General features: G+C 34.4%; 48 protein-coding genes and 2 tRNA genes (1 of these 50 running past the window's edge). 27 read left to right on the top strand and 23 right to left on the bottom strand.

The window, feature by feature from the left end:
* The 6 genes from R2782_RS11665 to R2782_RS11640 all read left to right on the top strand — a co-directional run.
* Positions 1 to 673, top strand: partial view of an N-6 DNA methylase gene (locus R2782_RS11665; protein WP_371268433.1) — the final stretch only. Its footprint begins 764 nt before the window's first position; only the last 673 of its 1,437 coding nucleotides appear in the window; its start codon lies off the left edge, out of view; it ends in the stop codon at positions 671 to 673.
* Positions 670 to 1,986, top strand: coding sequence for a restriction endonuclease subunit S (locus R2782_RS11660; RefSeq protein WP_371268432.1), 1,317 nt, complete (start codon positions 670 to 672; stop codon positions 1,984 to 1,986). The genes R2782_RS11665 and R2782_RS11660 overlap by 4 nt, the downstream gene beginning before the upstream one ends.
* Positions 1,979 to 2,398: a hypothetical protein gene (locus R2782_RS11655; RefSeq protein ID WP_371268431.1), complete on the top strand. Its 420-nt coding sequence runs from the start codon at positions 1,979 to 1,981 to the stop codon at positions 2,396 to 2,398. The genes R2782_RS11660 and R2782_RS11655 overlap by 8 nt, the downstream gene beginning before the upstream one ends.
* Before the next feature lie 431 nt (positions 2,399 to 2,829).
* A complete protein-coding gene (locus R2782_RS11650) occupies positions 2,830 to 5,496 on the top strand; it encodes a UvrD-helicase domain-containing protein (protein WP_371268430.1) in 2,667 nt (888 codons plus the stop codon).
* 98 nt (positions 5,497 to 5,594) lie between these two features.
* Positions 5,595 to 6,113, top strand: coding sequence for a hypothetical protein (locus R2782_RS11645; protein WP_371268429.1), 519 nt, complete (start codon positions 5,595 to 5,597; stop codon positions 6,111 to 6,113).
* A 73-nt stretch (positions 6,114 to 6,186) separates the two neighbouring features.
* Entirely contained in the window at positions 6,187 to 6,633 is a 447-nt protein-coding gene (locus tag R2782_RS11640; RefSeq protein ID WP_371268428.1) for a GNAT family N-acetyltransferase, read from the top strand.
* Positions 6,634 to 6,791: 158 nt separating this feature from the next.
* On the opposite strand, the gene R2782_RS11635 is transcribed toward R2782_RS11640, so the two are convergent.
* The 7 genes from R2782_RS11635 to R2782_RS11605 form a co-directional block, all read right to left on the bottom strand.
* Entirely contained in the window at positions 6,792 to 7,046 is a 255-nt protein-coding gene (locus R2782_RS11635; RefSeq protein WP_371268427.1) for a GIY-YIG nuclease family protein, read from the bottom strand.
* Between the two features lie 105 nt (positions 7,047 to 7,151).
* Positions 7,152 to 7,406, bottom strand: coding sequence for a GIY-YIG nuclease family protein (locus R2782_RS11630; protein WP_371268426.1), 255 nt, complete (start codon positions 7,404 to 7,406; stop codon positions 7,152 to 7,154).
* 44 nt (positions 7,407 to 7,450) lie between these two features.
* A tRNA-OTHER gene (locus tag R2782_RS11625) sits at positions 7,451 to 7,510 on the bottom strand.
* Positions 7,511 to 7,598: 88 nt separating this feature from the next.
* A tRNA-Met gene (locus R2782_RS11620) sits at positions 7,599 to 7,671 on the bottom strand.
* A gap of 352 nt (positions 7,672 to 8,023) precedes the next feature.
* The gene (locus tag R2782_RS11615) at positions 8,024 to 8,674 is read right to left on the bottom strand and encodes a response regulator (RefSeq protein WP_371268425.1); all 651 of its coding nucleotides are present in this window, start codon (positions 8,672 to 8,674) and stop codon (positions 8,024 to 8,026) included.
* Entirely contained in the window at positions 8,667 to 10,445 is a 1,779-nt protein-coding gene (locus tag R2782_RS11610) for a sensor histidine kinase (RefSeq protein WP_371268424.1), read from the bottom strand. The genes R2782_RS11615 and R2782_RS11610 overlap by 8 nt, the downstream gene beginning before the upstream one ends.
* A gap of 159 nt (positions 10,446 to 10,604) precedes the next feature.
* Positions 10,605 to 11,603, bottom strand: coding sequence for a GntR family transcriptional regulator (locus tag R2782_RS11605; protein ID WP_371268423.1), 999 nt, complete (start codon positions 11,601 to 11,603; stop codon positions 10,605 to 10,607).
* 100 nt (positions 11,604 to 11,703) lie between these two features.
* Here R2782_RS11605 and R2782_RS11600 point away from each other — a divergent pair, with 100 nt between their 5' ends.
* The 7 genes from R2782_RS11600 (at position 11,704) to R2782_RS11570 (ending at position 21,280) form a co-directional block, all read left to right on the top strand.
* On the top strand, positions 11,704 to 12,759 hold the full coding sequence (locus R2782_RS11600) for an aldose epimerase family protein (RefSeq protein WP_371268421.1): 1,056 nt from the start codon (positions 11,704 to 11,706) through the stop codon (positions 12,757 to 12,759).
* A gap of 7 nt (positions 12,760 to 12,766) precedes the next feature.
* Positions 12,767 to 13,846 carry an arabinogalactan endo-beta-1,4-galactanase gene (locus R2782_RS11595; protein ID WP_371268420.1) on the top strand — a complete coding sequence of 360 codons (1,080 nt, stop codon included), beginning with the start codon at positions 12,767 to 12,769 and terminating at the stop codon, positions 13,844 to 13,846.
* Between the two features lie 6 nt (positions 13,847 to 13,852).
* The gene (locus R2782_RS11590; RefSeq protein ID WP_371268419.1) at positions 13,853 to 14,860 is read left to right on the top strand and encodes an arabinogalactan endo-beta-1,4-galactanase; all 1,008 of its coding nucleotides are present in this window, start codon (positions 13,853 to 13,855) and stop codon (positions 14,858 to 14,860) included.
* Positions 14,861 to 14,867: 7 nt separating this feature from the next.
* On the top strand, positions 14,868 to 17,270 hold the full coding sequence (galA, locus tag R2782_RS11585; protein WP_371268418.1) for a beta-galactosidase GalA: 2,403 nt from the start codon (positions 14,868 to 14,870) through the stop codon (positions 17,268 to 17,270).
* A gap of 21 nt (positions 17,271 to 17,291) precedes the next feature.
* Positions 17,292 to 18,473 carry a galactokinase gene (gene galK / locus R2782_RS11580; RefSeq protein WP_371268416.1) on the top strand — a complete coding sequence of 394 codons (1,182 nt, stop codon included), beginning with the start codon at positions 17,292 to 17,294 and terminating at the stop codon, positions 18,471 to 18,473.
* Between the two features lie 74 nt (positions 18,474 to 18,547).
* Positions 18,548 to 19,597, top strand: a complete 1,050-nt coding sequence (locus tag R2782_RS11575; protein ID WP_371268415.1) for a UDP-glucose--hexose-1-phosphate uridylyltransferase — start codon at positions 18,548 to 18,550, stop codon at positions 19,595 to 19,597.
* Between the two features lie 18 nt (positions 19,598 to 19,615).
* Positions 19,616 to 21,280, top strand: a complete 1,665-nt coding sequence (locus R2782_RS11570) for a sodium/sugar symporter (protein WP_371268414.1) — start codon at positions 19,616 to 19,618, stop codon at positions 21,278 to 21,280.
* A 66-nt stretch (positions 21,281 to 21,346) separates the two neighbouring features.
* Here R2782_RS11570 and R2782_RS11565 read toward each other — a convergent pair whose 3' ends face one another.
* Positions 21,347 to 22,201, bottom strand: a complete 855-nt coding sequence (locus tag R2782_RS11565) for a Two component regulator three Y domain protein (RefSeq protein ID WP_371268413.1) — start codon at positions 22,199 to 22,201, stop codon at positions 21,347 to 21,349.
* Positions 22,202 to 22,498: 297 nt separating this feature from the next.
* On the opposite strand from R2782_RS11565, the gene R2782_RS11560 reads away from it, so the two are divergent.
* The 4 genes from R2782_RS11560 (at position 22,499) to R2782_RS11545 (ending at position 28,555) form a co-directional block, all read left to right on the top strand.
* Positions 22,499 to 23,566 (top strand): efflux RND transporter periplasmic adaptor subunit, encoded by a 1,068-nt coding sequence (locus tag R2782_RS11560; RefSeq protein ID WP_371268412.1) that lies wholly within the window; start codon positions 22,499 to 22,501, stop codon positions 23,564 to 23,566.
* A gap of 4 nt (positions 23,567 to 23,570) precedes the next feature.
* Positions 23,571 to 26,666 (top strand): efflux RND transporter permease subunit, encoded by a 3,096-nt coding sequence (locus R2782_RS11555; protein WP_371268411.1) that lies wholly within the window; start codon positions 23,571 to 23,573, stop codon positions 26,664 to 26,666.
* Between the two features lie 6 nt (positions 26,667 to 26,672).
* Entirely contained in the window at positions 26,673 to 27,980 is a 1,308-nt protein-coding gene (locus R2782_RS11550) for a TolC family protein (RefSeq protein ID WP_371268410.1), read from the top strand.
* 89 nt (positions 27,981 to 28,069) lie between these two features.
* On the top strand, positions 28,070 to 28,555 hold the full coding sequence (locus R2782_RS11545) for a DUF1761 domain-containing protein (RefSeq protein ID WP_371268409.1): 486 nt from the start codon (positions 28,070 to 28,072) through the stop codon (positions 28,553 to 28,555).
* Here R2782_RS11545 and R2782_RS11540 read toward each other — a convergent pair.
* Complete coding sequence (locus R2782_RS11540) at positions 28,552 to 28,836, bottom strand: 4a-hydroxytetrahydrobiopterin dehydratase (protein WP_371268408.1); 285 nt, start codon at positions 28,834 to 28,836, stop codon at positions 28,552 to 28,554. The two genes, R2782_RS11545 and R2782_RS11540, sit on opposite strands and share 4 nt — an antisense overlap.
* 85 nt (positions 28,837 to 28,921) lie before the next feature.
* Here R2782_RS11540 and R2782_RS11535 point away from each other — a divergent pair, with 85 nt between their 5' ends.
* A complete protein-coding gene (locus tag R2782_RS11535; RefSeq protein WP_371268407.1) occupies positions 28,922 to 30,073 on the top strand; it encodes a peptidogalycan biosysnthesis protein in 1,152 nt (383 codons plus the stop codon).
* A gap of 78 nt (positions 30,074 to 30,151) precedes the next feature.
* On the opposite strand, the gene R2782_RS11530 is transcribed toward R2782_RS11535, so the two are convergent.
* On the bottom strand, positions 30,152 to 32,062 hold the full coding sequence (locus R2782_RS11530) for an ABC-F family ATP-binding cassette domain-containing protein (RefSeq protein WP_371268406.1): 1,911 nt from the start codon (positions 32,060 to 32,062) through the stop codon (positions 30,152 to 30,154).
* 66 nt (positions 32,063 to 32,128) lie between these two features.
* Between R2782_RS11530 and R2782_RS11525 the strand changes: the two genes are divergently transcribed.
* Entirely contained in the window at positions 32,129 to 32,518 is a 390-nt protein-coding gene (locus tag R2782_RS11525; RefSeq protein ID WP_371268405.1) for a DUF983 domain-containing protein, read from the top strand.
* Here the strand turns inward: R2782_RS11525 and R2782_RS11520 are convergent.
* The 7 genes from R2782_RS11520 to topA form a co-directional block, all read right to left on the bottom strand.
* A complete protein-coding gene (locus tag R2782_RS11520; protein ID WP_371268404.1) occupies positions 32,515 to 33,567 on the bottom strand; it encodes an NAD(P)/FAD-dependent oxidoreductase in 1,053 nt (350 codons plus the stop codon). The two genes, R2782_RS11525 and R2782_RS11520, sit on opposite strands and share 4 nt — an antisense overlap.
* 62 nt (positions 33,568 to 33,629) lie before the next feature.
* Positions 33,630 to 34,544: a gliding motility protein GldN gene (gene gldN, locus R2782_RS11515; protein ID WP_371268403.1), complete on the bottom strand. Its 915-nt coding sequence runs from the start codon at positions 34,542 to 34,544 to the stop codon at positions 33,630 to 33,632.
* 47 nt (positions 34,545 to 34,591) lie between these two features.
* On the bottom strand, positions 34,592 to 36,142 hold the full coding sequence (gldM, locus tag R2782_RS11510; protein ID WP_371268402.1) for a gliding motility protein GldM: 1,551 nt from the start codon (positions 36,140 to 36,142) through the stop codon (positions 34,592 to 34,594).
* A 46-nt stretch (positions 36,143 to 36,188) separates the two neighbouring features.
* Positions 36,189 to 36,833, bottom strand: a complete 645-nt coding sequence (gene gldL, locus R2782_RS11505; RefSeq protein WP_371268401.1) for a gliding motility protein GldL — start codon at positions 36,831 to 36,833, stop codon at positions 36,189 to 36,191.
* Between the two features lie 64 nt (positions 36,834 to 36,897).
* Entirely contained in the window at positions 36,898 to 38,298 is a 1,401-nt protein-coding gene (gene gldK, locus R2782_RS11500; RefSeq protein ID WP_371268400.1) for a gliding motility lipoprotein GldK, read from the bottom strand.
* A gap of 205 nt (positions 38,299 to 38,503) precedes the next feature.
* The gene (locus R2782_RS11495) at positions 38,504 to 39,652 is read right to left on the bottom strand and encodes a formimidoylglutamase (RefSeq protein WP_371268399.1); all 1,149 of its coding nucleotides are present in this window, start codon (positions 39,650 to 39,652) and stop codon (positions 38,504 to 38,506) included.
* Positions 39,653 to 39,655: 3 nt separating this feature from the next.
* Positions 39,656 to 42,172 (bottom strand): type I DNA topoisomerase, encoded by a 2,517-nt coding sequence (topA, locus tag R2782_RS11490; protein WP_371268398.1) that lies wholly within the window; start codon positions 42,170 to 42,172, stop codon positions 39,656 to 39,658.
* 176 nt (positions 42,173 to 42,348) lie between these two features.
* Between topA and miaB the strand changes: the two genes are divergently transcribed.
* The 8 genes from miaB (at position 42,349) to R2782_RS11450 (ending at position 50,551) form a co-directional block, all read left to right on the top strand.
* Positions 42,349 to 43,797 (top strand): tRNA (N6-isopentenyl adenosine(37)-C2)-methylthiotransferase MiaB, encoded by a 1,449-nt coding sequence (gene miaB / locus R2782_RS11485; protein WP_371268397.1) that lies wholly within the window; start codon positions 42,349 to 42,351, stop codon positions 43,795 to 43,797.
* A 59-nt stretch (positions 43,798 to 43,856) separates the two neighbouring features.
* Positions 43,857 to 45,119, top strand: coding sequence for a sigma-54 interaction domain-containing protein (locus R2782_RS11480; protein WP_371268396.1), 1,263 nt, complete (start codon positions 43,857 to 43,859; stop codon positions 45,117 to 45,119).
* A gap of 4 nt (positions 45,120 to 45,123) precedes the next feature.
* A complete protein-coding gene (locus R2782_RS11475) occupies positions 45,124 to 45,627 on the top strand; it encodes an LptE family protein (protein WP_371268395.1) in 504 nt (167 codons plus the stop codon).
* A gap of 90 nt (positions 45,628 to 45,717) precedes the next feature.
* Positions 45,718 to 46,869, top strand: coding sequence for a tetratricopeptide repeat protein (locus tag R2782_RS11470; RefSeq protein WP_371268394.1), 1,152 nt, complete (start codon positions 45,718 to 45,720; stop codon positions 46,867 to 46,869).
* Between the two features lies 1 nt (position 46,870).
* Entirely contained in the window at positions 46,871 to 47,221 is a 351-nt protein-coding gene (gene secG, locus R2782_RS11465) for a preprotein translocase subunit SecG (RefSeq protein WP_371268393.1), read from the top strand.
* 150 nt (positions 47,222 to 47,371) lie between these two features.
* Positions 47,372 to 47,647: a co-chaperone GroES gene (gene groES, locus R2782_RS11460; RefSeq protein ID WP_371268392.1), complete on the top strand. Its 276-nt coding sequence runs from the start codon at positions 47,372 to 47,374 to the stop codon at positions 47,645 to 47,647.
* A 40-nt stretch (positions 47,648 to 47,687) separates the two neighbouring features.
* The gene (gene groL, locus R2782_RS11455; RefSeq protein WP_371268391.1) at positions 47,688 to 49,322 is read left to right on the top strand and encodes a chaperonin GroEL; all 1,635 of its coding nucleotides are present in this window, start codon (positions 47,688 to 47,690) and stop codon (positions 49,320 to 49,322) included.
* Positions 49,323 to 49,573: 251 nt separating this feature from the next.
* On the top strand, positions 49,574 to 50,551 hold the full coding sequence (locus R2782_RS11450) for a helix-turn-helix domain-containing protein (RefSeq protein ID WP_371268390.1): 978 nt from the start codon (positions 49,574 to 49,576) through the stop codon (positions 50,549 to 50,551).
* A gap of 87 nt (positions 50,552 to 50,638) precedes the next feature.
* Here the strand turns inward: R2782_RS11450 and R2782_RS11445 are convergent, their stop codons facing one another.
* From R2782_RS11445 to R2782_RS11420, 6 genes are all read right to left on the bottom strand, one after another.
* A complete protein-coding gene (locus R2782_RS11445; protein ID WP_371268389.1) occupies positions 50,639 to 51,391 on the bottom strand; it encodes a fibrobacter succinogenes major paralogous domain-containing protein in 753 nt (250 codons plus the stop codon).
* Positions 51,392 to 51,767: 376 nt separating this feature from the next.
* Positions 51,768 to 52,439 (bottom strand): hypothetical protein, encoded by a 672-nt coding sequence (locus R2782_RS11440; RefSeq protein WP_371268388.1) that lies wholly within the window; start codon positions 52,437 to 52,439, stop codon positions 51,768 to 51,770.
* A gap of 63 nt (positions 52,440 to 52,502) precedes the next feature.
* Positions 52,503 to 53,906 carry a peptidoglycan DD-metalloendopeptidase family protein gene (locus R2782_RS11435; protein WP_371268387.1) on the bottom strand — a complete coding sequence of 468 codons (1,404 nt, stop codon included), beginning with the start codon at positions 53,904 to 53,906 and terminating at the stop codon, positions 52,503 to 52,505.
* Positions 53,907 to 53,920: 14 nt separating this feature from the next.
* On the bottom strand, positions 53,921 to 55,450 hold the full coding sequence (locus R2782_RS11430) for a T9SS type A sorting domain-containing protein (protein ID WP_371268386.1): 1,530 nt from the start codon (positions 55,448 to 55,450) through the stop codon (positions 53,921 to 53,923).
* 129 nt (positions 55,451 to 55,579) lie between these two features.
* On the bottom strand, positions 55,580 to 56,344 hold the full coding sequence (locus tag R2782_RS11425; RefSeq protein ID WP_371268385.1) for a DUF2490 domain-containing protein: 765 nt from the start codon (positions 56,342 to 56,344) through the stop codon (positions 55,580 to 55,582).
* Positions 56,328 to 57,671, bottom strand: a 1,344-nt coding sequence (locus R2782_RS11420) for a SulP family inorganic anion transporter (RefSeq protein ID WP_371268383.1), incomplete at its 5' end; no start/stop codon positions are given. The genes R2782_RS11425 and R2782_RS11420, both read right to left, overlap by 17 nt.

Raw genomic sequence — 57,671 nt, 5'->3', positions numbered from 1 at the left:
CGATGCCTTAGACCAACCCTTGAGTAACTTTACCGAAAAACATCGTGTAAACGCCATTTTAGCCAACCCACCGTTTGGAGGAATTGTAGCCAACAACAACGAAAACAATTTTCCGCAAAATTTTAGAACGAAAGAAAGTGCGGACTTGTTTTTGATTTTAATGATTCATTTATTAAAACAAGACGGAAGAGCCGGTATTGTATTGCCTGATGGCTCCTTAACCGGTGATGGTGTAAAACAACGGGTACGCCAAAAGTTATTGGAAGAATGTAATTTACACACGATTATCCGTTTGCCTAACTCGGTGTTTCAACCGTATGCTACCGTGGCGACGAATTTGTTGTTTTTTACCAAAGGCACGCCTACCAAAGAAGTATGGTATTACGAACACCGTTTGCCTGAAGGACAAAAAGCCTACAACAAAACCAAACCGATACAAGCTAAAGAGTTTAACCCAATAAAAAAGTGGTGGAACGACCGTAAGGAAAGTGATATTGCTTGGAAAGTAGACATACAAACTATTGTAGACCGTAATTACGATTTAGACATTAAAAACCCAACCAAACAAGAAGAAGTACACGAATACAACAGCGTGGAATTAATGGAACTATTGCACACTTCTTTTACTAAAAGCAATTCCTTGTTAAACCAATTAAAAGAAGCGGTGAAATGAGTTTAATGAGAATTGATGATTTATTTCATTTTGAAAAGGGAAGTTTACAAAGTTCAAAATGCACTGAAGGCGAATTTGATTTTATAACTGCTTCATCTGAATGGAAAACGCATAACGAATACACACATGATTGTGAGGCATTGGTCTTTGCAGCAGCAGCTTCTGGTTCATTAGGTAGAACGCATTATGTGAATGGTAAATTCATAGCAAGTGATTTGTGTTTTATAATTACTCCCAAAAATCAAAATGAATTGCCAATTGATTTAAAGTTTTATCATATGATTTTTAACGAGTTTAAAGATGATATTGTAAAGAATACTAAAGCAGGAACTTCTAAAGAAGCAATTGGTTTAAAAGCTTTTGGAAATTATAAATTGCCATACTTTGATATTGATAAACAAGTTGAAGCTAAAATTCAATTTGTTAATATGCAAGAATCTAAAGTCGAATTGAATATAGAACTCACCCACCAACTCGACCTAATCAAACAACTGCGTCAGGCTTTTTTGCGTGAAGCGATGCAAGGAAAACTCCTCACGCCTGTCACTTCGAGCGGAGTCGAGAAGCAAGAAACCGGTCATGATTTATTAGCTAAAATAAAAGCCGAGAAAGCACAATTAATAGCCGCCAAAAAACTCAAAAAAGAAAAAGAATTACCACCCATTACAGAAGATGAAATTCCTTTTGAAATTCCTGAACATTGGGCTTGGTGTAGGTTGGGGGAGATTTGTAGTATAAAAGGAGGTAAAAGAGTTCCAAATGGTTATAAGTTATTAAAAGAACCAACTCCATATATTTATATTCGAGTAAGTGATATGAAAAATGGAACAATTAGTGATAATGATTTGCATTATATTGATAAATATGTTTACCATGGTATAAAACAATATACTATTGGTAAAGATGATATTTATATGACAATTGTTGGAGGAACAATCGGAAAATGTGGTTTAGTTCCTGAAAAATTTGATAATATGAATTTAACTGAGAACGCAGCAAAAATTACTCCGATTTTAGTTGATAAAAAATTCTTATGGAAATGTTTAGATAGTCCATTTTGTCAAAGCCAATTTATTGATAAAACTAAACAAGTTGGTGTACAAAAAATGGCTTTAAATAGGTTCTCAAGTTCATTTATCCCACTCCCACCACTTCACGAGCAAGAGCAAATTGTGGCTAAGTTGGAGGAGTTACTAGCGTTTTGTGATGGTTTAGAGGAGAGTATTAAGGAAAGTCAAGGGTATAATGAGAAGTTGTTGCAACAGGTTTTGAGGGAGGCGTTGAAGGGGGAGAAAACAGAAATTCATGCTTAGTTTTTTAGAAAAATATACCAATAAAGGAGAATTTATATTTAAGATAGGTGATAGACTTGTAGATCATTGTAGAAATATTCCCAATGAATCAGGAGTTTATTTAATTTATACTATTAAAAACAATTTGGAAGAATTGGTTTATATAGGTGCATCTGGAAAAATGAAACAAAATGGAACATTTGGAGTTCAAAAATTACATAAACGTATACAAAATATGCAAAATTCCAAATTAACAAGGCAACAACATTTTGAGCAAGAAATAGTTGCAAATAAAATTGATGCAATAAAAGTGGTTTGGTTTGCTACCTTTGATGATTCTTTTAAAGATTTACCAATGTATGTTGAAGCTTTGTTATTACAAAGTTTCTTTGAAAAGCATAATAAACTTCCAAGATGGAATAAACAAGCATAATAAAAATAAATAAATTTAAGTGGGCAGTTGAAGAGCTGAAGTATGTGTTTTAAGGTATAAGTTGAAAAGCTTTGTTAAGCTCAATTTGATAGTTAACACCGCTCCCGCACGAATCCCTTCGTGTGGTTATAGCTTAGAGAGCTTTTACTATTTTTGAATTTAAGAAGTAACATAGATAGGAATTATACTTTTATAATTTAGACCGACTTTATTTTTTTGTTAAGCCACACGAAAGGATTCGTGCGGGAGCGGTGGGGAAAGGGAGAAGAAAAAGAGGAAAGGGTGAGGTGATGTGGGGCTGAGGTGCTAAGGTTTAAAAATTGGTTTATAAAGTTTTCTCTATTAGTAAGAACAAAATGTTATCGAATGGTTTTACAGCATTATAAAATTTGATAGCTTTATACTTTATAAATTCTCAAACTTACCAATACATGGGTTTATCAATAATCATAGCAATCCTTTTGTGCATTTCATTGCTATTGTATTATAATAAAGTTGAGAAAAGCAAATATGAAAACCCTGTTTATAAAGAGCATCTCAAACAAATAGACGCGTTTTTTGAAGTTGTAGCACAATTGGATGATTATATTACCTGGGTGCATCGCGATGCCATTAAAGAACAGTTTGCAGCGGTTGGAAAGTACTTTAAACACAAAACCGCTTTTTATAAAAAAGAAGAAAAAGTAAAAAAGTTCAATGACCTTTATTCTCATTTTGACGACTACATCAGTAATTACAACAAAAACTATGTACATACTCAGAAAGAAAAACTCAGCAGCTATTTTGACGACATTGAAGGGAAACCTTTAGACGACCAACAACGAACGGCTGTTCTCACGGATGAATATTCTAACTTAATCATTGCCGGAGCCGGTTCGGGTAAGACGTTGACTATACTGGGGAAAGTAAAGTACTTACTGGAGCAGAAAAAGGTGAAACCTGAAAACATTCTTTTGCTTTCGTTTACCAAAAAGACGGTTGATGAACTCAATGAACGACTGCAAAAATTGGGTCTCAATGCACGAGCCACGACTTTTCATAAACTCGGTTACGACAGTATCAAAAAACACCAAACCACTGTGCCGGTTGTGACCAATGAAAACACCATCGGTAAAATCATAAAAACCTATTTAGAAGAGGAACTAATAGAGCAACCGGAGGCTTTAAAGGCATTTGTAGAGTATGTGGCTTGCTTTATGAATATTCCGGAAGAACACGATAGTTATGATTCGTTGGGTGAAAAATTAGATACGGAAAAAGGAATTGATTTTGAAACCTTACAATCAAAATGTGCCCCTGAATCGTTGAATAAAGTTGCCAAAGCTTCTTTGGATTCGATGCAAGGTGAAAGGGTTAAAAGCATAGAAGAACTAACCATTGCCAACTTTTTATACTTAAATGGTATTGCATACGAATATGAAAAAAAATACCCTCATGGCGATGTGGTCTATCAACCGGATTTCTATCTGAAAGATTACGACATTTATTTGGAACATTTTGGTGTGGATGAAGATAACAAAGCCAAATGGCTTAAACCTTTTAAGGAAATGGAATATGTCGAAACAATGGAGTTGAAAAGAGAAAAGCACAAAAGATACGGCACTAAACTAATTGAAACCTATTCCTATTACAATCGTGATAAAGTGCTACTGGACAAGCTCAAAGAATTGTTGGAAAATGAACAGGTTGTTTTTAAGCCCCGTGATATAAAAAGTATTTACACAAAAGTCACCGAAAAAGAAAACAACTTTGGGCAAGAAATTACCAAACTGATTGAAACGTTTATTAATCTGAGTAAATCAAGACAACTAAGCTATGCCGCAATAACCAACCTCTTTTTGGATCAAAAAAAACAGTCCAATCCGTTCATGCGTGAACGACAAAAACTCTTTTTGGCGTTTGCTCTTCCCATTTTAAAGAAATATGACCAAACCTTGAAAGCGTCAAATGAAATTGATTTTAATGACATGATTAATTGGGCAACAGACCTTATTCAACAGAACCAACCTAACCTCTCCTATCAATATATTATCATTGATGAATACCAAGACATTTCCTATTCGCGGTTTAATCTTATCAAAACCATTCGTGAACTATCGGGTGCTCGTTTGATTTGTGTGGGAGACGATTGGCAATCCATCTACCGCTTTGCGGGAAGTGATATTTCATTATTCAGTCATTTTGAAAAGTATGTTGGTAAACACGAACAATTGTTTATCGAGCAAACCTATCGCAATGCCCAATCGCTAATTGATATCACTGCTAACTACATTCAAAAAAACAAGAAACAAATTCCTAAAAATCCGAAGTCTAAAAAAGAACCTCTAGAAAACCCCATTCAATTTGTGTATTATACACCCGATAATGCGGATGCTGTTTTTATTCGTGAAGTAGAAGCTCTGATAGAAAAAAACGGAACCAAGCCAATTTTGGTTTTAGGGCGTCATGCTTTTGACATCAATGAATTTATCAAGCTTACCCCCAACAGCAGGATATTGTATAACGAACGAAATGATAAAGTAATCATTAAAGGATTAGAGCATATCGATATGAAGTACATTACTGTCCATAAATCAAAAGGCTTAGAAGCGGATAATGTGATTGTGCTCAACTTAAAAAATCATTTATTAGGCTTTCCCAATAAAATGACAGATGACCCGATGTTGTCCTTATTACTCAGTGATGATGAAGAATTTCGTTTTGCGGAAGAACGAAGATTGTTTTATGTAGCCTTAACAAGAACCAAAAATAAAGTGGTTTTGCTCATCCCAACAGACGTTTCTTTGTTTGCCGAAGAGTTACTTTCCGACAATGGCTTTCTGTTAAGTGCCAATCATGATAAAATCAGCAAAACGAATTGCCCGTATTGTCAAACCGGTTATTTGGTGGTGAGACAAAACCCGTTGAAGCATAATCAGTTTTTAGGTTGTTCACATTATCCGAGTTGTAACCAAACTTTCAATGACATTGCTATTTTAGAAAACACGCTACTTTGTTCGAGTTGTAATAGCGGTTTTATGACCAAAAGAACAGGTCAATATGGTGATTTTTTGGGTTGTACTAATTATCCGAAGTGTAAGAATACGATTAGATTGTAGGTGGGTGAACGCTTAAACCCCCGAAGAGTTTGGAACCCTTCGAGGGTTTTTAATACCATTGTGTAAAAAATTTACAGTAAATTTAAAACCTAAAATTAATGCATTTGAGAGCCTCTAAACGCTATTCCATCCATTCTAACACTTTAGAATTGTATGTAAAAAAATCACCGCTACCGGTTCGTGGCACTTTTTTAGTATTGGCGATACTGTGTATTGCGTTACCGTTGTTGGGTATTGGGATGAATATGATAGCGAGAAATGATTTTCATATTCGTTATGTGATTCTTTTAGGTGTTTTCTCGTTGATTGGTTTCTTTTTTATTCGTTTATATCTTTGGAATACACATGGGAAAGAAGTGATTGTGATGGAAGATACTAAGGTTTCTTATTATGCGGATTATCGATATTTTAAAGGTAATCAACAACAAATTGTCTTTGAAACGCTAACGTTTGATTTTACTGCCATCGGTTTTCAAGATGAAGCGTTAGGTAATTTACTAATTATTGCATCTGATACTGAATTTATTCAATCGGGGGTTAATATACCTATTGCGGATTTGACAGAGCTTATTCAATCTTTGGAAAGAATGAGGGATGCTGAAATAAGTATAGCCTGACGAAGGGTTGGCTAAAGAGATGCTTCCTGCGTCAGTAGGACAAAGGGGAGTAAAATTATAAAAAGGATAGATTATGATTATTAGAGAAGCAAAAGTTGACGATATAAAACAAATACAAATTGTACGAAATTCGGTTACCGAAAACACCTTGTCTAACCCTGACTTAGTAACGGATAACGATTGTGAAGTGTTTATAACCCTAAGAGGAAAAGGTTGGGTATGTGAACTAGACAATGAAATTATAGGATTTGCCATTGTTGACTTGCAAGAAAATAACATTTGGGCATTATTTTTAAAACCTAAATTTGAAAAAAAAGGCATCGGTCAGCTGCTACACAACACCATGCTTAACTGGTATTTTGCTCAAACAAAAGAAAAAGTATGGTTGGGAACAGCTTTTAATACTAGAGCAGAAAAATTTTACAGAAAAGCAGGTTGGACTGCAGTTGGAACACACGGCTCTAAAGAAATTAAATTTGAAATGACTTATAGTGATTGGCTAGCAACCCCAAACCATTAACAGTTGATTTCATAACGCTTAGAGAATAAAATATAAACAACAAATTCTTCCATATTTCTATAAAAAAAGCTCCACATTTCTGTGAAGCTTGATTTTAGTAGTCCGCCAAGTCGGAGACTCGAACCTGTGTCAGCCGCGGCGGATATGAGCCCATGAACTTATAAATCAGAGATGATTTCTTTAATACAATCCCTTCCTATTCCAGTTTTAAAAAATTGTTCTCTTTGTAAAGCCTCCGCTTTTGTTGCGAAAAATTCAACATGAATTACTTCCCAAGGTCTGAATTTTAAGGTATATCCTTTTTTGCTTAAATGATTGTGCGATTTGAATCGTTCTATTAAATGGGATGTAAAACCAACATAGGTCTTATTGAATTTCTTAGAGAATAAAATATAAACAACAAATTCTTCCATATTTCTATAAAAAAAGCTCCACATTTCTGTGAAGCTTGATTTTAGTAGTCCGCCAAGTCGGAGACTCGAACCTGTGTCCGCCGCGGCGGATATGAGCCCATGAACTTATAAATCAGAGATGATTTCTTTAATACAATCCCTTTCTATTCCAGTTTTAAAAAATTGTTCTCTTTGTAAAGCCTCCGCTTTTGTTGTGAAAAATTCAACATGAATTACTTCCCAAGGTCTGAATTTTAAGGTGTATCCTTTTTTGCTTAAATGATTGTGCGATTTGAATCGTTCTATTAAATGGGATGTAAAACCAACATAGGTCTTATTGAAATTCTTAGAGAATAAAATATAAACAACAAATTCTTCCATATTTCTATAAAAAAAGCCCACATTTCTGTGAAGCTTGATTTTAGTAGCGGGAACAGGACTCGAACCTGTGACCTTCGGGTTAACGGCTGCCTATCTATCCCGCGATGTACGTTTTGTAAAAGTACTAAAATAGGAGACATAAAAAAAACGGATTATGTACATAATCCGTTTGATTTAAAGGAGTTAACCTAGTAGCGGGAACAGGACTCGAACCTGTGACCTTCGGGTTATGAGCCCGACGAGCTGCCTACTGCTCTATCCCGCGATGTTTCGAGTGCAAATATACAACGATTATTATAAATTGCAAGTAGAATGCTGATATTTTTTATTCTATTTAAAACACAAGTCCCTGAAAAGAGGCTAATCCACTGGTCGTTAATCCCTTCATCGGTAACCTATAAAATGAAAAACACCCCAACGTGGGGGTGTATTCCAAATTCAACTAAATACTTGTAATATGATGAATACGCATTACAATTCAACTTAAAAAATTTACCACTAAAGGAGCAAAAAGGGCTTAGCAGTATGACCAATTCTACTTTGACAAATATAAATGAGATTTATTGAACGAGGTGTAGTACAAAGTACTGTTTGATGTAGAAATTGTGCTACAAGATTTATTCGTGATAATGTGTAAACAGCTCAATTAAAGCGGCCAAATGTTCAATTTGCAATTTTTCGTAAATCCTTTTTTTATAGGTACTGATGGTGGTTTTTTGTAGTTGTAACGCATTGGAAATCTCTAAATTACCAAACCCCTTTACCATTAATCGAGCCACTTCCAATTCCCGCTCAGATAAATGACGAATTGGATTCATTACTTTTTTTTCAGCGTATGACTGAAACAATAACTCTTTGGATAACTGACTTAAGTAACGCCCATCCGACACAACCGCTACTAATGCCTTTCGGATTTGTTCCTCATCACTCAATTTATTGATGTAAGCTTGTACACCAGCGTTATAAAAATGTAAAGCGTGCACTTCTTCTTCCAAGGCTGAAAAAATCATGATTTTACAATCCGGTTGATTTTGTCTTACCTCAGCTAGTAAAGACAAACTGTTTCCCTCCGGAAAACTAACATCTAAAATTAACACGTCTATGTTTTCTCGTTTAAGTAACTCCCTCACCCTCGTGAAATTTTCGGCTTGCCAAATGATTGCGTTTGGGAAAATTTCCTTTACCAACATTGCCATCCCTTGCCGAACAACCATATGATCGTCTGCAATAATAAATCGCCAAGCCTGCATCACTATATCATTATTCATTTCCCTCTTTCTTTTTATCTAACACTAATGAAAAAGCCACTGTGGTACCTTTTTTTTCTCTACTGTTTATGGAAAAACTTCCTTTGAACAAGGTAATGATTTCTCTACACAAGAGCAACCCCAATCCGGTACTTATTTCATTCAAACGCACTGTTTCTTTTCCTTGTACTATTGCTTCTGTAATTATTTCTAAATCTTTGAGAGGTATTCCTTTTCCATTATCTTTGATTTCCACCATTAATCGAAAATGTTTTTTACCCTGAGGCACTAATGCAATAGTTATTTGAATTGTTCCTGATTTTGTAAATCGATTGGCATTTCCGACTAAGTTAAAAAACAATTGTTGTATTTTAACTAAATCGGCCGTCACCATGGTATTTTCCTGTAAGTTAACCGTATAAGACAATTGGTTTCCATTTTCAACCGTCAAACTTTGTAACGTTGTCAATAAGGCTTCTAATGCTTCATTTAAGCAGAAAGAAGAATTGTTGAGTTGAAGTTGATGTTGTTCCGCTTTAGAAAAATCCAATACCTGGTTAACCATGCTTAGCAACGAGTTGGTTGTATAATTCAGTGAATGAAAAACTTCCTTAGTTGTAGTATCTGTAAACCTTTGGTTTAATCTTTTGGTATATATCGCTATTAAACTGAGTGGCGAACGAACTTCATGACTCAACATACCAATAATTTTTGATTTGAATACCAAATGTTGCTGAATTGATTGTTGAGCCATAACCAGTTGCTTTTCTTTTTGAAAAGCCAATCGTGTTACAGCAATCAAAAAGAGTGTAAGTAAAACTAAACCGATTATTAAACTCATCAAAGAGACAATTCGGATGGTTTGGTTTGTCTTTTGTTGTGCAGCTTCTTCCTTGTGGCTTTGGTTATAAATTGTAGTTGAAATCGCGTTGCTTTTTTCCAACAACGCATTGCTTTCTTTAACCAACGCTTCATTTAATTCCAGCAAAGCGGCATCCTCTGTTTTTAGTCCGTAAAAGCTGTTTTGTAAATGGCTAAATTGCTTTAGGTAGTATGCTTCTGCCTGTTGTAGCAATTGTTTCATTTGTTCTTGTACAGTTCCGGAAGTGGCTTTTTTACCGTACTTCATTTTTACCGTATTTTCTACAATCTCCTTTTGAATTTCTACTTTCCCCGCAAAAGCGGCCATTAATCTTGAAAATAAATTCTTTCGGGTAGTAGAATCTGAAAAAATGCGGGTTTCCACCTCAATGTCTTGCAATACTTCCTGGTCAGGGTAAGCCGTAAACGTTAAATGCTTATCTGAAAAAAATGTAGTATCGGCATTGTAATGTGCCATCAATGAGTCTAACTCCTCTTTTAGTCCCCTCACATCTTTCTCTTTGGTTTGTTTTATTTGCATCAACTTTTGCCATCGGTTGTGCTCAAAAGTTATGCCTTGTAGTGTATCCATTCGGGTAATCACCTTACCCATTAAGTTAAAATAGTTGTTTAAAGCCGATGCCTCCCGCTTTAAGAAAAAAGTCTGCAACTGCCATTGTGCATCCAAATAATCATTTCTTGTTTGGTCGGTAATCGTTCGCATTGCCAATGCTTTTTCCTTATCCGACTGCCATGCTTTTAACTTGTTTTGATTAATCCATTCGTTATATATGGCTATCCCCAAAAAAAACTGAAATAATAACAAAGCACCTAACAAGGAGTAATGTATCTTTTTTCTGTTTTTTGTCTTAATAAAGTCTTTTTGCGAAGTCTGAATAACTTCCCTCAGTTTATGTTGAAATCCTGACATTGTATCACCCCAATTTTACAAGCCTTATGAATAGTTGATTTGAAATATGTAAATACCCCCTTACTAACTGTTTACTATTCAAAAGTAGGAAGAATGCAACAATATAAGGCAGTAAGCGGGATATTATTTTTGTCGAATTTGTACTACACAAAACCTTCGCTAAAGTGAATTTCGCCAAATCAGCCTACTAGGGTTTTCTATTTGTGCCTTTTGATTATTTAGTACCAACTTCCCCAATCGTTTGCCCATTCCCTTAAAATCGGTAGAAATGGTGGTAATCCCATTTTCTACCAGTTTTTTTAACGGTGTGTCATTATACGAAATGATGCCATAATCTAATCCGAGTTCTAAAGATTGTTTTTTTGCTTGTTCAATAACTTGTACCAAATGACGATCATTAGGAATAATAAACACACTTCCTTTCTGTATATTATTTATTTCAAAATCTGGAATCACTTGATGCGAAAAGTTATACTTTTTACAGAACCGGAGAAAACCCTCCACCATGCCGACCGGTTCTTTAAACCCGGGGAAAATTAAAAATAACCGAGTGTAATTGGCCAAGCGTTCTACAGCTTCATCCAACGCTTGAAACATATCGCTTACAAAGTTTTGGTACACGGCAGGGTATTCTTTTAAAGCTTCATTAGTTTGATCTAATATATATACATCTTGCGGCGGTAATGTTTTGATGAGTTCTGCCGCACCTTTTAAATTAGTGGGCATTATGATGTATTTAGAATAATTTCCGTTGCTTTCGTTGATTAATTTTCGGAACATATCCATATTAAAATGGTGAAAAAAAATATCCATCTGAGCCTTGTTATCTATAGCCTCCAAAAAAGAAGTATATAAATCTTCTTTAAACGCATTTAGTTCATCAAACAAAACAAAAAAACGTTGTTCAAAACAAAATTCAACACTTTTTACATAATACCCTTTGCCTAAAATAGAAAAAACAATACCACGTTTTTTTAATTCATCATAGGCCAATAAAACCGTATCTCGGGAAAGTGAAAACGCTAAACAAATCTTGTTAACGGAAGGAAGTCTATCCCCTTTTACTAAACGTTGTTCGGCAATAGCAAGTTCTACCGACTGTACTAATTGTTTGTATTTTGGAATCCCAAGATTACTATCTATGTTAAATATTTTCATCGCTCTATTAAAAACTGGTGGCAAGATACACATAAACCGGTAGGTACCGGTATGTTTGCGGTAACTATTTTTCTACTTTTGTTATTATATCAATAAAAAAATGATAGAAAAAAAACATTTTTCGCAAACAGACTCCCTTGAAAAAACAAAATCATTCGGATTATTGGCTAATGGCAATGAAGTATTTTGCTACACTTTAACCAATAAAAACGGAATGGAATTGGATGTGATGGATTATGGAGCTACTATTACTTCGTTGCGTGTTCCTATCTCAATTAACAAGAAAGTTGATGTTGTTTTAGGATTCGAAACCATTCAAGATTATATTGATTCATATAGCTTACCCAGTGCTCCTTATTTTGGATGTGTAATTGGTCGTGTTGCCGGAAGAATTAACAAAGCAAGGTTTAAGTTGAATGAAAAGGAAATTATATTAAGTAAAAATCACGGTCTGCATCAATTACACGGTGGCAAAGAAGGTTTTGGACAAAAAATATGGAAAATGAAAAAATACACTCATGGCGATTTCCCTTCCATCACTTTTGAATATGCCAGTCAGAACGGAGAGGAAAATTTTCCGGGTGTATTGGTGGTAGAAGTTACCTATATGCTGACAGAATCAAACCAAGTAATTGTGGAATACAACGCTTTCAGCACAGATAAAACCATCGTAAATCTTACACAACACAGCTATTTTAATTTAGACGGTCACCAACACAACATCAGTAATCAACAATTATTTGTAAACGCCACCAATCTATTGGAAACCGATGAAGAGAACATTCCGACGGGAACCTTTTTACCTGTTGCAGATAGTCCTTTTGATTTTTCAGAAGAAAAAAAGTGCCCTTTACAAATAGACAACACCTTTGTTTTAGACAAAAATAACAGTATTGCAGCTTCCTTATACAGTCAAAAAAATAAATTGAGAATGAATGTCTACACCAACCAACCTGCCGTACACATTTATGTGGGAGGTAATTGTTTTGGACAAATAAAAGGTAAAGAAGCTGTAAATTACCATCCCTTGAGTGGAATTTGTTTTGAAACGCAACACTTTCCCGATTCACCCAATCATCCTCATTTCCCTTCCATTATGTTGGAAAAAGGAGAACAATATTACCACCAAACCATTTTTGCTTTTGAAACAATTTAATATTACTATGAAAAAAATAATTCTACTTATTCCGCTTCTTTTCATCTTACTCAATTGTTCTGACAATGAGAATACCGGGGAAAATGAACCAATTATTCCGGAAGACAATTTTATAAGAGCCGCTGATTTATCGTTTTTACCTTTGATTGAAAGTGAAGGAACCATTTATTTTAACGCTACTAATCAGCCTGAAAATGCATTAACCACATTAAAAAATGCCGGCTGTAATACGGTTCGTATTCGTTTATGGAAAGACCCAATCGATAACCAATCCGGATTTGAACAAGTAAAGACATTTGCGGCACGTATTAAACAAGCAGGAATGAAAGTTTGGCTCACTGTACATTATTCTGATACTTGGGCAGATCCGGGGCAACAAACCACTCCCGAAGTATGGAATGGTCTTTCGTTTACTAATCTGAAAAATGAAATGGTAGCCTACACAGAGACTATTATGACCGAAATACAACCGGACATCATTCAAATAGGAAATGAAATTAACAGTGGTTTATTATGGCCACAAGGTCATTTAATCAACAATGAAAGTCAATGCCTTGCCCTACTCAACGCTGCGAGTGCTGCTATCCGCTCACACTCCGCTTCAACCAAAATTATGCTACACTATGCAGGAATAGGATCGGGTGCAACGTGGTTTTTCTCTAAAATGAATACGATTGATTATGATTACATTGGCTTATCCTACTACCCTATCTGGCATGGAAAAAACCTATCTGAATTGGAATCTATTATCAATTCCCTTAGCCAAACCCACAACAAAAAGGTAGTAATTGCCGAAACCTCTTATCCGTTTACATTGGGCTGGAATGATTGGACTAACAATATTGTGGGATTAGAAGAGCAAATCATTACCTCCTACCCGGCCACACCGGAAGGACAAAAAAATTATCTTCTTGCGATTAAGAGTATGCTTCAACAAACCGAAAGCGGTATTGGATTTGCTTATTGGGGAGGTGAATGGGTTGCCTTTAGAGGAGAACAATCAACCAATGGTTCCTCTTGGGAAAACCAAGCTCTGTGGGATTTTGAAAATAAAGCTTTACCAATAATAACTGTATTTAATCAATAAATAATTATGAGAAAAATAATCCTCTCAACCTTGATTGTAACACTTCTGTCTATCTGTAAAAACACCGCTCAGGAGTTTGCTAAAGGTGCCGATGTATCTTGGTTACCACAAATGGAAGCCACCGGCTATCAATTTTACGATACGGATGGAACCAAAAAAGATGCCTTACTTTTATTAAAAGAACGAGGAATGAATACGGTTCGGCTGAGGGTTTTTGTTAACCCATCAGATGACCCACAAAGTGGACATTGCAGTAAAGAGGAAACTGTTGCTTTTGCGGTAAGAGCTCAAAAAATGGGATTTCGTATTATGATTGATTTTCATTATAGCGATTCTTGGGCAGACCCTAGTAAACAAAACAAACCTGCCGCATGGAAAGACCTTCCTTTTCCTAAATTAGCCGATGCAGTTTACAACCATACATTTGAGGTGATGACCGCCCTTCAAAAAGCCAACGTAAAGACCGAATGGGTACAGGTAGGTAATGAAATTCCGGGCGGTATGCTTTGGCCGGATGGCAGCACCACTAACTGGAAACAATTAGGCATTTTATTAAACAATGGATATGCTGCTGTTAAAGCCGTAGATCAATCCATCAAAGTTATCGTTCATTTAGATGAAGGCGATAACATTGAAAAGTTCAGGACTTTTTTTGATAACGCAACAGCCCAAAAAGTGCAGTATGACGTGATTGGATTATCTTACTATCCGTTTTGGGTGAAAAAAGATTATACCGAAACCATTGCCAACTTAACATTCAACCTTAATGATTTAGTTAAACGTTACAACAAAGAGGTGATGATTGTAGAAGTAGGTGGTGAATATGATAAAATAGAAAATACCAAAGGCCTATTAGAAGCAACTATTCGAGCTGTAAAAAATGTGCCTAACAATAAAGGCTTGGGTGTTCTTTATTGGGAACCACAAGGCGAAAAAAGTTGGAGTGGTTATAGCCTAAGTGCATGGCTTTCTGATGGAAATCCTTCACCGGCATTGGATGCATTTAAAAACTAATATCAACATGAACAAACTATATTATTTTGTAGTGCTGCTTTGCAGTGTAAACCTTTTATCCGCTCAACAAAAAATAAATTTAGATGAGGGTTGGAAATTTCATTTTGGTCATTCCGCCAATCCTGATAAAGATTTTGATTATGGTAATAAACTATTGTTTCACAAATCAAATGTCTTTGAAACAACAGTTATTAGTCCAAAATTTATCGATACCACTTGGACTACACTCAATGTACCACATGATTGGGCGGTAGAGCTTCCCTTTGTAAAATCGTCTACCCATGAAATGGATACGCATGGCTATAAACCTATTGGCAGTATTTATCCTGAAACAAGTATAGGTTGGTATCGTAAACATTTTTTAGTGGATAAAAAAAATGAAGGTAAACACTTTGAAATTCAATTTGATGGAATATACAGAAATGCTGCTATCTGGTTGAATGGCTTTTATGTAGGCACTAATTTTAGTGGCTACGTTGGAAATACCTACAACATTACCGATTATATCAACTTTGATGGTGATAATGTACTGGTAGTACGTGTAGATGCCACCCAAAGTGAAGGATGGTTTTATGAAGGGGCGGGTATTTATCGGCATGTCTGGTTAAACGTTCGTAATAAGGTGCACATTCCAACAGATGGCCTATTTGTTCATTCCGAAATCAGCGATAGAAAAGCATCTATCACCATTGAAACCGAAATTGAAAACAAAAGTCTAAGTCCTTCCTCAGCCGTTGTTTTTTCCTATATTACGGACAGAAACGGCAAACCAATAGCTCAAACAACCGAGCAAAAAGTGTCTCTCGCAGTCAATGGAAAAACTACTGTAAAGCAACAAGTTAACCTAAACAACATTATGCGATGGTCATTGGAAAACCCTTATTTGTATAAAGTTATTTCCGTAATCAAACAAAATAACAAAGTAGTTGACCAAAGGAAAGTTAACTTTGGTTTACGAACAATTGATTTTGATGCTAAAAAAGGCTTTTTTCTTAATGGTAAACATGTAAAAATAAAGGGTACCAATAACCATCAAGACCATGCCGGAATTGGTAGTGCCTTACCCGATTTTATGCAATATTACCGTATTAAACTTTTAAAAGAAATGGGGTCAAATGCCTACAGGGCGAGTCATAATGCTCCAACCAAAGAGCTTTTGGAGGCCTGTGACAGTTTGGGGATGTTAGTTGTTGATGAACAACGTTTACTGAACAGTAGTGCGGAATATGTTGATCAATTTAAGCGATTGATTAAACGTGACCGTAACCATCCCTCCATCATCTTATGGTCTATTGGAAATGAAGAACAAAACATTCAAGGCAATGAATATGGCAAACGTATAGCTTTATCCCTATTAGCTATCCAAAAAGAATTAGACCCCACACGAACCAGCACCTATGCTGCAGATATGGCCAACGAGTACAAAGGCGTGAATGAAGTGATTCCCATTAGAGGATTCAATTACCGGGAATATGCAGTAGCTGACTATCATAAAGACCATCCTACTCAACCTTTGCTAGGAACTGAAATGGGTAGCACCGTAACCACCAGAGGTATTTATACAAAAGACGAAATAAGAGCTTATGTACCTGACCAAGACATTACACATCCTTGGTGGGCGAGTAAAGCAGAGACTTGGTGGAAACTAGCCGCTGAAAATGAATATTGGTTAGGGGGTTTTGTCTGGACCGGATTTGATTACAGAGGGGAGCCTACTCCTTATAAATGGCCCAATATCAGTTCACATTTTGGTATATTGGATGTTTGTGGTTTTCCAAAAAATATCTATTATTACTACAAAAGCTGGTGGACCAATGAGGCTATTTTACACATTTCCCCTCATTGGAATTGGCCTGATAAAATTGGTCAGTCCATTGATGTTTGGGTGAATACAAATGCTGATGAAGTAGAATTGATTTTAAATGGTAAAAGTTTAGGCAAAAAAGTAATGCCAAGAAACAGTCATTTAAAATGGAACGTCATTTACGAACCCGGAACATTAGAAGCTGTTGCTTATAAAAACGGTGAAAAACTTACTTCAAAAGTTGAAACAACCGGTGTGGCTACCGCAGTGATAGCTACAGCAAGCAAAACTAAACTTTTAGCAGATGGCCAAGATGGTGTAGTAGTAAACATTTCAATTGTTGATGAAAAAGGTCTTGAAGTACCCGATGCCAACAATATGGTTTATTTTACACTCTTGGGGGATGGACAAATTATTGGGGTTGGGAATGGTGATCCCAGTTCGCATGAACCCGATAAATGCAGAGCAGGTGCATGGCAACGAAGTGCCTTCAACGGAAAATGCCAAGTGATTCTGCAAGCGGGAAAAACAATAGGTGATTTAACGTTACAAATACGTTCGAATGGGTTGCGTTCGACTACCGTAATGCTTTCACAAATAAAATAGTTGTTCTATTACCCTATCCTTATGACTAAAAAAAAATTAATCGCTTCTACAACGGAACACTTTAAAACCATTTTCCAAAATGAACCGGAGGCTATCTTTCTCTCTCCGGGGAGAATCAATTTGATTGGTGAACACATAGACTATAACGATGGTTTTGTTTTACCGGCTGCCATCAATAAATATATTTGTTTTGCCGTTTCAATTACTTTTGATAACGAATTTACACTTGTTGCTCAAGATTTGAATGAAACGTATCGATTCGATTGGAGAGAAGCATTAAAACCCACAGACAAAATGTGGGTCAACTATCTGTTGGGTGTATTGCATCAACTGAAGGAGCGTAACTTTTCATTAAAAGGAATGCATATTGTGTTTAGCAGTACAATTCCAATGGGAGCCGGACTTTCCTCATCGGCTGCTTTAGAATGCGGATTTGGATATGTTTTAAACAAACAGTTTAATTTAGGCTTATCTCGACAAGAAATTGCTTTGATTGGTCAACAATCTGAACATACTTTTGTTGGCGTAAAATGTGGCATTATGGATCAATTTGCGAGTGTATTCGGCAAAAAAAATAAAGTCATCAAATTAGATTGCACGACCTTAGCACATGAGTACCACACTGCCGATTTAAAAAAATATTCCATACTTTTACTAGACAGTAATGTAAAACACACTCACCTAACTTCAGGCTATAATACGAGAAGAGAAGAAGTAGAAAAAGGCCTAAGTATTATCAAAAATCGATTTCCTTCAGTTACAACATTCCGAGCGTGTACTGAAGAGCAATTAAATGAACTAAAAAACTCATTGGGTGAAACCTTGTATAAACGCTGTCATTTTGTAGTGAATGAAATCAGACGCGTTAATGAGGCCGTATATGCTTTAGACCGAAAAAATATTGCAAAATTAGGGCAATTGATGTATGAAACCCACGATGGTTTGTCTAAAGAATACGAAGTCAGTTGTGAAGAAGTTGATTTTTTAGTTGATTTTTTTAGAACTGAAAAACAAGTTATTGGTTCTCGTATGATGGGAGGAGGTTTTGGAGGATGTTCTATCAACCTCGTTGAAAAAGGATGTGAAGAAACTCTTTTTAAAAAAATTTCACAAGCTTATTTTGAGAAATTCGGGATTCAACTGAATCGATACAAAGTAAAAGTTTCGAAAGGAACCTCAAAAATGAAAAAGAAAATAAATTAGGTATTCAAACCTATCCGGTTTACCAATAAAAGATAATAATTCGTCAATATTAATACGTTTCTTGAAAGAAAAACATGCAAGCATTCAACACCAACGAACACCCTCACCGCCGCTACAACCCACTTTTGGACGAGTGGATTTTGGTTTCACCGCACCGAACCAAACGTCCGTGGCAAGGGCAACAAGAAAACACCATTGTAAAAGCTCTTCCGGAGTACGATCCCGGTTGTTATTTATGTCCCGGAAATGAACGTTCCAATGGCACCAAAAATCCTGACTATGCTGATTGTTTTGTGTTTGAAAATGATTTTTCGGCTTTGTTAAATCAAGAAGTTGAACATAGTACGATGGGTACATCGTCTCTTTTTAAATTTAAACCCGAAAGAGGTATTAACAAAGTCGTTTGCTTTTCGCCAAAACATCATTTGACAATACCTGAAATGGAGACTACTGCTATTGAAAAAATTATTCATACTTGGATAGCACAATATATTGAATTGGGAAGCCATGATTTCATCAACCACGTTCAAATCTTTGAAAACAAAGGAGCAGTTATGGGTTGTAGTAATCCACATCCTCACGGACAAATCTGGGCTCAATCCTCCTTACCAACTCAAGTGGAAAAAACACAAAAAAACCTAAAAAAATACTATGACCAACATAACAAAAGCCTTTTAAAAGCTTATTTAGATGAAGAATTAAAAGTAAAAGAACGTGTGGTTTGTGAAAATGATCACTTTGCTGTGGTTGTACCATTTTGGGCCATTTGGCCTTATGAAACAATGATTATCAGTAAAAGACATTTCAGTACTATCATCGCTATGACCAAGGAAGAAATTGTATCGTTTGCCCAAATTTTAAAAACAATTACCGTCAAATATGATAATCTTTTTGAAACCTCTTTTCCTTACTCATCCGGAATTCACCAAGCACCAACGGATCGATTGGCTCATCCGGAGTGGCATTTCCATATGCATTTTTATCCTCCGTTATTACGAAGTGCAAGCGTGAAAAAGTTTATGGTGGGTTATGAAATGATGGGTGAAGCACAACGTGATTTAACGCCCGAAAGCAGTGCTAGAGTTTTGAGTGAAATGCCTACCTTGCATTATAAATTAAAATAATTACTTAATACATTACCTATGCATACAGGATTTGAAATTTTAGATTATATCGTTTTTTTTGGTTATGCTCTCTTAATTCTTGGGGTTGGACTATGGATGTCTCGCGATAAAAAAGGGCATCAAAAAAATGCCGAAGATTATTTTTTAGCCAGCAAATCACTTCCTTGGTGGGCAATTGGTACTTCGTTGATAGCGGCTAATATTTCTGCCGAACAATTTATTGGCATGTCGGGTTCGGGTTTTGCAGTAGGTTTGGCCATTTCTTCTTATGAATGGATGGCAGCCATCACACTAATTATTGTTGGAAAATATTTTCTACCCATTTTTATTGAGAAAGGAATTTATACCATACCTGAATTTGTAGAAAAACGATTTTCTACAAATTTAAAAACTATTTTAGCTGTTTTTTGGGTGGCCTTATATGTATTTGTCAATATTACCTCTGTGTTATATTTAGGAGCTTTAGCGATGAATACGGTTATGGGTGTCGATATGTTTTGGGCCATTGTAGGATTATCATTGTTTGCGGCTGCTTATTCTCTTTATGGCGGATTAGCCTCCATTGCGTGGACCGACTCCATACAAGTTGTTTTTCTTGTTTTTGGAGGATTAGCAACCACCTATTTGGCTTTGAATACTGTTTCCGGTGGAGAAGGAATGGTTGAAGGTTTAGGTATTATTTACGACAAAGCTCCTTCTAAATTTGCTATGATTTTAGATGAAGCGAACCCAGAATATTTGAATTTACCGGGTATTGGGGTATTAATTGGTGGACTTTGGGTGGCCAACTTATACTATTGGGGTTTTAACCAATATATTATTCAACGAGCTTTGGCCGCAAAATCCCTTAAAGAAGCTCAAAAAGGGATTTTATTAGCCGCTTTTTTAAAACTGTTAATCCCTTTTATCGTTGTTATTCCGGGAATTGCTGCTTATGTTATAGTAAATGATCCTGAAATATTGGCTCGTTTAGGTGCAGAAGGTTTAATCAACATTCCCAGTGAGGGAGCAGCCGACAAAGCTTATCCGTGGCTTATTCAGTTTTTACCTGCCGGCTTAAAAGGATTAGCGTTTGTGGCATTAACTGCTGCCATAGTCTCGTCATTAGCTTCGATGCTTAACTCGACCTCCACTATTTTTACTATGGATATCTATAAACAGTACATTAACAAAAATTCAGACGATAAAAACACCGTAAAAGTAGGTCGTTTGACCTCAGCCGTTGCATTACTTATTGGTGCTATTGTCGCTCCTCTATTGGGAGGAATTAACCAAGCTTTTCAATTCATTCAAGAATATACCGGTGTAGTAAGCCCGGGAATTTTAGCCATATTTGTATTGGGTCTATTCTGGAAAAAAACAACGAATAAAGCGGCTATTTGGGGAGCATTAGTTTCTATTCCTATCGCAATGTTTTTTAAAGTTGGACCAAAAGGATGGGCTACCGGCAGTTCAATTGAGAGCTTTTTCCCTACTATCCCTTTTTTAGATCAAATGGGCTACACTACATTAATTACTATGGCATTTATAGCCGTTATTAGTTTGTTTCAAGGTAAGGGTGCCGATGATAATAAAGGGTTTACATTGCAAAAAGAAACATTTAAAACCAGCTCAATATTCAACGTAAGTGCATTTGCGGTTTTGATTATCTTAGTATTTCTTTACGCTTTCTTCTGGAAATAAATAAAAAAACTTGCTATTTGGGGACAGCAAGTTTTTTTGTGGGGATGGTATTTGTTTTTTGGAAAATTAATCCGGAGTACCTACTACTCCAGTATTGTCAGTAAGTAACGGTAAACGAACCGCTACCCCTTTATCGTTTAACATAGTCATTTGGAATGTGTCTTTTTTAGCCAAAGCATACGAAATCAATCCATTGAACTTGTTATATGAAATATTCATTTCTTTTAAATTATCGAGTTTCTCTATTTCAAAAGGAACTTGACCTACAAAGTTATTTTCAAATAAACTTAAATTTTCAAGAGCTTTTAAATTCTCAATTTCATAACTCAACTTTCCCGAAAAGTTATTACTGTTTAACATTAACACTTTCAAGTTTTTTAAACTGTATAAAGAACTTGGTAATTCACCTTGTAAAGAGTTATTGAAAAGTGACAAATTTTCTAGTTGTGTTAATTGACCTATTTCTTGTGGTAATGAACCGGTTAAAGAGTTCATATATAACTCAACTACTTTTAATGAAGTGGCATTACCAATTGTAGCCGGTATTGCTCCTGTTAATTTGTTGAAAGAAATATTTAATGTTTGTAGATATTTTAACTCACCAATAGAAGCCGGAATGCTCCCTGAAAGCTTGTTCTTAAACAAATTCAAGGTTTCCAAATAATGCAACTGAGCAATTTCGGTTGGAATCTGACCTTCTAAATTATTGTTTAAAAGGGCTAAACCAACTACTTTATTATCTTTTACTTTTACACCATGCCACGAAGCAACATCTGCAGATAAATCCCATTTGATTTTCCATTGGTTGCCATTAGTTGCCTGATTTAGTTTAACAAGTGCATCTCGCTCAGATTTTGAAACTTCAGCATATCCGAAAAATGAAAAGCAAAGTGCAAAAAGTGTTAACGTAATATTTTTCATCTCTAATTAAATTTGGGGTTTGACTCCGTAAATATAGTTGTGTTTTTCGTTAAAATACAAATATTATCGATGAAATGCATTTTTTATAATTATTATAAAACTTTTTCTTACAATAATACTACTAAATTGTTTCAGTTTTAAGAAAAAGTCAATCTGTAAATTGTAGCATTAATAAGAACACAAATGTTAAATTTGTATATACGAATGTTAAATATATTTTAACCTCAAATCTATTATACTTCTGAAAAGGTACATTTGTATACCGTAAAAATAGTGTCTTCATCTTTTCTTAAAAATATGAAATTAAAAACGATTCTTATTTATTTCTTGTTAAGTGGCATAATTGCCTTAATCATCTATCGAATCTTACAAAATAATAGCCTGGAAGAAAAATCTAAACGAAAAGGTAGTGCTAGTAAAGAAGCAACTGTTGTCAATGGTATTGTTTTGAAACCGAAACAATTTGCCAACGAACTTACTCTTTCAGGAAGCATTGATGCCAGTGAGCAAATTGATATAAGAAGCGAAGTATCCGGTGTAGTGCAAGGAATTTATTTTGATGAAGGAAGTTTTATAACGAAAGGGAAACAACTCTTAAAGGTAAATGATATTGAATTACGTGCTCAACATTCACAGGCAAAAACAAGGCAATCATTAGCATCTGAAAATGAACGAAGAGCTAAACTGTTACTACAAAAAGAAGCCATCAGCCAAGAAGAGTATGATATTGCCTTAGCCGAATTTGAATCAGCTAAATCGCAAACCCAATTAATTCAAGCCCAAATTACAAAAACATCAATTGTAGCTCCTTTTTCAGGCAAAATCGGATTGCGTTCCATTTCGCCGGGGACCTATGTTACTCCAACCACTTTAATTGCTAAATTGGTGAATACAGCACAAGTAAAAATAACTTTTTCTATCCCTGAAAAATATGCTTCTTTAGTAAAAAACAATACAGTCATCACCTTTACAACAGCCGGAAGCAAAACAACTTTTACGGCAAGAGTTTATGCATTAGAACCAGCCATAGATCAATCAACCAGAACTTTACAAATCAGAGCTATTTCAGAGAACAAGGATGGAAAATTAATACCGGGTACTTTTGCTAATATTGTTTTGCCTTTGGAAGAATTAAACGATGCAATACTAATTCCAACTGAATCTATAATTCCCATTCAAAATGGAAAAAAAGTGTTTATCACCAAAAATGGTATGGCTAAAGAAGTGATTATTGAAACCGCTCAAAGAACAGAGAAAGAAATTTTAGTTACTTCTGGCTTAAAAGTTGGAGACACTTTGATTACTTCCGGAATCATGGCGATTAAAGATGGAGCACCGCTCTCGTTAAAACTAATAGAAAACTAAACGTATGAGTCTATCCACTTTAAGCATTAAACGACCGGTATTGACAATCGTGATGAATCTCATGATTGTTTTATTTGGTATAATTGGCTTTACGTATTTGGGTGTTCGCGAATTTCCTTCTATAGATCCGGCTCAAGTAACCGTACAGACAAGTTACTCGGGAGCAAATGCTGATATTATTGAGTCGCAAATTACAGAGCCTTTGGAAAAAGCCATTAACTCAATTGATGGTATTCGGAATATTTCTTCCACCAGTGCTCAAGGAAGCAGTGTAATATCAGTAGAATTTAATTTAGGGAAAAATCTGGAAGAAGCTGCAAATGACGTACGTGATAAAGTCTCTCAAGCGGTGCGAAATCTACCTAAAGATTTAACTTCACCACCGGTTGTTTCCAAAGCTGATGCCGACTCTGACCCTATATTAACGATGACCATGAAGAGTGACAACAAAAATGTGTTGGAACTTACTGATTATGCCGAAAATGTAATCTTGCAGAGGCTTCAAACCATTCCCGGTGTAAGTAGTGTTCGTATTTGGGGTGAACGAAAATATGCCATGCGGTTATGGATAGACCCTAGCAAATTAGCTGCTTATGGCTGTACAGCTTCTGATGTTTTGAATGCATTGAATCAGCAAAATGTTGAGCTCCCTTCGGGAAAATTAACCGGAGAAAACACTGAGTTAAGTGTTAAAACGGTTGGTAATCTTACAACTGAGGAAGATTTTAACAATATTATTATTAAATCAGATGGAGACAAACTAGTGCGTTTAGCAGACGTGGCAAAAGCCAGTTTGGAGGCCGAAAACCTGGAAACCAGACTAAGCGATTCCGGGCAAACTATGATAGGATTGGCCGTAACTCCTCAACCCGGCACAAACTATTTGGATATTTCTGAGGAGTTTTACAAACAATATGAACAGCTACAAAAAGATTTGCCTAAAGAGTTTGAATTGAATGTAGCGATTGATACCACTGTTTTTATCAAAAAAGCAATTCTTGAAGTGGCAGAGACATTACTCATTGCTTTACTTCTTGTAACCTTGGTTATCTATCTGTTTTTTAGAGATTGGGCTATTGCATTCCGACCATTAATAGATATACCTGTTTCTTTGATTGCTACTTTTTTTATCATGTACTTATGTGGGTTTTCCATCAATGTATTGACATTGTTAGCTATTGTATTGGCCACCGGTTTGGTAGTTGATGACGGAATAGTAGTCACTGAGAACATATTTAAAAAAGTGGAAGAAGGCATGACTCCCATCGAAGCCGCCATCAAAGGTTCAAACGAAATTTTCTTTGCTGTTATTTCAATTTCCATCACATTGGCTGCTGTTTTTCTTCCGATTATTTTTTTAGAAGGATTTGTCGGGCGTCTTTTCCGTGAGTTCGGTATTGTAATTGGAGCTGCTGTACTCATCTCTGCTTTTGTTTCCTTGAGTTTAACTCCCATGTTAAATGCTTACTTAATGAAAGGAGGAAAACAAAAACGTTCCAAATTTTACGAAATAACAGAGCCTTTTTATGAAAACTTAAACAAAGGTTATGCCCGTTCTTTAGAAAAATTTATGCAAAAAAAATGGTTAAGTTTTCCCATTTTACTAGCCTGTTTAGGATTGTCTGTTCTTTTTTATAATCTGCTTCAAAAAGAAACTGCCCCTTATGATGACAGAAGTATGATTTTAATGAATGTAACAGGTCCGGAAGGAGCAACCTATGATTACATGGATCGTTTTATGCAGGATTTATCAGAATTAATTACGGATACAATACCTGAAAAAAAAGTGAGCTTAGTGGTAACCTCGCCAGGATTTAGTGCAGGTTCTGTCAACAGAGGATTTGTTCGATTATCATTAGTGGACCCGACAGAAAGGGAACGTTCGCAAAAAGAGATAGCCCAAGAACTCAGCCGTCTATCAAAGCAGTACAATGATGCTAAGACTTCTGTTTCAGAACAACCCACAATTTCTGTTAATCGTAGAGGCGGTTTGCCAATTCAATTCATCATACAAGCAAAAAACTTTCAATTGTTGGAAAAAAAGATTCCCGAATTTATGGATGAAGCCTCAAAAGATCCTACTTTTTCAATAACTGATGTCAATTTGAAATTTAATAAACCTGAAATTTATATCACCATTAATCGAGAAAAAGCAGAATCCTTGGGGGTTTCTGTTCTTGATGTTGCTCAAACCATTCAACTTTCTTTAAGTGGTCAACGTTTTGGTTACTTTTTAATGAATGGAAAACAATACCAAGTACTTGGCCAATTTGATAAAAAAGACCGTGATCAACCCATGGATTTGGCTACTATTTTTGTTAGAAGCAACAACGGGCAACTTATTCAATTGGACAATTTGGTCACGCTTGAAGAAAGAAGTAGCCCACCACAATTATTTCACAATAACCGCTATATGTCGGCCACTGTTTCTGCAGGGTTAGCTCCGGGAAAAAGTATTGGAGATGGAATTGATGCGATGGAGCGAATAAAAGAAAAAGTTCTTGACGATACATTTACGACCGATTTGGGTGGTGAGTCGAGAGATTTTGCCGAAAGCAATTCAAATACCATGTTTGCATTCGGGTTAGCTTTATTATTAATTTTTCTCATCTTAGCCGGTCAATTCGAAAGTTTCGTCGATCCATTCATCATTATTTTGACCGTTCCGATGGCTGTTGCAGGAGCTTTATTTTCACTATGGCTATTTGGACAAACTTGGAATATTTTCAGTCAAATCGGAACCGTGATGTTAATTGGATTAGTAACTAAGAATGGGATTTTGATTGTGGAGTTTGCCAACCAGCTTCGGGAACAAGGAAAATCTAAATACGATGCTGTAATGGAGGCTTCCGAATCGCGATTGCGTCCCATTTTAATGACAAGTTTAACATTAGCCTTGGGAGCAATGCCAATTGCTGTATCGATTGGAGCTGCATCTCAAAGCAGAATGGGAATGGGAATTGTTATTGTTGGCGGAACCATATTCTCCTTAATTCTGACTTTGTTTGTTATTCCTGCTGTTTATTTAATGTGGGCTAGAGAAAAAAAACACCGACCTGAATTTGATAATGTAGACCAATACAACGAAGAAACTGTTTAATTAATTATGAAAAAACTATTTCTAATCTTTATACTATCCTGCATTGGAATTCCACTTTGGAGTCAACCACAACCAATCCTAACATTAGAAGAAACGGTTGCTTTAACATTGGAAAACAATTTTGACATTCGCATAGCGAAAAACGATTTAAAAATTGATGAGGAAAATGTTACGATTGGCAATGCGGGAATGCTGCCTCGCATCAATGGAACCGTAACAAATAATAACACTATATTAAATCAAACACAAACTCAAGCCAATGGTAATGAAATTGAAATTGATGGAGCTCGAAACATCAATATTAACTACGGTGTTGGGATAGAGTGGACTATTTTTGATGGTTTTAGAATGTTTGCCCGTCACAATCAACTAAAAGAGTTGCAAAATCATGGAGAGACGGAGCTAAAACTCTCGGTATTAAGTCTTGTGAGTGCTGCTTATCAAACGTATTATACATTGGCCTCTCAACAACAACAGCTCAAAATGATTGACAGTATCATTTCGGTATCTGAATTTAGATTAAAAACAGCAAAAAATCGCTTTACGATTGGTAAGGCTTCAAAATTAGAAGTACTCAATGCCGAAGTTGATTTAAATGCTGATCAATCAACAAAAATTCAAATGTTAGAGCAATACAGCGTTTCAAAAGTTTTACTCAACGAGCTTTTGGTTCGTCCGTTGGATACCGATTTTAAAGTTGATGAAGTGATTTTAATTGATAATTCCTTACTATTGCCGAATCTTATTTTGTCTGCTGAAAAGCAAAATCCGCAACTACAACTACAATACATTAACAAAAAAATACAAGAATATGAACTGAAACAGTTGAAAGCAAACCGATTCCCAAGTGTTAGCCTTTCCGGAGGATACAACTTAATTCGGTCGCAATCTCCTTTTGGTTTCGTAACAGAATCAACCGGTCGAAATTTTAATTATGGTTTTACAGCTTCTTTAAATTTATTTGATGGTTTAAATCAGAACAGAAACGAAAAAATAGCTAAAATCCAATTGGAAAACACACAATTACAAATAGAAAGACAGACACAACAAATTCAGTCGCAGATTACTTCTTTGTATCAATCCTATCTTTCTAATCTTTCTTTGCTAGAATTAGAAAAGAAAAATGAAGCCCTAGCGAAACAAAACATGGAAATTACTTTAGAAAAATTTAAAATTGGTTCTGTTGCACCAATTGAATTTAGAACTGCTCAAGAAAATTATGGCAATGCAGTCATTCGATTAACTACCGCTGAGTTACTCACTAAACAAAGTGAAATCAATTTAAAAGAATTAGCAGGAAGTTTAACTTTTTGACATTTTTCAAGATAATATTTTACCATTTTCTTAACAAGTTAACAAATAAAATTCTACTTTTGAAATACTAATCAATAACTTATCAAAAAATGGAAATGAATTTTTACGCAATTTTAGTTGCAGCACTGTCTACCCTATTGGTTGGATTTGTTTGGTATGGCCCTCTTTTTGGGAAAGCATGGATGGCTGAAAATGGTTTCTCTGAAGAGGAACTAAAACAAGGAAGCATGGTTAAAATTTTCGGATTAACATTTGTCTTTTCTATTTTTCTGGCCATGTTAATGCAAATTCTATGCATCCATCAATTTGGACCTTTGGGTATGATTGGTGGTCCTGATTTTATAGAAACGGCCAAACCATCTTATGCTGCTTTTATGGCAGATTATGGCGATTCGTTTAGAACCTTTAAACATGGTGCTCTACATGGATTTATGTCCGGACTGTTTTTAGCGTTACCTTTGGTTGGTATTAATGGTTTATTTGAGCGTAAATCGTGGAAATATATTTTTATTCATACCGGTTATTGGATAGTGGTAATGACCATCATGGGAGCTATCGTTTGCGGTTGGGTTTAATCTTTTATCAATTTATCTATTTCTAAAGCTAATTCAAAGTCTTTATCCGTTACGCCACCTGAGTCATATGTGGTCAATCGAATAAAGACTTTGTTGTATGAATTTGTCCAATCCGGATGATGATTTAATTTTTCTGCAATAAGGCCTACTTGGATAATGAAAGCTAAAGCTTCGGAAAAATTAGTAAACACATATGTTTTAGTAATTCCATCGTTGATAAAAGTCCAGTTTTTTAGTGTAGCTAATTTTGTTTGAGCCGTAATTGCAGTATAATTTTTCATTTTTTTTATTTATATAAAGTTAAAAAACTTTATTATTCTTTATCAAACTTTACCTTTACATTAATAAATTAACGAACACCTCCATTTGGAATATTCCTATTCGTTTAAAATAGTTCACTCAACTAATCATTTACCAAGCGATTGGGATGCATTAGCTACTTCAAATATCTTTTTATCGAAAGCATATTTAACGGTTTTGGAACTGTCTAAACCAACTAACATGAACTGCTTTTTTATCGCTATGTATAAAAAAGACAAACTCATTGGGATTGCTTTAGCCCAATTCTTGGATTTGAATAAATTGGAGTCTTTTGGTGAACGTGATAAGTGTATCAAAACTGTTGTACGGAATTTTATTTTCAAAAATTTTTGTTCTCACGTTTTGTTTGTTGGCAACAATATGTTAACGGGTCAAAATGCTTTTTCATTTTCCACTGAAATTGAAATTTCAACAGGTATTGCCTTATTACATCAAGCTGAATTAGAAATTAAATTAAGCTTAAAAAAACAAGGTAAAAAAGTTCATTTGACTTCTTATAAAGATTTTGATAAAAAAGAACTAGAAGTTTTTCCTGAAAAAGAATTTGACTCATTCTATCAATTTTCAACCCAGCCAAATATGGTGTTTACTGTTTCAAAAGATTGGCATTCTTTTGATGATTATATAGCCGCACTTTCAAAAAAATACCGTGATCAGTACAAACGATGCCGTAAAAAAGCGACTGGAATTGAAAAGCGAAAATTGAATTTTGAAGAAATTGTTGCTCTAGAACAAACTATTTATAACCTATACCATCATGTGGCTCAAAATGCTCCGTTTAATACTTTCTTTTTGACTAAAAATCATTTTGCTGTAATGAAATCAGAATTAAAGGAGAACTTTTTGTTTTATGGTTATTTTGAAAACAACAAACTCATCGGATTCAACACACTGATTAAAAACGGGAATCAAATGGATACTTATTTTTTAGGCTATGACGAAAAAGTTCAACGTGAAAAAATGTTGTATTTAAACATGTTGTATGACATGATTGCTTACTCCATTAACAAAGGGTTTAAGGAAGTTATATTTGCTCGTACCGCTTTAGAAATCAAAAGTTCTGTTGGTGCCAAACCGGAAGAAATGGTAGGTTATATAAAGCATTCTAATTCTTTAATCAATTCTAAAATGGATACTTTGTTTTGTTACTTAGAACCCGTAACAGAATGGCAAGAACGAAATCCGTTTAAGGACTAATTTTTCATTTTTTTCTCCAATTATTTAAAAGTCTGAAGTTATCTTGCTACTTTACAACAAAATAATATACAACCTGTATTATAGAGCTTCAATCTCTAATTGAACAGTTTCCCAATCTTCTAATAATTTATCTAATTCTTGCTTCTTCTTATTGTAGGCTACAAAAAAATTAGCATCTTCAATGTGTTTGTCATAATTGGAAGCCAGTGCTTTGTCGTCATTTTGAATATCAATTTCGAGTTGTTTAATCTGACTTTCAATTTTGCTCAAACGGTTTTGAAGCGATTTACTTTTCTTTTGATCTTCGTAAGAAACTGCTTTTGTTTCTTTAGTTACATTGGTAGGAACATTCACCTCTTTTTTCTCAATTTCACGCATGTTCATGGCATTGCGTTGCTCTAAGAAAAAATTAATATCTCCTAAATATTCACGAATTTTTTGGTCTTTAAATTCATAGACTACATTGGCCATTCCCTGTAAAAAATCACGGTCGTGCGACACCAATAACAATGTTCCTTCATATTTTTGAAGGGCCGCTTTTAAAACATTTTTGGACTTAATATCTAAGTGATTCGTAGGCTCATCCATCAGTAAAACGTTGATGGGCTGAAGTAATAATTTACACAAGGCCAGACGGTTTCTTTCGCCACCTGATAGTACTTTTACCTTCTTTTCTACATCATCGCCACGAAATAAAAACGAACCCAACATATCGCGTACTTTAGAGCGATTGGTATCGGTAGCGGCATTAATCATTGTGTCAAGAAGTGTTATTTCTCCATCAAGATATTCCGCTTGATTTTGGGCAAAATAACCAAGCTGTACATTATGTCCAAGTTTGATAGTACCATCGTATTTGAATTCGTTTACGATGGCTTTGATAAACGTAGATTTTCCTTGTCCATTTTGCCCTACGAAAGCGATTTTGCTTCCACGTTCCACTAATAATGAAATGTCTTTTAGAATGGTTTTGTCGCCGTAAGCTTTGGTTACATTTTCAGCTTCAATCACTACTCTTCCGGGTGTTTGCGAAACGGGAAATGAAATGTTCATGACGGAATTATCGTCTTCATCTACTTCAATTCGCTCTACTTTGTCAAGTTTTTTAATTAGCGATTGAGCCATAGAAGCTTTGGAAGCTTTGGCTCTAAATTTTTCGATTAATTTTTCTGTCTCTTCAATTTTCTTAGCTTGATTTTTTTGGGTAGCCAATTGTTTTTCGCGAATTTCTTCTCTCAATACTAAATATTGAGAATAGGGTTTGTTAAAATCGTACGCTTTTCCAAGAGAAATTTCAATAGTTCGATTGGTCACATTATCTAAAAACATTTTATCGTGCGAAACAATTACTACTACGCCCGGTAAATTGCGTAAAAAGCTTTCTAACCATATGATACTTTCAATATCGAGATGGTTGGTAGGCTCATCGAGTAGCAAAATATCATTAGACTGCAACAATAACTTAGCCAGTTCAATTCGCATTCGCCATCCACCGGAAAAAGTTTCGGTTGGGTTATTGAAATCTTCTCGTTTAAAACCTAAGCCTAATAGAATCTTTTCGGTGTCACCCACATAATTATATCCTCCTAAAACTTCATAATGGTGATTCACATCACTTAATTCGTCGATTAATTCGGAATACGATTGACTTTCGTAATCGGTTCTCGTTGCTAACTGATGGTTAATTTCATCAATGCGTTTTTCGGTACGTTTTATATCTTCAAAAGCTTGGTAAGCCTCTTCAAGAACGGTTCTACCTTGTTCAAAATCGATATCTTGACGAAGAAAACCCATTTTTATTTCCTTCTCTGTGGCAATACTTCCGGAATCCGGTTTGATATCGCCTGCCAGAATTTTGAGCATTGTTGATTTACCGGCACCATTTTTCCCCACCAGTCCAACTCTGTCACCCGAACCTAAACGGAAAGTGACTTCTTCAAATAAAAATGTTCCTCCAAAGGAAACCGATAAATTGTGAATATTTAGCATAATATTGTTACAAATGTTACATGGGTTAATCTGTGAAAAAGATACCTTTGTATAAATTTTTTGCAAATGTTAAAAAAAGGATCCAAATTGAATAGCATTTTAACAGGAAGTTGTCCAAAATGCCAAGAAGAAAGTATGTATGTAGAAAAAAATCCATACAAATTGGGTAAAATATTTGAAATGCATGATACCTGCAGTCATTGTGGTACTCGTTATAAAATGGAGCCTTCGTTTTTTTACGGAGCCATGTATGTTAGCTATGGACTAAGCATTGCTTTTGCTGTAGCAGCCTTTATCATTTCAAATGTTTTTATTGGATTAGGTTTGCTCCATTCTTTTATTGTTATTGTTTTTACATTGATCCTTACGTTTCCCATCATTCTTCGTTTATCGAGAAATATTTGGATTAATATGTTTGTACATTTTGATAAAAATTGGAAAGAAAACAAACATTAGTCCCAACTAATTTTTTTAAATCGTTTGATATCGATTTCTTTTTCAAGCGGTTGTTGGAATTCAATGTGCTCAAACAACATTTTAGCCATGTCCGGAGCAAGCATTACACCTCGTGTTCCCAAGCCATTTAGAACGTGTAAGTTTGGATAATTTGGATGCGTACCTAACATTGGTCGTCTGTCTTTTACAGTTGGTCTAACCCCGGCTAAATGATCGATTACTTCAAATTCTGTTGTTAGCAGTGATTTTAAGTCGGATAATAGTTCGTTTTTCCCTTCTTCGGTTGGTGTTGCGGTTTTATCTTCCCAATTGTAGGTTGCTCCTACTTTAAATAAATCATTTCCTATAGGAATTATAAAGACGGATGATTTTAGAATCACATCTAGTTTTAATTCTTTTGTTTTGATAATCAGCAATTCGCCTTTTGTTCCATCAAGCGGTAAATTTGAAAAATAAGGATTGGAATGAATACCGAATCCTTCAGCAAAGATGATGTTTTTGTATTGGTGGTTTTTATATTCGACAAAATCATCTTCAATTATCAAATTTTCATAATCAAATGAATCAAACTGTAAAAGATTTGCTTCGACTAAATAGTTGTGATAATTTTTAAGTAAAGCGGCTGTATCAACATAGCCGGATTGCAGAACTTCACCAAAACCAAATGGAGAATTGATTCCTTTGTATTGATTATAACTTATTTTTGGAGAAATAAATGGAGCTAAATTGGGCTTATCGGAAGCGATGAACCAATTATTTTGTTCCTCTACGGAATACAATTTGCGATAAATAGGAATTTTATTATCTAACTTTACATGTAACTTTTCTTCAAGTTGAGCATAAAATTGATTGCCTAAATCCACTTGCTCTTGTGAACGCCAAACTTCACTAAAACGCTTCAATATAACAGGATTATATAATCCACCTGCAATTGTAGATGAATTTTGTGATTTGTCATCAAAAACGTGAATGGATTTATTATTTTGCAAAGCAATTTCAGCAAATGCAATTCCGGCTAATCCGGCACCAACAAGTAAATAATCTGTCATACTGCAAAAATAAAAAACTCTTACCGTGAAGTAAGAGTTTTTTGTTATTTAAAATTTTGGAATTAATAATTCCACATATCTTGTTCAAAGTTTCTGATTTTCTCTTTCACTCTTTCAGATTCTAAAAGTTGGTTCAGAGCGTTATCTTTCATGTACTCTTGAATTTGTCTATCTCCGTACACGTTTTCTTCTTTGTAAATCACACCACTAAAACGACGCGAGTTTAACAGGTGATCAAATGTGATAGGCATTGCTGAATTCTTATCGTTGAATGCTTTCCATTCATGCAATACGTCTCTTGTTGAAGGAAAGTAAACCCAAAACAATTCAATTACATCAGGATTTTCGGCACCTATTTCACGAGCTTCAGGAGAAACAGGACAGATACCTAAAAGTCGGTACTTCATTTCACCTTGACGTTTATCAAAATACCAATATCCTTTAATTTTATATCCAGAAACGTCATATGATGTTAATTCACGTTTATCGATAAACTGTGCATCTAAAACTTTTCTACCCGACATATAATCGTCATAATAGTTATTAATTTCATCTCTTCCCGCATTGGTTGTATCGATATAAGTGAAAGATGAACTCATTTCACTAAGTGTTTTCTTTGTGTTGAAATAATCATCATAATACACTTCCGTAATTCTACCAGCTTTGATTTCTTTCAATAATACATCAAATAAAGATCTTCTGTCTTTGCCAATATTAGCTGTATCAACAGGGAAATAAAGGGGAAAATTAATTCTCTCATCTAAATCGATGATTTCCCAAACCATTTTGCCCATCAAAACGTCTCTGTCGTGAACGTAACCGTATTGAAGTGGTTTATCATTATCTGCCTCCATTTGAGCGGCTGTTTTTTTACCAATTTCATCCGGCGTTTTTGCATTCAACAAATTTGACTGTGCATGACCAATTTGTGCTATAAACAAGATTGACAAACATGCTATTACTGTATTTAACTTCATCTTTATTCTTTTGTAGGTTATGTCAAGATAACGTTGGGTTACTTGTATTATTGTATTTCGTAAATTACCGGTGAGGTTCTACCAGTCACAATATTTGTTCCGGGAATAACTGTTTTGATATCCGAAATTGTTACTTGATCTCCTCGACTTGCTCTTGCTAAAGCCGCTTTACATTGTGCATTAACTCTATCTCCATTTACAATTACAGCAGCCTGACCAGGTACTTTAAAAGTAAACTGAGTAACTTTAAATTGAAGATCGTACAAGAAATCAGGTAATTCCGCAGTAATTTGTGAAGATTCTAAACGAGATTTACTACCTTTAATGGTACCCATCTCTCTACCGATAGCACCGAAAGGAGGCGGAACGTTTTTGATTCTAAATGTCTTTTTAGAGGATGCAGTTTTACCACCAGGTAACTTCGCTGTAACACTTATTGTTGCTTCTGTACCTTGTCCTGGACTCATGTTGTATTTACCTGGACCACTTCCTCTAGTTAATCCCGGAGCTGAAGCTGTTACATCATTATCAGAAACTCCAGCGAACGAAATTGTCATTGGGTTAACAACACCTCTATAAACAACATTCATTTTGTCTGCAGAAATTGTAGCTTCTTTTGGTTGAGGAACTACAACATAGTTACCTTCAATTGGAATTGGAACAGGTTTACCATCTTCCATAAAGGTAAATTCACCATTGATTTTTTGCTCACCAATGCTACCAGCACCAAACTTGATAATCGCTTGACCATTTTCAATTGGCACATTATTTCCATTTACTACAACTTTAGTAGGAACAGTTGAATCATCATAACGACCCAAAACTACTCTACCTGTAACTGTTTCACCTTGGAAAAATGCATTTTTATCTAAAACCACAATCGCTTTGTATTTACTCATTGAAGCTTGTGCAATAGCGGTATTACCTATTAATGCATTTAATACATTTGACTCCGCAGTTTTAGCATCACTTTGCATTGCTGATAACTTGGTTAATGAAGCAATCCCAGGGAAACCTCTAAAATGATAATCTAAATAAGGAATAACAATTCCATCTTTATTTTTAACATCTTCTGTATTAAATTTAGATTCTAAATCTGCAACAATCGGAGCATATTTTTTATCCTTCCCGATGGCAGCTTTCATGTCCTCTCTATATTTGTTGATTGTAGCCAAAACTTCTTGACCTTTCTCTGTCAATCCATCACCTTTGAACCAAGTGTAATCAATAGCATCAGCTTTATCCATTGCCTCATAAGGTAATTTACCAGTCTCTTCATCTACTTCAATTCCTTCTGTGATTCCGGCTTTTAAACTACCAACATAATCATAAAATGATTTTGTCAAAGCTACTACTTTATCAGCTACTTTCTTTGGCTCAGCAAAGTTTGCAGCATCATCAGTTGCTTTTTGCTTCAAGGCGTCTAAAATTTGTTGATTGGTTTGTACTGCAGCAACGTTAGATTTTTCAAACTTCTCATTAAATAATCCAAACGCCGATAATACTTCTTTTGACATGTTAAGTGCCAACATCGCGATGAAAACCAAGTACATCAGGTTAATCATCTTCTGTCTAGGGGTTAATTTTCCTCCTGCCATTTCTAATTAGTTTTTTTTAAATTGTTTGTTAAATTGATAAAACTAATTACCCTCTATTTCCCATTGCAGACAACATTCCTCCGTAAACATTGTTCAAGGAAGCAATATTAGCTGTCATAGCCTGCATTTGGTCTTTTAATTTCGCTGCATTTTCAGCTATTTCTTTGTTAGCTTCTGCATTTCTAGACGCACTTTCTAATTGAACTTTATATAAACTGTTTAAAGATTCCATTTGAGCAGCAGCCATCGATAATTCTTCGCTATATTTTTTCTGACCTGCAATTGAATCAACTGTTGGAGCAATTCCTTTTGCAGCAGATTCGAAATTTTTAATGCTGTTTCCTAAGCTAGTCATTAACTCACCGTCAACTTTAGCTTCTTTTAACATTGCATCTAATTTTTGAGATAATAATCCCTGAGCATCTTTAGCTTCTTCTTTTTTTCCTTTTTCTTTTGCTTCTCCACCCGCTAATTCAGGATAAACTAAAGACCAATCTAATTCATTGTCAACAGGTTCAAAGGCAGATAATGCGAAAATGATAGCTTCAGTAACAAGACCGATTGTTAACATCACGTTTCCTGTTAAAGGTCCGATTTCAAAGTGAATAATTTTGAATAACGCTCCTACGATTACAACCGCAGCTCCCATTCCGTAAGCAAAGTTCATTGCTTTTTTACTTAAAATTGCCATAATAATAAATTTTAGTTAGTTAAGTTAATTAATATAAAGTTGGTTTAAATTTTTACTTAGTGTTTTATTTTGCTCTTCCGGTTCTTCTGTTTCCGGTTGATTGAGTTCCCATATAATCCTGAACAGTTCTGAATCCAATATAACTTCTTGCTGAATCAGCATATTCATAATCTCTTGTACTTACTTGAAGGAAGTAAGCCACATCTTTCCAAGAACCTCCACGAATTACTTTTCGTTTGTTTTTCAAATCACCCACAGTTGGGTTCATTGTTGAAACATACTCATAAGCTGCAGCATCATAAGAGGAATCTGTCCATTCAGAAACGTTTCCAGCCATATTGTATAAGTTGTAATTATTTGGCTCGTATGATTTAGCTTCTACTGTATAAAGAGCTTCATCTGCGGCATAATCTCCACGATTTGGTTTGAAGTTTGCCAAATAACAACCTCTATCATTTTTAGCATATAAGCTTCCCCATGGATATGTCGCTGATTCTAGACCACCTCTTGCGGCATACTCCCATTCAGCTTCTGTCGGTAATCGGAATGTATTAATAAATTCTTGCTTCTTTTTCTTTCTGTATGCATTTTTGTTTAATGTTCTCCAAGCACAAAAAGCTTTAGCTTGTTTCCAAGAAACACCTACTACAGGATAGTCACTGTAGGCTTGGTGCCAAAAGTAATCATTGTGCATCGGCTCGTTATATGAATAAGCAAAATCCTTAATCCAAGACGTTGTATCCGGATATACTTTTACTTTTTCTTTTCTTATAAAATCTGATCTTTTACCGGATTTGGCCTTTGCAGCAGCCTGAATATCCATCCAAGTATAACTAAACTCTAATTTGTTAACATCAATCGTTCTCAAACCATTGTATGATTCAGCAGCAGGTAAATACATCGAATCCATTACTTCTACATAATATTCATCAGGATATTTAGCAGTATCTTCGATTAACTTTACTTTTCTGTTCAACTTTCTTCCGGCAAACATATCATCATCCGTTCCAACACTATAATAGTTTTCATACATGTACTTGTCGTAGGGAGTCATTTTTTCAGGATCAGCATCAGCAAAAGCATAATCACCTATACTAGCTCCTCCTTTTTTACCTCCATCTCCAGTAGAAGTTTGCCCCATTTCATCAGCTAGGATAGCTAATTTCATGTAGATAGTTGAGTCCTTAACCCATTCCACAAACTGACGGTACTCACTGTTTGTAATTTCAGTTTCGTCCATATAAAACGAACGAACCGTTACCGTTTTTGTAGGTGCGTCATGTACATTAGCTAAATCATCATCTGATTTACCCATAATAAATGCCCCGCCAGGAATCAATGTCATACCATAAGGCTTCTCAGGATGCCATTTCTTACCTTTAACTCCTACAAGCTCTCCTTTGTCACTAGAGCCACAGCTTACTAGTGTTACTAAAATTGTTGAAAATGCGATGAACTTCTTCATATAAATTTGGGTTATCATGTACTCGAATTTTTAAGGCCGTAAACCTATTTATAATTTTTTAAAAATGCAATTATTTATTGTAAAATTTATTTCTTGAGCCAAAACTAAAAATAATCTACAAATCAAAAAAGAAAAATATCGATAAAATGCTTATTTTGTCGATGAAATACATCTTTTTCTTGTTTTTGTAGGATTTTATTTGTAATTAAATCAAATTCTTTCGTTGTGCTTTCCACCACCTTTCGGGTATTTCTTGGTCACATGCTCGTAAATAATCTTCATACGTACAGGGCAATAACGTATTTTTCTTTAATTTATTATTAACATTTGAAATAAATGGTATTTCAATCCACCATCTTTCCGTTTTAGGACTTTTAAAAAATATCAGTTCGATATCATCAATCGGAACAATATATTTTAAAAAAAGGTTTTGGTTCAAATTTGGGTATTCTAACGATCTGAAATTAAATCCTTCTATAAAATACCACATAATTTGAGCTATTAAAACGCTTTCATTAACCAAATTATTATGATTAAATATCCCGAAACTAGTTACTTTATCACTTAATCCGGCATAACGAACTAAAGCACAAATTTCTTTGCCATTAAATCCATTTGGTGTAAATGTAACAAAATTTCCTGAATCTGCTGATTTTATGGATGTTAAATCTACGGAAACGATATCGGCATCTCTAAAAACAGGCTCAGCTAAAGAAAGATTTGCACTTACTTCTCCTAAACGATAGGCATCAAAATATAATTTTTCGATTAAATCAATTTCTTCCTGAGAATTATAATAGGTTTGAAAACCCAAGTTACTGTAATTAAATAAGTTTGTTGGCTCATTGACAATCATTTTAGACAAATATGAATCTGCCGTATGATTGGATTCATCTTTACCAAAATCAAATTTACAATCTATGGTTGCCAAATTAACCATTTGATCTAGTTTGTCATAACTTCGATACAATGCGTAAGTTAAATCTTGAGTACCACCTAAAATGACGGGAACGATTTTCTTCTTAATTAACTCCAACACTATTTTAGAAACAGCATAGTAAGTATCTTCTTGAGTATTTCCTTGAGGAATATCACCCAAATCGGTAATTGTAGCGTCCCAATTGCCCGGGTATAGGGCATAAAACTCATTCCGAATGGCAGAAAGATCCACTTGAAAATCTTTTTTTGCACCTCTGTTATCTAAAACCCCTATAATTGCGATATTAAATTGGTTTAAATCCGGAAAATCTTCTTTCGTGTGAAAAACTACTTTTTTTCCAAGCGTTTGAGAGTTTAGATTTTTAATATAATCTAAAACAGCATTTTCTACGGGTTCTAAAAAATCGAATGCCATAAATTATTTTCTTTTTACCGAAGTTTTCTTCGGTGCAGCCTTTTTTGAAGTTGTTTTTTTAGCAGTAGCTTTTTTGGAAGGGGTTTTCTTTTCTATTAACTCTTGCACTTGGGCCAATGTTAACTTCTCTGCATCAACATCTTTGCTCAATTCAATTTTAATTTTTCCTTTACTAACAATAGATCGACCCCATCTTGCTTTTTCAACTTTGATACCTTCTTCTTTCCAGTGGTGAATGACTTTTTCGATTTCTTTTTGTTGTTTATCTTCAATCAATTCTTTTAAATCAGATGGTGATAAATTATCAAAATTGTATTGTTTATTTACATTGATAAACATACCATTCCACTTGATGAACGGTCCAAATCGTCCGACTCCTTTTTGGATCGGCAAACCATTATATTCTCCAATTGGAGCATCCGCCTGGTTTTTTTTATCAATAAGTTCTTGGGCTCTTTCTAAAGTGACATCTAATGGGTCCTCTCCTTTTGCAAGTGATATAAATGTTTTTCCAAAACGGACATAAGGTCCGAATCGTCCATTGTTCACTTCTATTTCTTCACCTTTGTATGTGCCCAAATTTTTAGGTAATAAGAAAAGATTCAATGCTTCTTCTAAAGTTATAGTTCCAATATTTTGATCGACACCTAAACTGGCAAATTGTTTGTTATCATCATCTATATCTCCAATTTGAGCCATCGGCCCAAATTTACCCAAACGTACAGACACCTGCTTTCCTGTTTTCGGGTCTTTCCCTAAAACACGCTCACCGCTTTCTCTATCTGCATTTTCCTCAACATTTTTTACAACCGGATGAAAGTGGTTATAAAAATCACGCATCATTTTGGTCCAATCTTCATTTCCTTCTGCAATTTCATCAAAATCTTGTTCCACTTTTGCCGTAAAATTATAATCCAAAATAGTAGCAAAATTCTTCACCAAAAAGTCATTTACTATTATACCTATATCGGTTGGCACTAACTTTCCTTTATCCGAACCTGTATTTTCAGATAAAATTACTGAATCAACCACATTCCCTTTAAAAGTTAGTTGATTGTATTTTCGTTCTTGACCTTCAAAACTTCCTTTTTCAACATAATTTCTGTTAATAATCGTTGAAATCGTTGGAGCATAAGTTGAAGGCCTACCAATTCCTAATTCTTCTAATTTTTTAACTAAAGAAGCTTCAGTGTATCTGCTTGCCGGTCTCGTAAAGCGTTCTGTGGCTATAATGTAATTATTCAGCAATCGCTCGTTTAATTTCATGGCCGGTAACATCCCTTCCTGTTCCTCATCATCGTCATCATTTCCTTCTAAATATACTTTAAGGAAACCCTCAAACTTGATTACTTCACCGGTCGCGGTAAAATGTTCATTATGATTATTCGCTTCAATTTTTACATTGGTTCGTTCTAATTCGGCATCACTCATTTGAGAAGCTAATGTTCTTTTCCAAATCAAATCATACAATCGGGCTTGGTCTCGCTCACCACTTAATGAATGTTTAGCCATATCTGTTGGTCGAATAGCTTCATGAGCTTCTTGAGCTCCTTTAGCTTTACTGGTAAAAGTTCTGGGTTTACAAAATTCTTTACCATATGAGCGAGTAATTTCAGCCTGAGCTGCCGTCATAGCTTCTTGTGACAAATTTACGCTATCTGTTCTCATGTAGGTAATATGTCCGGCTTCGTACAAACGTTGAGCAATCTGCATTGTGATACCAACAGGAAGGTATAATTTTCGAGCAGCCTCTTGCTGTAATGTTGATGTTGTAAAGGGTGCTGCAGGCGATTTTTTAGTGGGTTTTGTTTCTAAATCAGCTACCTTGTAAATTGATCCACTATTTTGCTTTAGAAAATCTTCTGCTTCTTTTTTGGTTGAAAAATTATGAGGTAATTTAGCTTTGAATGTTTTTCCAGCTTCGTTGGCAAATTCTGCCGTAACAGAATAAGAAGCTTGAGGTTTAAAATCTTGGATTTCTCTTTCTCTTTCTACAATCAAACGTACAGAAACCGATTGAACACGCCCCGCAGATAACCCCGCTTTTACTTTTTTCCACAAAACGGGTGACAATTCATACCCAACTAATCGGTCTAAGACTCTTCGTGCCTGTTGTGCATTTACCAAATTATAATCTATCCCTCTTGGATTTTCGATAGCTTTTTGAATTGCTGACTTGGTAATTTCATGAAAAACTATACGTTTGGTTTTTTTGGGGTCTAATTTTAATTCTTCCGCTAAATGCCAAGAAATAGCCTCTCCTTCACGATCTTCATCACTTGCCAACCATACCATCTCGGCATTTTTAGCTAGCGTTTTAAGCTTGCTTACTAAGGCTTTTTTATCAGATGAAACTTCATATTTTGGCTTAAAATCTTTTTCTACATCTACCCCTATTTCTTTAGATGGTAAATCAGCAATATGCCCATAGCTGGACTCAACTTGATATTCACTTCCTAAAAATTTTTCAATAGTTTTTGCTTTTGCCGGAGACTCAACGATAACTAAATTCTTTGCCATGTAGATGTTTGTTTGGCAACAAAAGTATGGTTTTTTTTTAATTATTGATTTTCAGAAAATAAAAACCGCCTACTAATGTATTTTTAAAATACTATTTTGTTAAACAACATCTGCCAACTTGTCATATTTTCATTTTTAGTATTATCTTTGCAGACTGATTTCAGATAAAATCAATTATGGAAAAGATAATAGAAGAAAACAAGCAAGGTACAAGTTTGGTTCTAGAACAAAAAGAAGGTAATACAAAAAAGCTATTTATTGAAAGCTATGGTTGTCAAATGAATTTTTCCGATAGTGAAATTGTAGCCTCTATTTTACACGAACAAGGCTACAACACTACTCAAAACCTAGAAGAAGCTGACCTCGTTCTTGTTAACACTTGTTCTATTCGCGATAAAGCAGAGCAAACAGTTCGCAAGCGTTTGGAAAAATACAATGCCGTAAAAAAAATAAATCCAACCATGAAAGTAGGTGTTTTAGGTTGTATGGCTGAGCGTTTGAAAAGTCAGTTTTTGGAAGAAGAAAAAATTGTAGATATGGTGGTTGGTCCTGATGCTTACAAAGACATTCCAAACTTATTAAAAGAGGTAGAAGAAGGTCGTGATGCCATCAATGTAATCTTATCTAAAGAAGAAACATACGGAGATATTTCTCCAGTTCGATTGAATACTAACGGTATTAATGCATTTGTTTCGATCACTCGTGGTTGTGATAATATGTGTACATTTTGTGTAGTTCCGTTTACTCGCGGACGTGAAAGAAGTCGAGAGCCCCAAAGTATTTTAGCAGAAATCAAAGATTTATACGATAGAGGTTTTAAAGAAGTAACACTTTTAGGACAAAATGTAGATAGTTATTTATGGTATGGTGGTGGTTTGAAAAAAGATTTTGACAAAGCAACCGAAATGCAAAAAGCCACTGCAGTTGATTTTGCTCAATTATTAGAAATGTGTGCCATACAATTCCCGAAAATGAGGTTCCGTTTTTCTACATCTAATCCTCAAGATATGCACGTAGAAGTAATTGAAATCATGGCTAAACACCATAACATTTGTAAATACATTCACCTTCCGGTTCAAAGTGGTAGCACAAGAATTTTAGCAGCAATGAACCGACAACATACTCGGGAAGAATACATGGCTTTAGTAGACAAAATCTATGAAATCATTCCTGATATTTCACTTTCGCAAGATATGATTTCGGGTTTCCCAACAGAAACAGAAGAAGATCATCAAGATACGTTGAGTTTAATGGAATACGTGAAATATGATTTTGGATTCATGTTTGCTTATTCTGAAAGACCGGGAACATTAGCGGCTCGTAAAATGGAAGATGACATACCGGAAGAAATAAAAAAGCGACGATTAAACGAAATCATCGATTTACAACAAAAATTAGGTTTAGAAAGAACCAAACGATTTGTAGGTCAAGAGGTAGAAGTTCTAATTGAAAAGGAATCTAAACGCTCCAACGAGCATTGGAGTGGAAGAAACTCACAAAACACTGTTGTAGTTTTCCCAAAGGAAAATTACAAAGTTGGTGATTTTGTGATGGTTAAAATCAATGATTGTACAGCAGCAACCTTAATTGGAGAAGCGGTTGGTTATTCGGAAATGATGCAATAATTTTTTTATCAGATTTCAAGTTAAACAGTTAACTTAAAACCTGAACCTGAAACAAAAATATGGAATCCATACAAGCAATAAAACAACGTTTTGAAATAATAGGGAACGACCCTAAACTGAACCGAGCTATAGAAAAAGCAATTCAAGTTGCTCCTACTGACATTTCTGTTTTAGTAACCGGTGAGAGTGGTGTAGGAAAAGAAAGCATCCCAAAAATTATTCATTCACTGTCCCACAGAAAACATGGAAAATATATCGCTGTGAACTGTGGAGCTATTCCAGAAGGAACCATTGATAGTGAGTTGTTTGGTCATGAAAAAGGTTCATTTACAGGAGCTACCGGAGCTCGTGATGGTTATTTTGAAGTAGCCAATGGAGGAACAATTTTTTTAGATGAAGTAGGCGAATTACCTTTAACTACGCAAGTACGATTACTACGTGTTTTGGAAAACGGAGAATTTATTAAAGTTGGTTCTTCTCAAGTACAAAAAACAAATGTTCGTATTGTAGCAGCTACAAACGTTAACATGTTTGAAGCCATTCAAAAAGGTAAATTCAGAGAGGATTTGTACTATCGTTTGAGTACAATAGAAATTACATTACCTCCATTACGTGACCGCAAAGAGGATATTCATTTGTTATTTAGGAAGTTTGCTGCCGATTTCAGTCAGAAATACAAAATGCCCCCCATTAAATTAGATGATAATGCAGTTGATTTATTGTTAAAATATCGTTGGGGTGGAAATATTCGTCAGTTGCGAAATATTGCAGAACAAATCTCAGTTTTAGAAACCAATCGTATTATTTCGTATCAAACCCTATACTCCTACTTACCTCAAGAAAGTTCAAATCTTCCGGCGGTTATTAAAGAAAAAAAATCTGAAAGTGATTTTAGTAACGAACGTGAAATATTATATAAGGTGCTTTTTGATATGAAAAGTGATTTAAATGACTTAAAAAAACTCACGTTAGAATTAATGCAAAACGGCAGTGCTAAAGTACAAGAAGCCAACAAAAATTTGATTCAAAAAATATACGGTCAGCATGACAAAGCTGAAATTACAGTTGAAGATTCCGGAATGAGCGTTATTCCAAATCAAAATATGTCGCATCAAGAAGAATTTGAAGACGATGACGATGATCGAAACTATCTTTTTGCCGAAACTGTGGAAGAAGAAGAAACACTTCGATTAGACGCAAAAGAAATTGAACTCATCAAAAAAGCATTGGAAAGAAATAGCGGAAAAAGAAAAGCTGCTGCAGATGAATTAGGAATTTCTGAACGAACATTGTACCGAAAAATTAAACAATTTGATTTGTAGAATCATGAAAAAAATCAAATACATTCTATTTTTTTTAATAGTTTTTTCCGTAAATAGCTGTAAATACTATAACTTCACAGGAACGGGAAAGATTGATGCAGAAACTTTTCAGGTGAATTATTTTCAAAACAATGCCGAATTAATTGAACCTGGTCTTGAACGAGATTTTACAATAGCCCTACAAGAATTAATTCAAAATCAAACTAATTTAAATTTAACAACTTCCGGAGGGGATTTAATTTATGAAGGTGAAATAACCGGATTTAGAATTTCTCCTATGACTGCGACCGCCGATCAACGATCCGCTCAAAACAGAGTAACAATGACCGTTAATGTTCGTTTTACTAACACCAAAAAAGAAGAAGACGATTTTGAGAAATCATTTTCCTTTTTTTATGACTATCCGGCAGAACAACAGTTGATTGGTGCTACATTAGCCACTGCAAAATTGGAACTCTTCGAACGAATTACGCAAGATATTTTTAATGCATCATTAGCAAAATGGTAAATTATTACAATAAGCAAGTTTACTTTTTTAATTTTTGATAAATTTGAATAAATTTGACAATCAACCTAATACCAACTACAAACAACAGATTTGAACTTATCCGAATACACATACTTACTGAACAACCCTAATAGTGTAAATGAGAAGCAATCTAAAGCTTTGGAAGCTGTTGTGGATAGTTTCCCCTATTTTCAGAGTGCACGAGCGTTATATCTCAAAGGACTATACAATCAAGATAGTTACAAATATAATTTTGCTTTAAAACAAACTGCAGCACATACCTCCGACAGAAGTGTTTTGTTTGATTTTATTACTTCAGATGAGTTTACAATTATTGAAAAGGATATTTATGAGAAGAAATTAGCTTTGCTCATGGATATGGAAGTAATTGAAAGTGAAATTCAACAACCTTATATAGCTTCTAAAGAAACTGACCAAAAGACAATTACCTCAGAAGTTTCTTCAATTTTTGTTAAACCAACCGTTGAATTTGAATCGTCTGACATTGATTTTATTAAATTGGAAAACAACCCAATCGGTGAAGATATTTCAGAAATAATTCAAACAAATGAAATTGTTCCCACTTCAATTGAGAACGTTGAAACCAAACTCTCTGGAGAAGAAAATAAAACAAATCAAGCCTTTGTTGAGCAAAATACTAGCACAGAAGAAATCATTTTAAACGATGGTGTTACGAATAAAATCGAAGAATTTAATTCAAATGACTCTACGCCAATTGAACAAACTAGTTTAGAATCATCATCAGAAGAACAAATACCTCAGGTTGAAGAAAAACTAAAAATAGGCAAACCAATTCCTTTCTCACAAAATGAAAAACACTCATTTGAAGAATGGTTGCAACTAGCAAGTTTTAAACCTATTGAACGAGTTGAAGAGAAAAAAGAATCGATTACCAGTGAAAAACCACTAGACGTTATTGCGAAAAAACAAGAAGAAACAACAGACAAACAAAAAAAACTGGAAATAATTGATAAGTTTATAGAAGCAAATCCAAGAATAACACCTGCAAAAGAAATAGTTGACTTACCATCAAAACCAATAGAAATAAGTGATACAACACACTTTATGACAGAAACATTAGCTCGTGTTTACTTGGAACAAAAAAAATATTCTAAAGCGATTCAAGCTTATGAAATATTAATTTTGAAATATCCGGAAAAAAGTATTTTCTTTGCAGACCGAATTAAAGACATTAAAATTTTACAACAAAATAATCAATAACATGGGATTTTCAGTTTTTTTAGTATTAATAACAATTGTTTGTTTTTTACTTATCGTCGTAATAATGGTTCAAAACCCTAAAGGAGGAGGTTTGTCTTCTACTTTTGGCAACTCGCAACAAATTGGTGGAGTTCAAAAGACTACTGACTTTTTAGACAAAAGTACTTGGACTTTAGGAATCATATTAATTGCTTTAATTATGTTTTCAAGTTTAGCTTTCAATGACAGTAATGATAGTATAAAAATAGACAAAAGCAACACTCCAGTTAATACTGAAACTGCTGCTCCTGTTGAAATTTCAACACCAAATGCAACGACTGCTCCTGCAGAATCTGCCCCAGTTACAGAATAACAACACCTTGAAATAGTATTATATAAAGTCCCGAATTTTTTCGGGATTTTTTTTGACTTCTTTATACTGAAAATATGTCAGTTTTTTTCAATTGGCACAATTTCTGACTAATCGAAATCGTCAAACTTAATTTAATAAAACAAAATAATTATGTCAGTAAACATTAAACCCCTTTCAGACCGCGTTTTAGTAGAACCGGCTCAAGCGGAAACAACTACCGCTTCAGGTATTATTATTCCTGATACTGCCAAAGAAAAACCACAAAGAGGAACTGTAGTTGCTGTTGGAAACGGAAAAAAAGACCACACCATGACCGTAAAAATCGGAGATACTGTATTGTACGGAAAATATGCAGGTACAGAACTTAAACTCGATGGTAAAGATTACCTCATCATGAGAGAAGACGATATTTTGGCTATCGTATAATGATTAACTGAATATTTAAATTATTTTAAACTTTAAAAAAATGGCAAAAGATATTAAATTCGACATTGAAGCACGTGATGGTTTAAAACGTGGTGTAGATGCATTAGCAAATGCAGTAAAAGTTACTTTAGGACCAAAAGGTCGTAATGTTACTATCAGCAAATCATTTGGTGGACCTACCGTAACTAAAGACGGTGTAACCGTAGCTAAAGAAGTTGAATTGAAAGATGCTCTTGAAAATATGGGAGCTCAAATGGTTAAAGAAGTAGCTTCTAAAACAAATGATTTAGCCGGAGACGGAACCACAACGGCAACGGTTCTAGCTCAAGCAATTGTAAAAGAGGGCTTAAAAAATGTGGCAGCCGGAGCGAATCCAATGGATTTAAAAAGAGGAATCGATAAATCGGTGGAAGCCATAGTGGCTGAATTAAGTAAACAAGCTAAAGAAGTTGGTAGTTCTACGGAAAAAATTAAACAAGTAGCTTCTATTTCAGCCAATAATGACGAAGTGATTGGTGAATTAATTTCAACCGCATTTGGTAAAGTAGGCAAAGAAGGTGTTATTACAGTAGAAGAAGCAAAAGGTACAGATACATATGTGGACGTTGTAGAAGGAATGCAATTTGACAGAGGCTATTTATCGCCATACTTTGTGACAAATCCAGAAAAAATGAATGTGGAATTAGAAAATCCATACATTTTATTATACGACAAAAAAGTTTCTTCCTTAAAAGAATTATTACCTGTTTTAGAACCGGTAGCTCAATCCGGAAAACCACTATTGATTATTGCCGAAGATGTAGATGGTGAAGCTCTTTCTACCTTAGTGGTAAATAAATTACGCGGAGCCTTAAAAATTGCAGCGGTGAAAGCTCCAGGTTTTGGCGATAGAAGAAAAGCAATGTTGGAAGACATTGCCATCTTAACAGGAGGAACTGTAATTGCTGAAGAAAGTGGTTATACACTTGAAAATGCTACTTTAGACATGTTGGGAACAGCTGAAAAAGTGTCTATTGACAAAGACAATACAACTATCGTAAATGGAGCTGGAAATGGCAACATGATTAAAAATCGCGTCAACCAAATCAAAGCTCAAATGGAAACTACAACCTCCGATTATGATCGTGAAAAATTACAAGAACGCTTGGCTAAATTAGCCGGAGGTGTTGCAGTTTTATACGTTGGTGCTGCTTCTGAAGTAGAAATGAAAGAGAAAAAAGACCGTGTTGATGACGCTTTACACGCAACTAGAGCCGCTGTTGAAGAAGGAATTGTTGCCGGAGGTGGTGTCGCTTTATTAAGAGCAAAAGCCGTTTTAGCAAAATTAAAAGCAGACAATGCTGATGAAGCAACAGGAATTCAAATTGTTTCTCGTGCAGTAGAAGCTCCGTTAAGAACCATTGTTGAAAATGCAGGTTTAGAAGGTTCTGTGGTTGTTGCAAAAGTTGCCGAAGGAAAAGGTGATTTTGGCTATAATGCCAAATCGGATGAATATGTGGATATGTTAAAAGCAGGAATCATTGATCCTAAAAAAGTAACACGTGTGGCGTTAGAAAACGCTGCTTCAGTTGCCGGAATGATTCTTACCACGGAATGTGCATTAGTTGAAATTAAAGAAGAAAACCCTGCCGGAGGGGGAATGCCAATGGGTGGCGGAATGCCGGGAATGATGTAAAATTATTATTCCTAATGTATCAATATCTTTAAAACGTCTCAAAAAATGAGACGTTTTTTTGTAATTTTATTGAAAAAATAACTTTCATGTTTTTTGACCTTCTAAATACCCTTATGCTTTTAGGTGCAATTCAAGGCATCTTTTTTTCATTAATTATCTTTTTTTTTAAGCGATATAAGTCAATTAGTAATGCAATCTTAGGAAGTTTAATATTTATATTTTCTTATAATATTATTCAGAATTACTTGTATATGGCAGGTGTTTTTTCGGAAGATGCTTATTTTAAATATTTCTACATCCCTTTTTCGTCTCTTTTTATGGCGTTATTTTATCTGTATGTAAAATATTTTTTAAACTTAACTCAAAAATTTAACAAGAAAGATTTAATCTTTTTTATTCCTTTTATAATAGCATTAACAGAATCAGTACTCGAAAAAATTGGTTTTGCTATCAATATATTTCATTTAGAAGATATCAGGTATTTCAACTATTTCAGGATAGCACAAGAATACTTTAATATTCTTTATTCATTTTTTCTTATAATTTTTAGCCTGAAATTAATTAATAAGTACAACGTAGAAGTAGCTTTTAAATTGCCAAATCGAAGCATTCAATGGTTAAAGATTCTCTCTTATGTATTTCTTTTCTTAAACGTTTATTGGATTCTTCCATTAACTCTAGAGGTTACTTCTGATCCCACAAACGCACTCAAATATTATTACCCGCTTTGGGTTTCGCTTTCAGTTACAATTTATATTTTAGGCCATGTAGGAATTTACCATTTTGGAGTATTCTTGGAACAAAAAAATATCCGTAAATTTTCAATAAACAGCGTTGCATTGATAAAAAAGGAAAGTAAACCTTCGGCAGCTAAAAATGAAAATTTAGTATTGTTTGAAAAATTTGTAAATGATGAAAAAAACTTTTTAAATTCTAACTTATCTTTAGAAATGGTCGCTGAGGAACTTAATATAAATAAAACCTATCTGTCCCGACTTTTAAATACAGAATACGGAAAGAATTTTTCAAATTACATTAACGAACTGCGGGTAGCCGAAGCAAAAAAATACCTACAGCAAGAGGAGTTTCAAAACTACACCTTAATTTCAATTGGTCTTGAAGCGGGTTTTAACTCTAAAACAGCTTTTAATGCTGCTTTTAAAAAATTTACTGGTAATACTCCATCAGAATACCGAAAAAGCATAAAAACAACACCTGAATTGATATGAAGAAATTCAGGTGTTGTTTGTTATATTTTAGAAAAAACGGATTAATCTTTAACTAAAATACTTACTAAAACAAATAAACTCTACTTTCTAATCTTTTATCAATCTAACCGAAAAACCGTCGGTAAGATAACTACTACCGTAAGAAGCTTGAACTAAATCATCATTATTATTATACAAATAACGTGAGTATGAAAAATTTAAAACATCATAAGTACTGCTCCACCACATACCTCGCTCTTCAAAAGAAACAAATGTCCCTGTACTACTACTTCGAGCACCGCCAGGCAATGCTGTAAAACCAGTTTCATTAGTTGCTCCTTCATTATAAGTTTTCCAATGTTGTACACCACCTTCTTTTAATTTTCCTCCGGCAATATCATTTCCTCCTAGATAATTTGCAAGTGTTGTCCACTCAGCAGCACTCGGCATGTGCCAACCTGCTGGTGCAAGTTTATTTAAATCTACCGCATGCCAATTATATAATCTCCCATAGGTTGCTATTTGTACAGCATCAGTAGTATTATTGTAGTTGCAATAAGCTCCTGTTGTTAAATCGGTCCATTCTTCATTATCGGTAACATGATCAATAGCCGACCCATCGTTATATTTGGTAGTTCTAAGGTTTTCTGCCATCCAAGTTTGTGTACCAATAGTAACTGTCTTGTAAATATTCCCATCCTGATCTGTCATCGTACCATAAGTAATGGATGAATTAAAATTAGCTGTGGTTTTTCCGTTTAAAGAGTCGCTATCTATATCACTAGATTCATCGTCACTACTACAGGAGTTTAAATATGCTAAAATCAAAAAAGCAATAAAAAATTTGGAAACTAATCTCATAATATAATTTTTTAAAAATACTGCCACGAAACTAATCTTATCAAAAAAAGAGATGGTTTAAATATTTACACTTTCAAATATTCCGAACAAATTTTGTAAAAAACGTCTCAAAAAATTGAGACGTTTTTTACAATTCTGCTACTATCTCTTTTTTTAATAATTTTACAGTATTAACCTTAACTCAAAGCTAAAATCGTTTTGAAACATAACGCAAAGCTCTAAATTGCCCTTCACGACAAAAGGAGATAATTTCAGAAAACAATGCTAAATTGACTAAAAAGTTAATTATCAAATAAACTTTTAATTTAAATACCAACAAAAAAAGGTTCGTTTAAAAAATCGAACCTTTTTTTATTAACTAACTCTATATCTTAAATTAAGTATGTCCTAATCTAGGATCATCAAATAAATCATTAACTTGGTTTTGATTAATACTGTTTAAACTACCTAAATCAACACGTTCTATTACTTTGTTTCCAAGTTCATTTTCTGTATAAGTATTAAAAAAATATAGCATTTCCCCAACAACTTCATATGTACTTGTTTCGCCGTCAGCTTCGTTTGCATCTAGGTTATCAGCAATGTATTGATTAACTCCGCTGTATTCAACTTGATTAGTCAATAAATTAATATGATGCACTATTGCTCCATCGTATATAGTTATTGAAGTAAAATAATCTGCCCATGTAAAAACATCATTACCTGAAGAAACACAGGTAATCTTTAATCCGTTGGGATGAAGTATAGTTCGGTTTAATCCTAGTCTATCTTTAATATGTTTACCATTAAGGTTTTCATGACTGCCATATAAATAACTGTTATCCGTTTCATCACTTCCCCAAAATTGAATTGTAAAATCATTTGAAAATGTTGAAGCATCAGTATAAGTCACAGCGCCATGTGAATAAATCTTAATTGTAACACCAGACTCGGAAACATATTCGTACAATCCACATTCTTCTGCTGCTGACAATCCATTTCCAAGAGAAATTAATTGACAATCTCCTACTTCGGTGGTATCATCATCATTACTACAACTAAATAACATTAAGCAAAAGCAAATACTTATATATTTAAAAAAATAATTTGTTTTCATATTTATTGGTTTAAGTTAATTTTTTACAATTTTTATTGTCTTCGATTGGTTATTCTCTGATTCTAAAACTAGAAAGTACATTCCTTTTGAAATGTTTAGAAGATTTATAGTTTCAATTCCTTCGGAAAAATTTTGTTGATTATAAATTATTTTTCCTAGCATATCTACAATTGTTGCTTTTTTGATAATTTGTTCAGATGAAATAGTCAATTTGTCATTAAACGGATTTGGATATACTGAAACTGAATTTAAATCATTATCATCAACACTTAAGTTTCCAATAGTAAACGGATGAACAACGGTTTGTCCTTGATACGTAACTTCCCACTTCCATTCTCCTTGAATTGTAAAGGTATTATTATTCCAATACCAATAAGCACTATTATAATTTTGAGTTAAATTATAATTCCAACTTTCAAATATTGTATTATCAGGTCGTCTAATTTTAAGGTTGATAATAGTGTTAGCTGCTTGATCTCTTAAGAACACTGTAAAATAGACCATTTGTCCAGGATTAAATTGATTGCTTTCGTTAGTAATTTCTGCTTGAGGACAAGCAGGAAAAACTGGAGGTGCAGTATGCGTTAAAGCTGCATTTACATTTGGATTATTATAAGGTTTTTGATTTTGCCATTTTGTTGAAGTGTTTAAACTATTACAATTTCCTGCATAAGGATCGATTAATTGTGTTAAAGTAGCATTACTATACACTTCAAAGTGCAAATGTGGTCCGGTTGAATTGCCTGAACTACCAACTATTCCTAAATATTCACCTTCTTCCACAAAATCGCCAATCTGTTTTGTAGTTACAGAACCGTTCTTCATGTGACCATACCAAGCTATACTACCATCGGCATGTTGTATATAAACTGCATTCCAAACATTATTATTAAATTGACAACTTCTGTCAAATTCATCATCTCCTTTATTGATAATTTGACCTGCTGCTGCTGCCACAATTTCAGCTTTATTGTTGTCCATTTGATGCCAAGAAAAAGGCCATAAAAAAATATCAACTCCTGCATGATTATATCCTGCCGCAGTATCGTAGGTTCGCGTTCCACAATTGTAGTCTAACAACTGATTTGGATAAGCCGAATTATGATCTACATAGCCAGAGATTCCCCAAACATCATTATAGGTTACACCTGTTGCTTTTTGAACTGGCCAATTGAATAAAACACTTGATCCACGATTTTCAGAATTATCAGAATATAATAATTTGTCTTCACTTTTTAATTTTTCAATATTAAAGCGAAGTTCTTGCTTAATCAATTCTCTTTGAGTATCTGTCAGACAAGTTGTTTTATTTTCTAATTTGAATTCTCCTCCATTTACTGTTTCCGAAGTTTTTTGAGAAAACAAATTCAAATTAAATAATAAGATTGTACCGATTATGAATGTAATTTTATTATCCATACTCTTTATTTTTTTTAGTTAATTATAATTTTTTTAGATACAATAGTACCTTCTGTTGTTTTCCCTTTTAGTAGATAATTCCCTTTTTGTAAATCATTAACTTCTATAAAATCAATCATTTCAAGTGTCGATTTAACTCTTCTTCCTAAATAATCATAAATCTCAACATTCTTCAACAATTCTGAAAAATGGATTTTATGATTAGATGGATTAGGGTACAAACCAATAGTTGAATTAAATTCAGGAATACCTAAAGCATCACTTTCTAGCTTAACAACATAATAATCATAAAGACCATTTGTGGTTACATTATCTGTTGCAAAAGTACTACCGGCAATAATATAACCGCCATCTGTTGTTTGTTGAATTGCACTAGAGCTATCTGCGTTAATTCCACCAACACATTTTTGCCATAATAGATTGCCTAAATCATCAATTTTAACAATCCAAACATCAGCAAAACCATTAGCATTAGCTCCAGAGACATCTCCATTGTTACCATTAACTTCTCCAGTTAACACATAATTACCATCTGATGTTTTTGCTATTGAACGTCCGATATCGCTATAAGAACTACCAAGACATTTTTGCCAAATAATATTGCCTGATGTATTTATTTTAACAACCCAAATATCCTGACCTCCATTACTTCCGCTAACATCATTATTATTTGAACCCGCTGTGCCCACAAAAATATAATTCCCATCATTAGTAGAAATTATTTTTTGTCCAACGTCCGCAGAAGTGCTTCCAAAACATTTACTCCATTCTACTGTTCCGCTTGAATTAAGTTTAACTACCAATACATCATTATTACCATGATTACCAACAGCATTATTATCAACTGAATTTGTATATCCTACAACAATACAACCACCATCAGCTGTTGTTTGAACATCTCGCAAAGCATCTGTTCCTGTTCCGCCAACACATTTTTGCCATAACAATTCTCCATTCTCGTTAAGTTTTATTACCCAACCATCTGTAAAACCTCCATAATTTCCACTTACATTATTATTGATAGAACCTGTAGCTCCAACAACAAAATAGCCATTATCAGATGCTTGTTTAACACCATAAGCCCATTCATAGGAAGTTCCACCAAAACACTTTTGCCAAAGTATAGTTCCTGTGGCATTAAATTTTACAACCCAAAAATCATTACTCCCATTTCCTCCGCTTACATCATTATTATTTGATGAAGCTGAACCTGCAAAGACATAATTTCCATCATTCGTAGAAATAATTGAAAGACCTTGCTCTGATCCTGTTCCACCAAAACATTTTTGCCAAAGTAAATCTCCTGAGCTATCCAATTTTATCAACCAAGCATCATCACTAGTGCTGTGATTACCGCTAACGTCTATATTATTTGAAGGCGTTTGTCCAATAACAAAAAAACCATTATCCGAAGTTTGTAGAACTGCATTGGCATAATCTGAAGCTGTTCCTCCAAAATGGTCTTGCCATTCAATGTCGAGTGTTTGTGCATTTGCGTTTAAAATAAAATACAATGCGAAAATGGAGAGTAATAATTTTTTCATAATTTGTTTGATTAAAATTCAATAACAAATCAACTATTTATGAAATAAAAAAGGTATCGAATATTGATATTTTCAAAATATCAGAACATGTTTACTATTCAGAAATTAATTCAGGTTCTTATTTTTTTACTATGGCTTTGTCCAATCAAAATTAGTGATATAAGTTAGCCTAACTGTTGGATTACTTTCTAAAAGTGTGTTGGAAAAATTCCAAATATGTTGATGAATGTAATTGAGTTGAATTTGATGGTTTTTATTAAAATTATAGCCCAAACCACCTATGATTCGATTCTGATTTAAGAATGTTTTACCCGCATTAGAACCTATATTCAGAAAAATTTCATCTCCTAAAACTGCAAATAATTTTGTAGATTCTTCCTTTTTCAACAATGGATAATTTAATAAAATCATATACCGCAGTCTGTTTCTGTAATCGTAATCATCAATAGAATATTCTCCATCATTATTTAACTTAGCAATACCAACAAATCGAAACTCATCACGCAAACGATGGGTAATTTTTAAATCCTTTTTAGTGTGCAGAAAAGTTCCTTGAATCCAAACATGATCCTCGGGAATACTAGTTCTATTCATCGCCGGATTTCCATATGAATAGGTATTGTAATGACTGTAGCCAATTGTTCCCATAAACCGCTTAGTGAACTGATAATCTACCGATGGACGCACAAAATATTGTTGCTTCTCTGAAACCCCATTAGCATAACGCATCGTTGCTTCAAAAGAAAACGATAATTTACTTGAAACCATGTTTTTACCATAATAATGAAACCAAACATTCGTGTTTGCTGATTCTTCTTGTGCCTGAATTTTTTGAATTCCAATAAATACAATTATTAAAAAACAAAGTAAAAGTGGTTTAATTAACTTCTTCATATTTAATCTTTAAATTATTTTTTCTAGATGCTTTTGGATGATTAGACAATGGTGTATGGTTTTCCAATCCATGAATAGTTACGGTTCCTCCATCATCATGAGTTTCATAATCATGTTTAAAATGCTCTAAATTTTCCATAACAGAATGATCAACTAATTTAGTTTTCTTCAAATCAATTACCACTTGATAACCCGGCGGAATTTCTTCCAACTTTCTTTTAATGCCTAAATAATTTGAAAAAATAGCCGATTTATCTATCTCAACATAATATGTATTTCCTTCAAAAGAGACAATAGTTTGGGCTTTAAAAAAGGAAGAAATTGGAGTGCCGTTCACCACATGAATAATCATCTTTAACAACATTCCAAAAGCTATTCCTACCAATAAATCCTCGAAAAGTGTCACAATTACCGTGCCTGTAAAGATAAACAACTGCTCTTTTCCAATGTGAAGCATATGTCGAAACTCTCTCGGATGAGCCAATTTTATTCCAACAGTAATTAACATGGCTGCTAATGCCGCATTCGGAATCATTTCTAATAAAGGCGACGCCAATAAAACAAAAAGTAAAATGAAAACCCCGTGGAAGAAATTTGCCCATCGTGTTTTAGCTCCATTATTTACGTTTGATGAACTTCGGGCAACTTCTGAAATCATAGGTAGACCACCTAAAAAAGCAGCTAACGTATTTCCAATCCCTACCGCTATTAAATCTTTATTTGCATTTGATTTTCTTTTGAACGGATCGGCTAAATCAATTGCTTTTACAGTTAATAATGATTCCAACGAACCAACTAAAGCAAACATGATAACATATTTTATAAAAATTCCGGTTTGATTAATCCCAGAAAAATCTACATTAAAATGAAGATTATCAGCTAAACTTCCGATTTTTACTAATGCGTAAGGAGGTTCAGTATGAGTAAAATCCATTACTAATTCGGCCGGAATAGCAAAAAGTAAAACCACTAATGGAGCCGGAATCATTTTTATATTTTTATTTTTAATGAATGGCCAACCTAACATAATTGTCAAACTGATTACTCCAATAAACGTAGCCTTAACATCTAAATTAAGTATGAACTTTGGAATATTCAACAACAATTCTACCGGATTCATACCTTTGGCTAACAGCGGATTATCGTTTAATAAAATTGGGATTTGTTTAGCTATAATAATAATTCCAATAGCTGCCAACATTCCATGAATAGTTGAAAGCGGAAAAAAATCAGCAAGTTTTCCCAATCTAAAAACTCCAAAAAGAATTTGTATCAATCCGGCAACAACCATTGCTCCCAATGCTAATTTCCAGCCTAAAACTGAGTC

Source organism: Flavobacterium sp. (assembly GCF_041392085.1).
In the GTDB taxonomy this organism is placed as follows: Bacteria; Bacteroidota; Bacteroidia; order Flavobacteriales; family Flavobacteriaceae; genus Flavobacterium.
Note: the sequence above shows the minus strand (reverse complement) of the source record. Positions and strands in the feature narration are given on the sequence as shown.

Coding starts and splice junctions, on each gene's coding strand:
- R2782_RS11660 (WP_371268432.1), top strand. CDS start 670: ATGAGTTTAATGAGAATTGATGATTTATTTCATTTTGAAAAGGGAAGT.
- R2782_RS11655 (WP_371268431.1), top strand. CDS start 1,979: ATGCTTAGTTTTTTAGAAAAATATACCAATAAAGGAGAATTTATATTT.
- R2782_RS11650 (WP_371268430.1), top strand. CDS start 2,830: ATGGGTTTATCAATAATCATAGCAATCCTTTTGTGCATTTCATTGCTA.
- R2782_RS11645 (WP_371268429.1), top strand. CDS start 5,595: ATGCATTTGAGAGCCTCTAAACGCTATTCCATCCATTCTAACACTTTA.
- R2782_RS11640 (WP_371268428.1), top strand. CDS start 6,187: ATGATTATTAGAGAAGCAAAAGTTGACGATATAAAACAAATACAAATT.
- R2782_RS11635 (WP_371268427.1), bottom strand. CDS start 7,046: ATGGAAGAATTTGTTGTTTATATTTTATTCTCTAAGAAATTCAATAAG.
- R2782_RS11630 (WP_371268426.1), bottom strand. CDS start 7,406: ATGGAAGAATTTGTTGTTTATATTTTATTCTCTAAGAATTTCAATAAG.
- R2782_RS11615 (WP_371268425.1), bottom strand. CDS start 8,674: ATGAATAATGATATAGTGATGCAGGCTTGGCGATTTATTATTGCAGAC.
- R2782_RS11610 (WP_371268424.1), bottom strand. CDS start 10,445: ATGTCAGGATTTCAACATAAACTGAGGGAAGTTATTCAGACTTCGCAA.
- R2782_RS11605 (WP_371268423.1), bottom strand. CDS start 11,603: ATGAAAATATTTAACATAGATAGTAATCTTGGGATTCCAAAATACAAA.
- R2782_RS11600 (WP_371268421.1), top strand. CDS start 11,704: ATGATAGAAAAAAAACATTTTTCGCAAACAGACTCCCTTGAAAAAACA.
- R2782_RS11595 (WP_371268420.1), top strand. CDS start 12,767: ATGAAAAAAATAATTCTACTTATTCCGCTTCTTTTCATCTTACTCAAT.
- R2782_RS11590 (WP_371268419.1), top strand. CDS start 13,853: ATGAGAAAAATAATCCTCTCAACCTTGATTGTAACACTTCTGTCTATC.
- galA (WP_371268418.1), top strand. CDS start 14,868: ATGAACAAACTATATTATTTTGTAGTGCTGCTTTGCAGTGTAAACCTT.
- galK (WP_371268416.1), top strand. CDS start 17,292: ATGACTAAAAAAAAATTAATCGCTTCTACAACGGAACACTTTAAAACC.
- R2782_RS11575 (WP_371268415.1), top strand. CDS start 18,548: ATGCAAGCATTCAACACCAACGAACACCCTCACCGCCGCTACAACCCA.
- R2782_RS11570 (WP_371268414.1), top strand. CDS start 19,616: ATGCATACAGGATTTGAAATTTTAGATTATATCGTTTTTTTTGGTTAT.
- R2782_RS11565 (WP_371268413.1), bottom strand. CDS start 22,201: ATGAAAAATATTACGTTAACACTTTTTGCACTTTGCTTTTCATTTTTC.
- R2782_RS11560 (WP_371268412.1), top strand. CDS start 22,499: ATGAAATTAAAAACGATTCTTATTTATTTCTTGTTAAGTGGCATAATT.
- R2782_RS11555 (WP_371268411.1), top strand. CDS start 23,571: ATGAGTCTATCCACTTTAAGCATTAAACGACCGGTATTGACAATCGTG.
- R2782_RS11550 (WP_371268410.1), top strand. CDS start 26,673: ATGAAAAAACTATTTCTAATCTTTATACTATCCTGCATTGGAATTCCA.
- R2782_RS11545 (WP_371268409.1), top strand. CDS start 28,070: ATGGAAATGAATTTTTACGCAATTTTAGTTGCAGCACTGTCTACCCTA.
- R2782_RS11540 (WP_371268408.1), bottom strand. CDS start 28,836: ATGAAAAATTATACTGCAATTACGGCTCAAACAAAATTAGCTACACTA.
- R2782_RS11530 (WP_371268406.1), bottom strand. CDS start 32,062: ATGCTAAATATTCACAATTTATCGGTTTCCTTTGGAGGAACATTTTTA.
- R2782_RS11525 (WP_371268405.1), top strand. CDS start 32,129: ATGTTAAAAAAAGGATCCAAATTGAATAGCATTTTAACAGGAAGTTGT.
- R2782_RS11520 (WP_371268404.1), bottom strand. CDS start 33,567: ATGACAGATTATTTACTTGTTGGTGCCGGATTAGCCGGAATTGCATTT.
- gldN (WP_371268403.1), bottom strand. CDS start 34,544: ATGAAGTTAAATACAGTAATAGCATGTTTGTCAATCTTGTTTATAGCA.
- gldM (WP_371268402.1), bottom strand. CDS start 36,142: ATGGCAGGAGGAAAATTAACCCCTAGACAGAAGATGATTAACCTGATG.
- gldL (WP_371268401.1), bottom strand. CDS start 36,833: ATGGCAATTTTAAGTAAAAAAGCAATGAACTTTGCTTACGGAATGGGA.
- gldK (WP_371268400.1), bottom strand. CDS start 38,298: ATGAAGAAGTTCATCGCATTTTCAACAATTTTAGTAACACTAGTAAGC.
- R2782_RS11495 (WP_371268399.1), bottom strand. CDS start 39,652: ATGGCATTCGATTTTTTAGAACCCGTAGAAAATGCTGTTTTAGATTAT.
- topA (WP_371268398.1), bottom strand. CDS start 42,172: ATGGCAAAGAATTTAGTTATCGTTGAGTCTCCGGCAAAAGCAAAAACT.
- miaB (WP_371268397.1), top strand. CDS start 42,349: ATGGAAAAGATAATAGAAGAAAACAAGCAAGGTACAAGTTTGGTTCTA.
- R2782_RS11480 (WP_371268396.1), top strand. CDS start 43,857: ATGGAATCCATACAAGCAATAAAACAACGTTTTGAAATAATAGGGAAC.
- R2782_RS11475 (WP_371268395.1), top strand. CDS start 45,124: ATGAAAAAAATCAAATACATTCTATTTTTTTTAATAGTTTTTTCCGTA.
- secG (WP_371268393.1), top strand. CDS start 46,871: ATGGGATTTTCAGTTTTTTTAGTATTAATAACAATTGTTTGTTTTTTA.
- groES (WP_371268392.1), top strand. CDS start 47,372: ATGTCAGTAAACATTAAACCCCTTTCAGACCGCGTTTTAGTAGAACCG.
- groL (WP_371268391.1), top strand. CDS start 47,688: ATGGCAAAAGATATTAAATTCGACATTGAAGCACGTGATGGTTTAAAA.
- R2782_RS11450 (WP_371268390.1), top strand. CDS start 49,574: ATGGCAGGTGTTTTTTCGGAAGATGCTTATTTTAAATATTTCTACATC.
- R2782_RS11445 (WP_371268389.1), bottom strand. CDS start 51,391: ATGAGATTAGTTTCCAAATTTTTTATTGCTTTTTTGATTTTAGCATAT.
- R2782_RS11440 (WP_371268388.1), bottom strand. CDS start 52,439: ATGTTATTTAGTTGTAGTAATGATGATGATACCACCGAAGTAGGAGAT.
- R2782_RS11435 (WP_371268387.1), bottom strand. CDS start 53,906: ATGGATAATAAAATTACATTCATAATCGGTACAATCTTATTATTTAAT.
- R2782_RS11430 (WP_371268386.1), bottom strand. CDS start 55,450: ATGAAAAAATTATTACTCTCCATTTTCGCATTGTATTTTATTTTAAAC.
- R2782_RS11425 (WP_371268385.1), bottom strand. CDS start 56,344: ATGAAGAAGTTAATTAAACCACTTTTACTTTGTTTTTTAATAATTGTA.